Source organism: Variovorax sp. 679 (genome assembly GCF_003952185.1).
Classification (GTDB): domain Bacteria; phylum Pseudomonadota; class Gammaproteobacteria; order Burkholderiales; family Burkholderiaceae_C; genus Variovorax.
The window spans coordinates 54,169-108,831 of the sequence record NZ_RXFS01000015.1 but is presented as its reverse complement, the minus strand read 5'-3'; the positions used below and the strand labels follow the sequence as shown (position 1 = coordinate 108,831).

Sequence of the window (54,663 nt, the reverse complement as noted above, 5' to 3'; positions counted from 1 at the left end):
ACCATCAGCAGCGCGGCCATCACGGTTCACTGGAACGCGGCGCAGATCAACCTCATCGACACGCCCGGCCACATCGACTTCAACATCGAAGTGAACCGCTCTCTGCGCGTGCTCGACGGTGCCGTCGTGGTGTTCGACGGCGTGGCCGGCGTGGAGCCGCAGACCGAGACGAACTGGCGCCTCGCGGACAGGTATCGCGTGCCGCGCATCGCCTTCGTCAACAAGCTCGACCGCCTCGGCGCGGACTTCCTGCGCGTTGTCGCGATGATGGAAGAACGCCTTGGCGTGAGGGCTGTACCCGTGCAGTTGCCCATCGGCGCGGAAGGTGACTTCCGTGGCGTGATCGACCTGATCGGCATGCGTGCGCTTGTCTGGGACAAGGACGATGCGAGCCAGCCGTATCGCGTGGCCGACGTGCCGGCCGGGATGCTGGCTTCGGCGCAGAGCCACCGTGCGCGGCTCGTGGAGCTTGTTGTCGAACAGGATGAAGCGGCGATGGTCGCCTACCTGTACGGCGAGGAGCCTTCGGCCGACGTGCTGCGCGATTGCCTGCGCAAGGGCGTGCTGGCCGGTGCCTTCGTGCCCGTGCTGGCCGGCTCTGCGTACCGCAACCGTGATGTGGAGCCGCTGCTCGACGCGATCGTCGACTGGCTGCCCAGGCCGGGCGAAGTGGCGATGGCCAGCGATCCGCGGGCCTCGTTCGCGGCGCTCGCGTTCAAGGTCTCCAGTGATGACCACGGCGCGATGGTGTTCGTGCGCGTCTACAGTGGCAGGCTCAAGCGTGGCGACACGATGCTGAATGCCGCGACGGGGCGCATCGAGCGAGCGGCGCGGCTGTACGAAGTGCATGCGGACGACCGCATCGAGCGCGACGAACTCGTGGCTGGCGACATCGCGGCCATCGTCGGGTTGAAGGACACGCTGACCGGTCACACGCTGTGCGACCGGAATCATCCGGTGCATCTGGAGACGATCAGCGTGCCCGAGCCGGTGATCCACGTCGCGATCGAGCCGAAGGCGCAGGCCGACCAGCAGGCGTTGTCGAAGGCATTGCAGGCCATGCTTCGGGAAGACCCGAGCCTGCAGTTGCGGCAGGACGCCGAATCGGGCCAGACGATCCTGTCGGGCATGGGCGAACTGCAGCTCGATGTATCCATCGAGAAGCTGCGCGCGAAGTACGGCGTCGAAGTGTCGGTGGGGCGGCCCCAGGTCGCCTGCCGTGAAACGATTTCAAGAGAAGCGGAGGTGCACCATGTGCACAGGAAACAGACAGGTGGCCCCGGTCAGTTCGCGGAGCTGAAGCTGCGCCTCGCGCCCCGTGCGCGCGGCGAGGGTATTGCCTTCGAGAGCCAGGTGGTGGGCGGCGTCATTCCGCGCGAATTCATTCCCGCGGTCGAGGCCGGCATCCGCCGGGCGGCGCAATCGGGCGTGATCGCCGGTTTCCCGTGCGTGGACTTCGTGGCCACGCTCGTGGACGGCAGTCATCACGAACGCGATTCGTCGGCAATGGCTTTCGAACTGGCAGCCGCTGCGGCCTTCCGTGAGGCGGCGGCGAAAGCCGGGCCGCAGGTGCTGGAGCCGGTGATGGCGGTGGAAGTCATCACGCCGGCCGACTACCTCGGCGATTGCATCGGTGACCTGAACCGGCGGCGCGGCATGGTTCGCGGCCAGACGGTGAGGGGCAACGCCGCCGTCATCGAGGCGCATGTGCCGCTGAAGGAAATGTTCGGCTACATCGGCAACCTGCGCGCCCTGTCCTCGGGCCGCGCGCAGTACACGATGCAGTTCGACCACTACGCAGTGGCACCTGCGAGTGAAATGGCCACGCTCGTGAAGAGCTGATGGCCTTGGAAGGGCGGTCCGCAAGGGCCGCCCTTTTTTTCAGCCCGCGACGCCCTTGTTCGGATTCAGCAAGAACTTCTCGCCCGTAGCCTGCTTGCCATACACCCCGATCGCATCGAGCCCCAGCATCTCCACCAGCGACACCTTGCGCGTGTAGTGGCTCGCGAAGGTCGTCTTCAGTTCTGCGACGACGCGCGCCTTCAGGCGCTGCGTGCCCGCGTCGCCCAGCTTCTGCAGGAACGGGAACAGCAGCCATCCGCCCATGCCCCACGCCATGCCGAAGTTGCGCACGAACTCGGTGGGAGCGCGGTCGAGGCCGCCATAGATGTAGACCTGCTTGTGCGTGGTCGAGCCGTAGCGGCTGTATTCCTTGGCGGTGCGGTTGATGGCGGCTTCCATGCAGCCGAGGATCTGCCCTGCGAGCTTGCCGCCGCCGGTGGCATCGAAGGCCAGCGTGGCGCCGGTCTCGACCAGGGCCTGCGTGAGGTCTTCGATGAAGGTGGGCGAGGTCGCGTTGCACACGTACTTCGCGCCGAGGCCGCGCAGCAGGTCTTCCTGCTCCTGCTTGCGCACGATGTTGACGAGGGCGATGCCGTCCTTCTGGCAGATCTTGTTGAGCATCTGGCCGAGGTTGGATGCAGCGGCCGTGTGCACCAGCGCCTTGTGGCCTTCCATGCGCATGGTCTCGACCATGCTGAGCGAAGTGAGCGGGTTGACGAAGCACGATGCGCCCTCGGCCGCCGTGGTGCCCGCCGGCAGTTCCAGGCACTGGGCTGCGGCGAGGCAGCGGTACTGCGAGTACATCGCGCCGCCGATGGCCGCCACGGTCTTGCCGAGCAGCGCCTGCGCAGCCGGCGACGAACCGGCCTTGACCACCACGCCCGCGCCTTCGTTGCCGACGGGCATCGATTCGTCGAGCCGCGCCTTCATCGCAGGAAGCACGCGCTCGGGCACGGTGGCGGTGACGACGGGGCGATCGGGCGTGCCCGAAGCCTTGGCGGTGCTCATGTCGGCCGCGCCGAACAGCAGGCCCAGGTCCGACGGATTGAGGGGCGACGCCTCGACGCGGATCACCACTTCGTGGGCCTGCGGTTCGGGAATGGGGTCGTCATGCAGCGAGAGTTCGAGTTCGCCGTTTGCGCGAATGAGGGAGCGGATTTGCAGTGCCATGGAAGAGCCCTTCTGGTCAGGTTCGCGGATGGCCTGTGGCCACGGGGCGGCCAGTATAGGAGCGGGGTCCGGAAGCTGCTGGCGCCTTCAGGACACCACGGGCGCCACCGGGGAATGCGCCGCCGCCAGCGCGTGGCGCATCTTCGCCGGATCGAGCTTTTCGATGTAGCGCGGGATGTTGCGCCACAGCGTGTGATAGCCGTAGCCGCCGCGCAGCATTTCGTGGCGGGCACTGTCCTTGTCCCACTCCTGCATCGCCATGCGGTACACCGCCGCGACCACGCCGGTGCGGTCGGCGCCGTGCATGCAGTGGATGAGCACCGGCCCCAGCTTCTCGGCCGCGCGGATGGCGAGCAGCGCGCGCAGCACCTTGGCGTCGTCGATGGACCATGTGTTGATCGGCACCCGCACCAGCCTGATGCCGCTTTCGGCGAAGACCTTCCTGTCGTCATTGAACGAACGCAGGCTCACCACCGTGCGGATGCCCAGCGACTGCAGCGCGGCGAGGTTGGCGCGCCGGGGCTGTGCGCTGCGGTACAGCGTGGGCGTGATGCGGTGCAGGTTCTCGACCCCTAGCGCATCCAGTGGATCGGCCCAGTGGCCGGGGCGCGGGCCGGCCGCGTCTTCCTCGGCTGCCCTGTCGTGCTTCTTCTGCCGGGTCATTGCGTTTTCTTGCGCGGCCAGTGCCGCGTGCCGAGGATCAGCGCGGCCACCGCGAGCCCGCCCCAGTAATCGACCGGCGCGCCCCACATCCAGTGCTTGTGCCAGAACGCATCCACCGGGTTGAAGCGCTCCCAGCCGAAGGCCGGATTGACGAGGAACCAGCTGAAGTCCTCGCAGACCCAGAACACGATGAGCCCCGCCACCGCCAGCCCCACGTCGCGCCACGTCCAGCGCCCGTTGAAGGCCAGCGGCGAGAAGAACACCAGCGCCATGAAGGTGAACACCCATGCGTGGTAGCCTGTCATCGCGCGGCCGCCCCAGAAGATGTCGAGCCAGATGCTGTTCTCGATGCGCCATGTCGGCAGCGACGTGGCCCAGCCGGCGCCGCCTTCGATCTGGATCTCGGCGTTGGCGAAGAAGAAGGCCATGACGATGACCCAGGCGAGGTACCCGAGCGTGCGGGCCACGCTCGTCTTTTCGATCGCGCCGCTCATGCCGCAGTACCCAGTACGTGTTGAAGCACGGAGCGCGCGGCCTTCGGCTTGCCCAGCGCCCGGCTGCGCGCGGCCATGTTCGAGAGCTTGGCGGGGTCGGCCATCAGGCGCGCCACCTTGTAGTCGAGGCCGATGGCGTCATAGGCGAGCCAGGCCGCGCCCTCTTCCATCAGGAAGCCGGCGTTGTGCTCTTCCTGCCCGGGAATGGGCGAGATCAGCAGCATCGGCTTGCCCAGCGCGAGGCATTCCGACACCGTGAGGCCGCCGGGCTTGGTCACGACCAGGTCGGACGCGGCCATCATCCTGTGCATCTCGTTGGTGAAGCCGATGGCCGCCACGCGGCCCGGGTGGCGCCTTGCCAGCGCTTCCAGCTTGCCGTGCGCTTCCGCGTTGCGGCCCGCCACGGCGATCACCTGGAAGTCGTTCGGCCTGCCGTCAGGACCACCGAGACCCAGCACGCGCTCGACCATGCTCGGCAGGTCCCCGACGCCGGCGCCGCCCGACACCATGAGCAGCACCGGGCGCGAGGGATCGAGGCCGAGCCCGGCTGCGCAGGCATCGCGCGCGAGCTCAGGGGCGGTAGGCTCGGAGAACGAGGGCATCACCGGAATGCCGGTGACGTGGATGCGATCGGCCGGAATGCCGCGCGCCCGCAGGCGGAAAGCGACTTCCTCCGTTGCCGCAAGGTAGCCCGCCATGCCCGGCACCAGCCACATGTTGTGCAGGTCGTAGTCGGTGATCTGCAGCCACACGGGGTAGTCGATGCGGCCCCGGTTGCGCTCGCGCATCAGAAGCTCGGCCGGCAGGAAATGGGTGCAGATCACGGCGTCGGGCTTCTCGCGGCGGATCTCGCGCACCAGCGCGCCGGTGCTCAGCCGCTCGATGCCGCGGCGCAGGCGCTGCGAGGGTGCATGGTGCGGCGTGATGTCGGTGCGCTGGTGCAGGTACGACCACAGCTCAGGTGCGCGGTTGACGAGCTGGATGTACCAGTCGGTGTAGACCTTGCGGAAGCCGGCGGCCACGTGGGCCATCGCGTCGATGTGGACCGCCGTGCAGGGCGGGGCGAGGGACTGGGCGGTGGCGGCAAGCGCCTGTGCTGCACGCACGTGGCCGTTGCCGGCGCTCACGCTGAGGATCAGGAGTTTGGTCATGGATTCGGCGGTCTGGGCGGATTATGGCCATGCCATGTGGCACTCCCGCCCCGAGGAAATCGGAGGCGCGGCCGCACCCCCTTCCGCTGCCGACCCGGCCTCAGAGAGGCGCGCGCGAGGTGACGAGCTGCTTCACCCCGATGGCCGCCCGCTCGCGAACGGCATCGAAGCTGGTGCTCTGCACGATGCGCCCGTTCTCGAACACCGTCTGCAGCAGGTCGACCTGCCCATCGGCCAAGGCTTCCTCACGCATGCTGCTCACTTCCCCGCGCGCATCGCGCACCAGCGCGAGCCGCCCCTTCTTCGAGGCCTTGCCCATATCCCCCACCGGCGACTTGTAGACATCGCGCCACTCGCCGTTCACCTGCATGGCCGAGCACTTCATCGCCCACTGCATGGTGTCGCGATTGACCTGCTGCAGCAGCCCGCCGCCCATGCCGAAGGAGATGTTCTCCGTAGAGAAACCGTTGTGGAAGAAGTTCGACAGGCACAGCCGCAGCGAATCGAGGTTCACGCCGTCGCCCTGGATGATGCGCACGTTGTTCAGCACGCGAAAGCCCTTGGCATTGGTCGTGGTGCCGAAGCGCTCGGCCAGTATCTGCGCCACCTTCAGCGTGGTCTCGGCCGGGTCGCCCGAGTCGGGCCGCACCACCAGCGTTGCGCCCGAGGCCACCACCTTCGCCTTCAGCTCCTCGCCCCAGATGCGCGCGCAGGCATTGAAGATGTCGTAGCTGTCGCTCACCACCGCGAAGGTTGCGCCGGGCTTGCCGAACTGGTCGACCATGTTGCCGTAGGCGTCGGCCTCGTGCTCGCGGCCCCAGCCCGTGATGGTGCTGTGCTCGGCCGCGGGAATCGAGAAGCCCGCCACGTCGCAGTCGTAGTACCGGCGCGCGGCCACCAGCGCGGCCAGCGTGTCGGTGCCCATGAAGTTCACCAGGTGCGCCATGCCGCCGAGCGCAGCCGATTCGAGGCTGGACACACCCCGTGCGCCGAAGTCGTGCAGCCTGAAGGCGATCTGGCCCTCGGGGTCGTCGCAGGTGGCCTCGAGGTAGCGCAGCAGCGTGGTGCGCGCGGCTGCCGAGAGCGTGGCGACCGTGGTGGGGTACCAGATGGCGCGCAGCAGCTCGGTTTCGAGGAAGCTCGTGACCCAGAAGAACTCGGGGTCGGTGTTCTCGATGGTCGCGAGCACGTTGTGCACCGGCAGAACGCTGCCTTCGGGCACGGCGCGGATGCGCACCGGCATCAGCCCGCCGTGCTTCTCGATCAGCCGCAGCCAGCCTTCGCGGTTGAAGGGCTCGCCGTGCACGGCCATGAGCGCCGCGGCTTCCTCGACGTCGTCGCGCGTCACCGGCGTCTGCAGGTATTCGCGCAGGTAGGCCTGCAGACCGAAGAACAGCGAGTGGCTGAAGATGCCGCCGCGCGACTCGATGTAGCTGTACACCGTCTGCGTACCGGGCGGGTACTGCATCCAGTGCGACACCTTGTAGGAGTCGGTGCGCAGCAGCAGGTTGTTGCCCAGGGGCGTGGAGGTGAGATTGCGGTTCATGTGAAAGCTCCTTTCACTATGGCATCCGTCAACCGGATGCCGTTCTTGCTGACAAGGCCCGGCTGTTCAGTTCTTGCCCAGGCCACCCAAAAAATGATTCGCGATGAAGAAGTGGTCTTCGTAGATGCGCTCCTGCATGTCCAGGAACTCGGCAATCGGCACCCAGCGCACCTCGGCCGCGTCGTCGTCGGCGCGCACCTCCGACAGGCCCGTCCACTGGTTGTGCGCCAGCTCGAAGAAGAAGCCGTGCGTGATGGTGCGGCCGCGCTGCGAGCGGTCGGGCGCGTCGAACACGTGGCTGGCCTTCATGCTGCCGTTGAGCACGGGCACGGGCACCTTCAGGCGCGTTTCTTCCTTCAGCTCGCGGATGGCCGCGTCCTGCAGCCGCTCGTGCTGGCCGACGAAGCCGCCGGGCAGCGCCCAGGTGCCCTTGCCGGGATGGAACTTGCGCTGCACCAGCAGGATGTGGCCGGCCTCGACCACGATGGCGTCGACCGTGGTGTAGATCGGCGGAAACTCGCTGCCGGCGTAGCGGTACTTGTCGCGGTAGTCGGCGAGGAAGGCGCGCTCCTCGCAAAGCTCGATGTAGTCGGCGGTGTTCGTGAACTGTTCGAGGAAGGCGGCGGTGCCGTCGGGCAGGTCGGCGCGCGCGAGCTGGCCCCGATTCTCGGGGTCGAAGTAGAGGCTGCGCACGTCGGTGGCGTTGAGGCTTTCCACGCTGTTCTGGCCGACGAACTCCCAGTGCGGGAAGAGCTTGAGGTAGTAGCTCGACGAATCCTTCAGGTGCCCCACCAGCGCCACCCTGGCCTTGGCGGGCACATGGCCGTCCTGCTGGATGAGCCGCTCGACTGCCGACTGGATCGACGCGATCCATATCTGGTCGTTGTAGGGCGAGTCGCCCACGCCGACCACGCTCACGCGCATCTGCTCGGTGCCGCGCAGGCAGGCGCGCACCATGCGTTCGCGTTCGTCGAAAGTGAAGGGGTTCTTGACGCTGCGCGGCTGCCGGTCGGAGCCGACCACCACGATGACCCGATCGGCGGCGCGAAGGCCTTCCTCGATGAGTCGTTGATGTCCGAAATGAACGGGCTGGAAACGCCCGATGACGATGGCGTACTGGTACTTGCGTGTGCTCACTTGGGAATCCCCCAAAAAGGACGCGATCAACTCGCGTCTGGGTTCAGGATAGCATCGGTGCCGCCCATTGATCAAGCCTGCGATGACCGAGCCCTCCACTCCCCCCACCGATGCCGTGCGCCTCAACAAGCGCATGGCCGAGCTGAAAATGTGCTCGCGCCGCGAAGCCGACGAATGGATCGCCAACGGCTGGGTGAAGGTCAACGGCAAGCCGGCCGAGATGGGCGTGAAGGTCACGCCATCCGATCGCATCGAGGTCGACAAGGCCGCGAAGGGCCAGCAGGCGAACCAGGTCACCATCCTCATCAACAAGCCCATCGGCTACGTGAGCGGGCAGGCCGAGGACGGCCACGATCCGGCGGTCAAGCTGTTCACGCCGCAGAACCGATGGGCCGAGGACAACGCCCGCTTCTTCTTCAGCCCCCAGCAGTTGCGCGGCCTCGCGCCGTGCGGACGGCTCGACATCGACTCCATCGGCCTGCTGGTCATGACGCAGGACGGCCGCATCGCGCGCCAGCTCATCGGCGAAGACTCGGTGATGGAGAAGGAATACCTGGTGCGCGTGGCCTACCACGGCCTGGGCCAGCCCGCACCCACCGGCCAGCTGGTGCGCATGGACGATGACGACCCCGTCACCACCAACGTGCAGGCGGTATTTCCGCCGGCCATGCTCGCGAAGCTGCGCCACGGCCTGAGCCTCGACGGCCAGGCGCTGAAGCCGGCGCGGGTCGAATGGCAGAACCCCGAGCAGCTGCGCTTCGTGCTCACCGAAGGCAAGAAGCGGCAGATCCGCCGCATGTGCGAGCTGGTGGGCCTGAAGGTGGTCGGCCTGAAGCGCGTGCGCATCGGCCGCGTGATGCTCGGCAACCTGCCGGTGGGGCAATGGCGATACCTGGCGCCGCACGAGAAGTTCTGAGCCTGCGCGCGCTGAACCGCGCCACGCTGGCGCGGCAGATGCTGCTGGAGCGGCGCAGGCTGACGGCGACGCAGGCCGTCGAGCGGCTGGCCGGGCTGCAGGCACAGGCGCCCAATCCGCCCTACATCGGCCTCTGGAGCCGGCTCGAAGGTTTCAGGCGCGAACAGCTCACCGAGGCGCTGCGCAAGCGCCGCGTCGTGCGCATGTCGACCATGCGCGCGACCCTTCACCTGATGGCCGCGAGCGATGCGCTGGCGTGGCGCCCGCTGCTGGAGCCTGTGCACCAGCGTGGCCTTCTGGGCAACCACAAGAAGGCGCTCGACGGCATCGACCGTGCGGCGGTGATCGAGGCGGGGCGTGCGTTGCTGGCCGAACGGCCGCACACAAGCGCCGAACTCGGGCAGGCCCTGGGCCAGCGCTGGAAGGGCCGCGAGACCGCATCGCTCGCAGGGCTGATCCGCAACAACGTGCCGCTGGTGCATCTGCCGCCGGCCGGCACCTGGAACTCGCACCAGAGCGCGCTGCTGCAGCCCCTCGGCGACTGGCTCGGGGATGCCGTCGAAGCCATCCCCGCCACGCAGGACGAGCTGCTGCTGCGCTACCTCGCCGCCTTCGGTCCCGCCACGCTGGCCGATGCCGGCGCATGGTCGGGGCTCACCGGCTGGAAGGCCGTGGCCGAGCGCCTGCGCCCCCGGTTGCGCGTGTTCGTCGGCGAAGACGGCCAGGAGCTCTACGACCTGCCACGCGCGCCGCGGCCCGACCCCGATACGCCCGCGCCGCCGCGCCTCGTCGCCGAGTGGGACAACCTGCTGCTCTCGCATGCCGACCGCAGCCGTGTGCTGAGCGAGGCGCACCGCGCCCGGGTGTTCACCGTCAACGGCATCGTGCGCGGCACGGTGCTGCTCGACGGCTTCGTGGCGGGCGTGTGGAAGATCGAGCGCGCCAGGAACGTTGCCACCGTGGTGCTGGAGCCGTTCACGCGCTGGTCGAAGGCAGACCGCACCGGCGTGGAGAAGGAAGCCCTCGACCTGCTGGCCTTCACCTCGGACGGCGAAGGCGAGCGCCATGCCGTGCGCCTGGCATGACCCCGCAAAGCGCCCGCCGCCTAAGCGTGCGCTAAGTGTTCGCACCTACTCTGCGCCACGGCGCAGGCTCTTCCGATCATTCCGGTCGCGTGCTACCTTGCGGCCGAAGGAGTCGCCGCGATGCGCGTTCTGCTGGTGGAAGACGATGAAATGATCGGGCGCAGCCTGAAGCAGGCGCTCGAGGGCGCGGGTTGGTCCGCGGACTGGGTGCGCGACGGCGAACTGGCACAGAGCGCCCTGGGCGACGGCGGCTACACCTGCGTGCTGCTCGATCTCGGCCTGCCGAGGCAGGACGGCACCGAGGTGCTGCGCCGAGCGCGCGAACGCGGCGACGCCACTCCGGTGCTGGTGCTCACCGCGCGTGACGGCCTCGACGACCGCATCCACAGCCTCGACCTCGGTGCCGACGACTACCTGCTCAAGCCCTTCGAATTCCGCGAGCTCCTCGCACGCATGCGTGCCGTGGTGCGCCGCCGCGACGGCGCCGCGCACTCGCTGGTGGGCAGCGGCTCGCTGCAGTTGGACCTCACCACGCGCGAAGTGGTGGTCAACGGCGCGCGCGAGGCGCTCACCGCGCGCGAGTTCGCGCTGCTGCATGCGCTGCTTGAACGGCCCGGTGCCATCCTCTCGCGTGAGCAGCTCGAGAACCGCATCTACGGCTGGGGCGAGGAAGTCACCAGCAACGCGATCGACGTGCTGATCCACGGCATGCGCCGCAAGCTCGGCGCCGACGCCATCCGCAATGTGCGGGGGCTAGGCTGGCGCGTAGCCGCATGATGATGCTCGCCCCCAGGCTTTGCGCACTTCGTGTCGCTACGCCAACCCCCGGCCGGGGGCAACACCGGTGGCCCGGCAAAGCCGGTTCCACGGTGTTCCGCGAACAGACCGGCGGTCTGCCCTGCCAATGAACGGGACTTCGCGCGGCACGGGCCGCTGGTGGCGGCCGCGCTCGCTGCGCACGCAGCTGCTGTTCTGGCTCATCACGCTGCACCTCGGCGCGGCCGTGCTCACGGCGTGGTTTTCGTTCGTGGCGTACGGCAACCTCGTGCACAACGCGCTCGACGACCAGATGCGCCTGGTGGCCGAGTCGTACGCAGGCAGCGATCCGCAGAAGCTGCCGCACCCGATCGATGGAGAAGCCGCCTTCTCGCGCGGCACTTTCATCGTGCAGATATGGAGCGCCGACGGCGGCACGCTGCGAGCCACCTCGTGGCCCGTGCTCACGGTGCCGCTGCAGGCGCGGCCCGGCTTCAGCGACGTGAACACCGGCACGCATGCGGGCTCCGCCTGGCGCGTGTTCACCGCCGAGCCCGGCACGCGCGTCGACCAGCCGCGCGTGCAGGTGCTGCAGAACGAGGACTACCGCCGCCGTCGCGCCCTGCGCCGCGCGCTGCTCGAGGGCCTGCCGATCACGCTGCTGCTGCCGCTGGCGTTGCTGATCCTGTGGATCATCGTGTCGGCCGCCTCGCGTTCGTTGCGCGCGGTGGCGCGCGACGTGGCCTCGCAGGACGAGCGCAGCCCCACCGAGCTGTCGCTCGCGCGCGTGCCCGACGAGATCGCGCCGCTGGTGGGCGCCTTCAACAACCTGCTGTCGCGTGTGCGCAGTGCATTCGCCACGCAGCGGCGCTTCGTGCAGGACGCGGCCCACGAGCTGCGAACGCCGATGGCGGCCATCGGCCTGCAGATCGAGAACCTGCGCGCGCACGTGCCTGCGGGCGAGGCCACCGAGCGCTTCAACCAGCTCGAAGCGGGCGTGACGCGCGCGCAGCACCTGATCGAGCAACTGCTTCATCTCTCGCGCCAGGACGCCCCTCGGGTCGGCGGCGCGGGCGAACGTGTCGACATCGAGGTGCTGTTGCGCGACAGCGTGAGCCAGCTGATGGTGCTGGCCGATGCGAGGCGCGTGGACATCGGCTTCGAAGGCAGCATCGCAGCGGTGGTGTTCGCGCCCGCGGCAGAACTGCGCAGCGTGTTCGACAACCTGATCGACAACGCGCTGCGCTATGCGCCCGAAGGCGGCGTGGTCGACGTGAAGCTGCACGAGGTCGAGGGACATGCGGTGGTCGACGTGCTCGACAACGGCCCCGGCATTCCGCAGGCCGCCATCGGCCGCGTGTTCGACCGCTTCTTCCGTGTGCCGGGTGCCGCGGCGGGCGGCAGCGGGCTGGGGCTTGCCATAGCTCGTACGGCGGCCGAGCGGCATGGCCTGCGCATCGAGCTGCGCAATCGCAGCGACAGTCCGGGGCTGATGGCGCGCGTGCACCTGCCTTCTCCCGCAGCGGCGTAGCCGGGAAGGCCGTCCGGCGCATGAAGCCGGTGCGGTCCAAAGTTTCAGGAAAAAACGCGCCGCTCACGCGCGCCTAACTCTTCGCTCACATCCAACTCAGTCTGCGTGCCTAGAGTGCATTCAGGTCCTGCCACGCGCAGTTCGCGCGATGGCTCGTGACCGGAGACAACCTGAATCAGGAGAACACACCATGCGCACTTCCTTCAAGCTTCTTGCCGTCGGTTCCTTTGCTGCGCTGGCAGCCATGGGCGCCGTCACCGCATCGGCCGAAACCACCGATGGCTCGGACTTCCACCCGCTGCAGATGAACTCGCCCGAGAAGCCTGAAGTGCAGGCCGGTGCGATGGCGGCAGCACGCCCTAGCGGCACCGAAGCCATTGGCCAGTCGACCAGCGCGCCCGCGATGAATTCGATGACGCCGGTGTCCGACATCCAGGCCGGCGCCTATGCGGCCTCGCACCCGAGCGGCACCGAGCCGATCGGGCAATCGACTTCGCTGCCGATGGTGAAGTCGGGCAGCGGCAGCTGAGGCCGCTGCGCTTGCCGTCGCTGATGATGATGAAGGCGACGGCGGTGGCGACGATCGATCAGTCGTCGCTGCCGTTGCTGAGCAGCGCGCGGTAGATCACCGCGCCGATGATCGCGCCCGCGATGGGCGCCGCCCAGAACAGCCAGAGTTCCGACACCGCATAGGACGGCCCGAAGAGAGCCGGGCCCGTGCTGCGCGCCGGGTTGACCGAGGTGTTGGTCACAGGGATCGAGATCAGGTGGATCAGCGTGAGGCACAGGCCGATCGCGAGGCCCGCGAAGCCGCCGGCCGCGCGCTTGGCGGTGGCGCCGAGGATCACGATCAGGAACACGGCCGTCATCACCACTTCGCACAGCAATGCGGCTGTCAACCCATACTTGCCTGGCGAGTGCTCGCCATAGCCGTTGGTGGCGAAGCCGCCGATGTCCGCGCCCGGCTTGCCTGTGGCGATGAGATACAGAATGCCCGCCGCCGCGATGGCACCGAGCACCTGCGACACGATGTAGCCCGCGAGCTGCGAAGCCTTGAAGCGGCCCGCGGCCGCGAGGCCGATGGACACCGCCGGGTTGAAGTGCCCGCCCGAGATCGGACCCAGCGCATAAGCCCCCGTCACCACCGTGAGGCCGAAGGCCAGCGAGACACCGAGCAGGCCGATGCCGACATTTGGAAAGGCAGCTGCCAGAACTGCGCTTCCGCAGCCTCCGAGCGTGAGCCAGAAAGTACCAATGAACTCGGCAGACCACTTTTTATAGGTACTGTGTTCCATAACGCTCCATCCTGAAGTTGAGAAAGCGCGCAGGCCGCGAGGCGATGCGCGGGCGGATTCTAGGAACGCAAGAAGAGGGCGTCGAGCAAGTCATTAGCTCTAACGGAACCTGTTCACGGATGGCGCGGCTTTTGTGCATTGCCGCAACTGCGTTGCATGTGCAGCACCAACGGGTTTCGTGATCTTTTACAGCGTCACGACGATCTTTCCGAACGCGCCGCGTTCCAGGTGATCGAGTGCGGCGGGCAGCTCGTCGAAGCCGTATTGCGCGGCGATCACCGGCTTGAGCGCGTTCGCGTCGACGGCGCGCACGAGGTCTTCGAGCGCGCGCCGGTGGCCCACGCCGATGCCCTGCACCGTCACGCGGCCCAGCACCATCGCGTAGAACGACGCGCTCAGCGTCTCGCCGCCGAGCATGCCGATGATCGACACGCGCCCGCCCTGCTTCACGGCCTGCAGAGAGCGGTCGAGGTTGGGGCCGCTCGCGAGTTCGAGCACGTGGTCGGCGCCGCGCCCCTGTGTGAGCCTGCGCACTTCGGCGGGCCAGTCGCTGTCGCGCGCCAGCACATGCGTGGCGCCGAGCGCGAGCGCCTGCGCGCGCTTGCCGTCGTCGCCACCAGTGACCACGATGGCCCGCGCGCCGTGCAGCCGCGCGACCTGCAGGCCGAACAGCGCGACGCCGCCGGTGCCGTGGATCAGCACCGTCTCGCCCGCGCGCAATCCGCCGGTCTCCGCGAGCGCGAACCATGCGGTGAGGCCCGCGCATGGCAGCGTGCTGGCCTCGGCCAGGCTCAGCGTTGCAGGCGCAGCCACGGCCCATGCGGCATCGATCAGCACGTGCGAGGCGAGCATGCCGGGGCCGGGCCCGCCGAGCAGCGTGGTGTCGGCATGCCAGTGGCTGTCGATCCAGCCGCCCCAGAAGGTGTTGACCACACGGTCGCCGACGGCGAAGCGCGTCACGCCGGAGCCGACGGCCGCCACTGTGCCGGCCATGTCGGAGCCGGGTACGAAGGGCAGGTCGAACTTCATGCCCATGCCGTCGCGAATCATCAGCAGGTCGCGGTAGTTGAGCGACACCGCTCCCACCTTCACGAGGATCTGGTTCGCGCCCGGCTCGAGCAAGGGGACTTCGGCCTGTTCGAGATGGGCGCGGCCGAGCTTGGGGAGCTGCCAGCGGCGCAGCGTTCGGGCTTCTTCTTGCATGAAAGAACTCCAGGGAAAGACAAGGAGCCTTCATGTTATTGGCGATGAGGGATATCCAGTGATGGATAATTTTCTTCCGAATGGTGCTTGAAAGTATCCAATGAGCCAACGCCTGCAAGGCATAGAGGAATTCGTCGCCGCCGTGGAAGCGGGCAGCTTCGCGCTGGCCGCCCAGCGGCTGCACGTCACGCGCTCGGCCGTGGCCAAGAGCATCGCGCGGCTCGAGGCGCGGCTGGACACGCGGCTCTTCCTGCGCACCACGCGCAGCCAGAGCCTCACGGAGGAAGGCCACGGCTACTACGAGCGCTGCCGCCGCGCCCTGGCCGAGCTCGACGCGGCCGAGGCCATGGCCGACGTGGCGCGCAGTACGGTTTCGGGCCTCGTGCGGCTGAGCGTGCCGGCGATGCTGGGCCGGCTGAAGGTCGGGCCGTTGCTGCTCGCGCTGGCGCGCAAGCATCCGCAGCTCTCGCTCGAACTCTCGTTCAACGACCGGCGGGTCGACCTCGTCGAGGAAGGGCTCGACCTCGCCATCCGCAGCGGCGAGCTCGCCGACAGCGCGGAGCTGGTCGCGCGGCCGGTCGGCATGCAGTGGATGGTGCTGTGCGCCTCGCCCGGCTACCTCGAAGCGCATGGGCGTCCCGCCAGCGTCGGCGAGCTGAAGGAGCCGCACGAGGCCGTGCTCTATGCGCGCGACGGGCAGATCTCGTCGTGGCGCTTCCATGACGACGAGGGCCGACTCGCCGAAGTCACGCTGCCCTCGCGCCTGCGCTGCGACAGCGCCGAGGTACTGCTGGAGGCCGCCGTCGGCGGCATGGGCCTCGCGCGCCTGCCGGCCTGGCTCGCGGCCGATGCGCTCGCGGCGGGCACGCTGGTGCGCGTGTTCGACGAGCCGCGCCCCTTCGGCTTCGAGCTGAACGTGATCCGCTCGCGCAGCCGCTACCTGCCGCTGAAGACGCGCGTGGTGACCGACTGGCTGGCCGAGCACCTGCCGCCGCTGCTGGCCGCGCGCTGAAGAGCGGCGCTATCCTGCGCCTTCCAACAACGACAACGAGGAGATCCGCCCATGCGCCCATTCGCCATCCGGCACATCGCCGCCGCAGCAGGCATTGCCACGGCATTCCTTCTTGTGGCGCCGAGCGCATCGGCGCAAGGCACCGTCAACGCGCTGTGCAGCACCGACGCCGGCTGGTGCGAGGCCGCCGCAGCAGCCTTCACGCGCGAGACCGGCATCAAGGTGCAGCAAGCCCACAAGGGCACCGGCGAGATCGGCGCCCAGCTGCGTGCCGAGGCCGCCAACCCCAAGACCGACATCTGGTGGGGCGGCACCGGCGATCCGTTCCTGCAGGCAGCCGAGCAGGGGCTGCTCGAACCCTACCGCCCGGCCTACATCAACGACCTGCACGACTGGGCGGTGCGGCAGTACGCGCTGTCGCAGAACATGGTGGGCGGCTTCTACACAAGCGCCATCGGCTTCGGCTTCAACACCGACGTGCTCAAAAAGAAGAAGCTGCACGAGCCCAAGTGCTGGGCCGACCTGATCAAGCCCGAGTACAAGGGCGAGATCGAGATCTCGCACCCCGCCACCAGCGGCACGGCCTACACCATCATCGCGGGCCTGGTGCAGCAGATGGGCGAGGACGAGGCCTTCGAATACCTGAAGAAGCTGCACCGCAACGTCACGAGCTACACCCGCAGCGGCCAGGCGCAGGCGCCCAACGTGGCCAAGGGCGAGGTGGCCATCGGCGTGAGCTTCATCTTCGGCTTCGAGCGCTGGCGGTATGACAAATTTCCCGTGAAGACCGCCGCGCCCAGCGAGGGCACCGGCTACGAGATCGGCGGCATCGCGCTCGTGAAGGGCGCACGCAACAAGGAGAACGCGAAGCGCTACTACGACTGGCTGATGAGCCCCGCGGGCCAGGCCATCGGCGGCAAGTCGGGCAGCCTGCAGTCGCCGGCCAACAAGACCTTCAAGCCGGACCCGCGCATTCCGTCGATGGCCGACGTGAAGCTCATCAAGTACGACTTCGAGAAGTACGGCAAGGCGGCCGAGCGCAAGCGCCTTATCGACCGATGGACAAAAGAAGTCGAATCCCTGCCGAGGTAGACGATTCCCGGCCCCCTTCACGAAACACCGAGGAACCGGCTTCGCCGGGCCTCAGGTGTTGCCCCCGGAAGGGGGTTGGCGCAGCGACACGAAGTGCGCGAAGCCTGGGGGAGAGCCTATCCACAGGCCTTGTTGTGCGAGGCGTGCATGCCCTTGGCCTTGGCGTCGGCTTCGCTCAGGTACTCGCCCTTCTTGGTCTTGCCGTAGTAGCGGTCGCCCATGCAGTGGTAGACCTTGGTCTCGTCGTTGGCCCACACCTTGCCCGGGCCGCCGCCGGGCGCGGCGGCCATCTTCGCGAGGTCGGGCGAGCCGGGCGTGCGCGTGGCGGTGCCGGTGCTCGGTGCCACGCCGGTCTTGTCCACCTTGGCCGACTGCGTTTCCACGGCCGGCGCCGCCGGTGCCGCGGCTGCGGGCGCGGCGGCGTTCGCGCCTGCGGCATCTGCCGTCTTGCCGTACCAGGTCTTGATGCCCTTGTGGCCCCGGCAGGCGCCGGACTTGGTGTCGGGCGAGGCATAGCTGCCGTCCTTGCACTGCACGGTAGTGCCGGCCGGCGCGTCCGCCGGCACCTGGGCCTGCGCGCCGAGCGCGGCGAGGCCGCAGAAGGCGGCGGTCCACAGCATGCGGGTTTTCTTGTTCATGCAAAGCTCCTGAAGGGTGTGATGGGAAGAACGGGGTGGACGCCGGAAGGTCCACCGCGCAGCTTTGGCGAGCGATCCCAGCGCCACCTGACTTGCCCGCGTACGCGGGCTCCGGCTCAGGGCGAACTGGCCGTGAAGGTGACCTGGCCGGTGTAGGTGCCGGCGGTGCGGCTGGCCAGGTTGGCGTAGGAGAAGGTCCAGGTCGCGCTGCGCTGGGTGACCAGGTTGGCGAAGCTGGTGCCCGCGACGTTGACCGCCGTGCCGGTGCCCGTGTTCGGGATCTGCGGCGCGGGCAGGTTGGTGTCGCTGCTGGCAATGGTGATTTCCGACAGCGGAATGGTGTTCGCGCCGCTCGCCAGCGGGGACGTCGCCGTCGCCCGCAGGGTGATCTGCCCCCCGTTGCTGCGCACCTCGACGGGCAGGGCGTTGTTGCTGGGCGTGACGCTGAAGCTCGGCGCCGCGCCGCTCCAGTTCACGGACGTGTTGTTGCCGGCGACCGGCGTGGTGGGCCCGCCCGGGATCGACGGCGTCAGCACGAAGCTCACCGTGCTCGTTGTGCCGCCCGTCGCGGGCCAGGGGCTGTCGCCGATGCGGAAGAAGATGAACTTGTCGATGGCGATCGTGAAGTCGAGGTTGACGCCGGTGCTCAGCGGCACCGAAGCGCTGGGGCCGGCGGTGCTGGACGCGGCCTGCGCGGACGCCATGCCCAGCATGCCGGCGAGCGCGCCGGCGAAAGCCAGGGCGTCCGCGCGGCGCGTCACTTGAGTTCCACGTCCACCTTGAAGCTGCCCTTGTCCCAGTCCAGCCGGCCGCTGGCCTTGACCGGATAGACGGGCTGCGGCGCCGGCTGGCCGTTCTCGGCCTTGGGCACGAGCGCCAGCGTGCGCGTCTGGCCCGGCAGGATCGGCGTGCCCTCGGGCACCAGTTCGAACGTGCGGCCCTTGCTGTCGGTGGCGTCCAGGCTGCCTTCGAGCCGGCCGTGCGCGTCGCCGGTGTTGGCCACTGTTACTACCGCGCGGCGCGTGCCGTCGGCCTCCCCGCTGGCGATCTGCCGGATCTCGAGCCTGGGCTCGGCGCCGTCGAGCATGACGTACACCGCCACGGCGATGCGCCCCGTGACCGGCAGGCTCAGGCTGGCGCCGCCGCTGCGGATGACGGTCTGCTGCGCCGGCTCCGCGCCCTCGATGGCGATCATGAAGCGGCACTCGCCGCGCGGCGCGTCGGCCGGCGGATCGACCTGGAAGCGGAACGAGCGCTTGCCGCGCGCCGGCACCGACACGCTGCGCCGCTCCAGCACCACCCACGGCCTGCAGCTGCCGGGCAGCAGCTCGTCGTGATAGCCGATGTTGCCCTCGGCCGAGTAGCTCCAGTCGATGGTGCGCATCGACACTTCGGTGGCGCTCGACGCCAGGTTGTGGATGTCGAGCGACTGCCCGAGGCGCGTGCCGGGCTTGGCAGCGAGTTCGAAGCGCGACGGCGTGACGGCCAGCTCGAAGGGCGAGGCCGCCATCGCGCCGCCGGTCGCCGCCAGCAGCAGGGCGAAGAAGGAGAAAGAGCGGAAAGCGTTCATGGCAGGGTCTCGATTTCGAAGAACGACTCGAAGCTCAGCGCCGAGCCCGCGGGCATGCGCAGCTCGCGCGGGTCGATGCGCAGCGTGAGATCGAAGGTCTCGTTCATCCATGGCGCCTGGACGATGCCGTTCCACACCTGCACCCGGTCGCCGGGGCGGCCGCTGCCGCTTGCGAAGACGCCGTTGCCGCGCCACTGCACCTGCATGCCCGCCGGTGAGCGCAGGCCCGCGACGTTGGCCGGAATCACGTAGAAGATGCGTGCGCGCCGGCCCATGTGGGGCGTCATGGCCAGCCGGTACTCGATGCGCCCGAGGGGGAGCACGACCATGTTGCCGTCCATCGCCTGCGCATTGCTGAAGTCGCTGCGCACGTGCGCGCGCGGGGAGGCCGAGTCGTCGAGCCGGGCGACCATCGCCCATGCAGGGACGCACAGCAGCATCAGCGTGGCGGCGGCGGTCCATCGGCGAAGGCGCGGGAGCTTCATTCCATCGACGCCGTGAAGCGCACGGTGCCCTTGTAGTTGCCGCCCGGGTAGATGACGTCGTTGTCGTAGCTGAACTGCAGCCGCGTGGCCGTCAGGTTGCGTGACAGGTAGGTCCAGGTGCCGATGCCCAGCACGCAGGGCAGGCCGAGCGGACCGACGCAGAAGGTGGCGTTCGCGTCGTAGCTCGCGATCGACTGGTTGGCGGTGGTGTCGAAGCGGCCGTTCTGGATGTCGCCCGAGGCCGCGTTGCTGTTGCCCGTGGCCACCCAGCTGATCTTGCTGAAGGGAATGATGGTGCTGCCGCAGCCGCCCGACTGGCAGCTCAGGCCGGCGGAGGAGTCCACGCGCAGCGTCACTGGCCGCGCCACGGTGGTATTGGCGATGGGGCGCACCGGCATCACCCAGACGTCGATGGTCGGCGTGCCGGTCACGGCCGTGGGCGTCAGCCCGGCATTGGCGCCGGTGACGCTGAAGGCCACCGTGTCGACGGTCGCTCCGACGGTGCCCACGCGCAGGGTCAGCATGTAGCTGCTGCCGGTGTCGGTCACGGTGGTGATGACGGCATGCGCGGGCGGCGCGAGGCCCGCCACGGCAGCCGCCGCCAGCGCCGCCGCGGCGGTCGCGCGGGTGTGCCGTCCGGTACGCACCATCAGATGCCCTGGGCCGTGTACGTGATGGTGTTCGTGTAGGTGTTTGCGACCCAGCTGGCTGCCGAGCCTCCCAGCGTATAGGTCCAGGTGCCGCTGGCGGCGACGTTCGAGTTGAACGAGGTCGAGGCGCAGGCGCCGAGGTTGGCCCCCGGATGCGGCAGCGTGCCAGTGGTGGCGACGGTGAAGTCCGCGTTCGTCGGGCCGCCCGTGAGGGGCGCCCATGCGCCCATGGCGCAGTTGATGGTGCCAGCGCCGGCGTTGGTCCAGGCATACACGTTGAGCACGTTCGCGGCCGACGTGGCCGTGACGGTGGGCGCCGCGCCGCTCCAGTCCACGTTGGTGTTGTTGCCCACGACCGGCGTGGTGGGCACGCCCGGAATGCTGAGGGAGGAGGTCCACGTCACCGTGTCGACCGTGGTGTTGGTCGAGCCCACGCGCAGCAGGATCAGCTTGGGCACCGTCACGCTCAGGTTCACCTTGGCCTGCGCGGTGATCGTGCCCGTACCTGAGCCGTACTGGCTCTCCGCCATGGCATTGCCCGCGGCAAGCGCGAGGCCTGCGAGGGAAAGGGCCAGCATGCCGCGGGCGATGGATGTTCTGGTCATGGAGTCTCCTCGGGTTGGACGTGGTGGAAAGAAAAGGGGAAAAGGAAGACGCTCATTCGCCCACCTTCACGACGGGGATCTCCGCGGTGGCGCGGCCACGCAGAGGAACGTTCACGCTCACGCCGCTCTCGCCGGCCCTGCCCCAGGGCAGCGGCACGCTTTCGAGCGTGAGCGTCAATTGATGGCGGCCGGTGGTCACCAGCGGAAATTCGAAGCGGCCGTCGCGGTCGGTGATGGTGCGGTAGCGGCCGTCGAGCAGCACCTCGACGCCGGCCACGCCGCCTTCGCCCGATTGCTGCTCGCCGTCGCGATTGGCGTCGTAGAACACCCGGCCCGACACGCTGCCGCCGCCCGCACCTTCGCCGCGCATGCCCGCCGCACGATAGGCGGTGCCGGCGCTGCCCTCCCAGCGCAGGTAGACGTACGCGGTCTTCTCGTTGCTGCGATAGAGGTTGGGAGACGAGTACGAGGTCGGCAGCAGCGATGCGCGCGCCTGGTTGAAGTTGGCGATGAAGCCCACGCGCCAGCCCGCGCCCAGTTCCTTCTCGGCGGTGAGCGAGCCCGACAGGCCCCGGCTGGTGTAGAGCCCGCCGCTTTGCGAGGTGTAGCGCAGGTTGCCGCCGAGGTGGAAGCCGCCGTCGATCCAGTAGCGGAACTGCAGGCCCGCCGTCGGGTAGTTGCGGGCGGTGCCGCCGCTGCGGTCGCGCGCGTAGCCGAGGGTGGTGGTGAGTTCGGGGCGCATGGTCTCGTAGCGCCCGCCGATCCAGTCCTGCTCCCATTGCACTTCCTGGCCGGTGGCGGCGGAGTCGCCGAGCACGATCAGCTCGTTGCGGCGCATCGTCAGCGTGAAGCGGCTGCGCGGCCAGTCGAAGAAGCGGGTCTGGTAGAAGGCGTTGCCGTAGAGGCTGCGGCCGTCGCCGCTGCCGGTGTTGCCCGCGGCGCTCCCGTCGGGCAGCCCGTCGTAGCGCGTGCGGTACGCGCTCAGGCTGCCGCCGACGGAGTTGTAGCGGTCGAACAGGTACTGGAAGTTGCCGCTTGCGCCGACGCGCCGGTAACCCGAGAGGCGGAAGGCGGCGTCGGCATCGGCGCGCTCGTAGTCCAGTCCGGCGCCCCAGCTCATGCGGCTGGTGTTGCGGTCCACGCGCCAGTACGCGCCGCGCGTGCCGGTGGCCAGTGCGTAGTCGCCGAAGTACAGGTTGGGCCGCGCGGCGTACGCGCCGAACTCGTGGCGGTAGAGGCCGGTGCGCGCGCTCGCCTCGACGAACAGGCCCCGCGAATCGCCGGCCGCCACGCCGGGTGTGGATGAACTCACGCGGCTGCCCACCAGCGTGGCGCGCGCCTTGAAGTCGCCGTCGCGCACCACCTCGCGGCCGTAGCCCACCGACGTGGCCCAGCTGGTGACGTCCTTGCGGCCGTAGCCCTGTGCCGTCAGCGGGTCGTAGTAGTAGGCGGGAACGTCGCGCGCCCGGTCGAGCTGGAACGACGCGAACCAGGGCTCGCCCAGCCGCAGCGTGGCCCCGAGCCAGCCCAGCGTGCCCTGGCTCTTCTCGAAGCCGGGGTACGGCCCGCCGGTGAGGTTGCCGCGCTGGCCGAAGCCGGCGCGCAGGTCGAAGTCGGTGCTGAAGACGCGCGTGGAGGCGCCGCGCACCGTGGTCGAGCCCAGCGAGAGCCTGTAGTTGCGCGCGAGGCCATCGGTGAGCTCGCTGTAGATGTCGCCCACGGCGGTGTCGGCAAAAGTCTGCGTGGTCAGCGGAAAGCCGAGGTTGCGCAGCGTGAAGCGGCCGCTGGTGGCCTCGCGCGCGTAGCCCAGCGAGCCGATGCCGATGCCGCTCGCGCTGTTGTCGCCGCCCAGGTGCCGGCCGTCGGCCTGCAGCACGAACTCGCCGTAGTTGAGGGTTTCGCGGCGGTATTCGAAGCGCTGGCCGAACTCCGTCGCGCGCTGGCGGCCGTAGCCGGTGGTCGTGGCGTCGCCGAAGCCGATGCGGCTCTCCACCAGCCAGGCGCGGTAGCCCTGCGGCTGCTCGACTTCGGGCTGCGCATCGGCCGCCGCGGTGTCGGCGTCGGAGGTCATGAAGCGGTCTTCGTAGGCCTTGGGCGCGGAATCGGCAAGAGCCTTCAGCCGCGCCTGCTCCGCCTGCGCGCGATCGAGGGATTCGATGCGTGCGTCAGCCACGACAGGGGCGGCGGTGGCCGCCGCCTGGGGTTTCCGGGGCTCGGCCGCCTGTGCCTGCGCGCAGGAGAGCCAGGCCAGCGCGGCCGTGCATTCGAGCCACGCGAGCACGGTCATCGGACGCCGCAGGGCTCCGGCAGGACCGGAAGCGGTCCACGGCGTCATTCGGATCATCTGGAGACATCCCTGTGCTGTTCCCCGGGGCTTCGTGGCCCTGTTCCGCATCCGGGGCAGGATATTTCAGAACTGTTAACTAATGTCAATATTTCGCGGTTCCGCGGGTTTCCCCAGAGGAGGACGCCGGCATTTGGCCTTCAGGAATGAACAAAATGGAACGTGCGGTTTCATTCGCCCTTGATGACTACAAAAGGCCACCCAATTGAAGACGTTGGCGTGGCGTCGCCTTCCGGCACCAAGCCCGACTTAGAATTTTTCGGCTTCGACATTTCTTTTCCCATGGCTGATTCCTCCAAAACCAAACTCCCGTTCCAGGCTGAAGTCGCTCAGCTGCTGCACCTCGTCACGCACGCGCTCTACTCGAACAAGGAAATCTTCCTGCGCGAGCTGATCTCGAACGCATCGGACGCATGCGACAAGCTGCGCTTCGAGGCGCTCGACCACCCCGAGCTGTACGAAGGCCAGACCGACCTCGACGTGCGCCTGAGCTTCGACAAGGCCGCGCGCACCATCACCATCACCGACAAGGGCATCGGCCTGTCGCGCCAGGAAGCCATCGACAACCTCGGCACCATCGCCAAGAGCGGCACCAAGGACTTCATGAGCAAGCTCAGCGGCGACCAGAAGGCCGACGCGCAGCTCATCGGCCAGTTCGGCGTGGGCTTCTACTCGGGCTTCATCGTGGCCGACAAGATCACGGTCGAGTCGCGCCGCGCGGGCCTGCCGGCCGACCAGGGCGTGCGCTGGGTGAGCGGCGGCGCCGGCGACTTCGAGGTGGCCGACATCGCCCGCGCCGAGCGCGGCACGAGCATCACGCTGCACCTGCGCGACGACGCGGACGAATACCTCAACGCCTGGAAGATCAAGCAGATCGTCGGCAAGTACTCCGACCACATCTCCCTGCCCATCCTGATGGAAAAGGAAGAGTGGAAGGACGGCGAGAACGACCAGCCCGGCGACATGGTGAAGACCGGCGAATGGGAAACCGTCAACAAGGCCAACGCCCTGTGGAGCCGCCCCAAGAAGGACATCACCGCCGAGCAGTACGAGGAGTTCTACAAGAGCATCAGCCACGACTACGAGGCCCCGCTCGCCTGGAGCCACAACCGCGTGGAAGGCAGCACCGAGTACACGCAGCTGCTGTACATCCCGGCCAAGGCCCCGTTCGACCTGTGGAACCGCGAGAAGGCCGCGGGCGTGAAGCTGTACGTCAAGCGCGTCTTCATCATGGACGACGCGGAGGCGCTGATGCCCAGCTACCTGCGCTTCGTGAAGGGCGTGATCGACTCGGCCGACCTGCCGCTGAACGTGAGCCGCGAGCTGCTGCAGGAAAGCCGCGACGTGAAGGCGATCCGCGAAGGCAGCACCAAGCGCGTGCTCGGCATGCTGGAAGACCTGGCGAAGAAGCAGAAGACCGCGCCCGAGAGCGGCGAGGGCAAGATCGACGTGGGCTCCGGCGAATCGGTGCCGGCCCCCGAGCCGACCGAGGGCGTGACGGACGTGGTCGACAAGAACGCGCCCACCGCTGCGGAAACCGCCGCTGCCGCCGCCGACGAATCGGGCAAGTACGCCAAGTTCTACGCCGAGTTCGGCGCGGTGCTGAAGGAGGGCTTGGGCGAGGACTTCGGCAACCGCGAGCGCATCGCCAAGCTGCTGCGCTACGCCTCCACCACCACCGACACGGTGGGCGTGAGCTTCGCGGACTACAAGGCCCGCATGAAGGAAGGCCAGGACGCGATCTACTACATCACGGCCGACACGCTCGCCGCAGCCAAGAACAGCCCGCAGCTCGAAGTCTTCAAGAAGAAGGGCATCGAGGTGCTGCTCATGACCGACCGCGTCGACGAGTGGGCGCTGAACTACCTCAACGAGTTCGACGGCACGCCGCTGCAGAGCGTGGCCAAGGGTGCGGTCGACCTGGGCAAGCTGCAGGACGAGGCCGAGAAGAAGGCCGCCGAGGAAGCCGCCGAGTCGTTCAAGCCGCTGCTCGAGAAGCTCAAGGAAGCGCTCAAGGACAAGGCGGAAGACGTGCGCGTGACCACGCGCCTCGTCGATTCGCCCGCCTGCCTCGTGGTGCAGGACGGCGGCATGAGCACGCAGCTCGCGCGCATGCTCAAGCAGGCCGGCCAGCCCGCGCCGGAGCTGAAGCCAGTGCTCGAAGTCAACGCCGAGCATCCGCTGGTGAAGAAGCTCGAGGGCTCGGCGCACTTCGACGACCTGGCGAACATCCTGTTCGACCAGGCGCTGCTGGCCGAAGGCGGCCTGCCGGCGGACCCGGCGGCCTACGTGAGGCGCGTCAACGCGCTGCTGGTGTGAACACCCGGCCGCGCGTCACTCGTGCAGCAGCCGTCGTTCCGGCGGTGCTGCTGTTGCTTCTGGCGGGCGGCTGCTCCCACTATCACGTCGGCATTCCGCTGGTTCCCGGGCTCTCGCTCGGGCTGGGTGCCACCAAGGACGGCAATTTCTCGGTGGGCCTGAATACCGGCTTCGGCCCGCTCGGCGCGGGCGTGGCCGTGAACAACGGCGGGCAGGTGTCGGGCTCGGCCGGCGTGGGTGTCGGCGTGGGGCCGGTGGCCACGGGCGTGAGCAAGAGCACTGTGCTCTACGACCCGGGCAAGGCCGCGCCTGCGGCCCCCGTGGCTCCGGCTGCGGCCGCCGGAGTGCCCCCGGCAGGTGGCGCCGTGGCCTCCGCCGCGCCTGTGGCTTCGCCCGCACCCGCTTCTCCCGGAACGGCCGCCGCGCCTGCTCCGGTGCAGTACTACTCGACGCCCGCGGCCCCGTTCACGCCCGTGGGTCCGGTTCCTCCGGCCGCTCCGGTGGCCACGGCACCCGCCAGTGCCTCGCCGGCGGCGACCGTCAGGAGAGCACCCCTGGTCAAGATCACCCGTCCGCCGCCTGAGCCCGTGGCGCCCGCGGTGAACGTCACCTACCGCGCGCCGACCGTGGCAGCAACGACTGCCGCCGCAGCCCCGCCCCACGAGGCCGGCACGCCCGGCAACCCCGTCGCGCCCTGAGGCCCCGATAGGCGCACCTTTCACGCGGACTCGCGTCGCGGCCTAACATGGCGGCCGGTATCTCCCCCGGAGACAGTCGCCCGTGATGCCAGTGACCCGCCGACCGCTTCTGCTGCAACTCATGTCCATGGCCGCCCTCGCGGCCGCGGGAGCCCCCCGCGCGGCAAAGGCGCAGTACGCGTACCCCGCCAGGACCATCCGCTGGATCGTGCCGTACCCGGCTGGCGCCGGCGCCGACATCGTCGCGCGCACCATCGCCGCCCAGTTCTCCATCGACACGGGCCAGTCCGTGATCCTCGAGAACCGCGCCGGCGGCAACACCGCGCTCGGTGCCATCGAGGCCGCGCGTGCGCCGGCCGACGGCTACACGGTGCTGTCGGCCGACAACGGCACGCTGGTGTTCAACCCCGCGCTGTATCGCAACCTCAGCTACAACCCCTCGCGCGACTTCGCACCCGTCACCCTGCTGGGCCGGCTGCCGATGGTGCTGCTGGTGGGGCCGGCGAGCGGCGTGAAGGACGCGCGGGCCTTCATCGACGATGCACGCGCCTTTCCCGGCAAGGTCAGCTTCGCCTCTGCCGGCACGGGCAGCCCGCAGCACCTGGCGATGGAACTGCTCGAGCGCGAGGCCCGGCTGGAGATGGTGCACGTGCCCTACCGCAGCGCCGCGGCCGCGGTGGCCGACGTGGCCGGCGGCCAGCTGCCGGTGATGATGTGCGACATGGCCGCCTCGCGCCGCTTCATCCAGAGCGGCAGGCTGCGCGCGCTTGCGGTGGCGCATCCGGCGCGGCTGGCGCAACTGCCCCGCGTGCCCACCTTCGCCGAGCTCGGCTTTCCGCGCGTGGAGGCCGCCGCGCTCATGGGGCTGGTGGTGCCCGTCAACACGCCGGGCGAGATCGTCTCGCGGCTGCAGCAGCTGGTGGCCAGCGCCATCCACAACCCCGTCGTGCTGCGCCGGCTCGCCGAGTACGGCGTGGACCCCGCGGGCGACGCGCCTTCGCAGTTCGCCGCGCTGCTGCGGGGAGAGTCGGCGCGCTGGCATCCGCTGATCCGCGAACTGAATCTTTCGTTGGACTGAGGGCCGACGGCCGCCGCGGCCTTTACGGCAACTTTGCGAAGGCGCGGCGTTCTTCTCACTCCGGGCTAAGAGTGGCTGCCTAGATTGGCGCATCACATATACCAACAAGGAAGATTGGCGAGGTGGCCTGCGGCAATGCAGGAGACGGGTCGCCTTCCAAGGCCCCATGATGACTCGCCGGTTCCATCACGTCGTCTTCGCGGACGACTTCTTCCGCTCCCCTTCCAACGGGCTCCAGTACCACGTCGCCAACCGTCGGTTCCTGCGCGGCTTCTTCGATTCCGCGCTGGGCCGGCTCGGCCTGCCGGCGAGCGAGATCGCGCCGATGTCCGAAGGCGGGCGCGTCGACGTCGCGCGCCTCATGGACCGGCTGGAGCTGCCCTGCACCCCGGCCGGCTGGGCGCGCGCCTGCATCGCCGACCTGTCGCCGCTGGCCGGTAGCGACGGCTTGTCGGCCTTCGGCCCCGGTTGCCTGGTGATCGGCTGGGGCCTCACGCCCGCGCTGCAGCACTGCATCGACCGCTCGGGAGCCAGCTACCTCGACATCGAGATCGATCCGCGCCGCTTCACCGAGCACCTGAACTTCTGCGCGCGCACCAACGACCACGCCATCGAGGCCGCGCTGCTGGCGCGCCGCGTCGACGAAGAACTGTTCTGGAACCACGCGAGCGCGCTCAAGGGCCGCTTCGCGCGACACGGCGCGGCCTCGCTGTTCGACCCGAGGCTGCGCGTGGGCCTGTTCTTCGGCCAGAGCCTGGTGGACCTGTCGCTGATCAGCGGCGGCCGCACCATGCACCCGGCCAGCGTGATCGCGCCGCTGCGCGAGCTGGCGCAGGGCGTGGACCTGCTGGTCGTCAAGCCGCATCCCTACGAGAGCGCGCTGCACGACCTGGCGCCCATCGCGCGGGCCATTCCCAACGTGGCGTGGACGCGCGAGAACAGCTATGCGCTGCTGTCGGCGGCCAACGTGCACTTCGCTGCCAGCCTGTCGTCGAGCGTGCTCACCGAGGCGCGCTACTTCCGCAAGCCCGCCCATGCGCTGATCCGCGCCGACCGCAACGCGGCGGAGCAGTTGCCCAAGGCCTGCTCGGGCTGGATACCGGTGGGCGCCGGGCTGGGCTCGATGGACTTCATGGCCGAGGCCTGCGGACTGGGTGCGAGCGGCGGCCCGAACGACGGCGCGGCGCGGAGCTTTCCGGCCTGGCCGGTGGCGGCGATCGACCGCGCCTTCCTCACGCGCTGGGGCCTCGACGATCAGGCCCGTGGCCTCGCCGAAGTGGCCGAGCTGCAGCTGGAGCGCCCCTACCTGTTCCATCCCGGCAGCCCCGCGATGAGCTGGCTCAGCCACGGCTGGGCGGGCTTCGACGGCGAAGGCGCGCGCAGCGAGGGCGAGCTGGCCTGCCTCGTGGTGCCGCTGCCGGCGCTGTCCTCGCGATCGCTGCCGCTGTCGCAGATGCAGCCGCACCGCGTCGAGGTGCGCATCGACTACCGCAGCAACGCCAAGGCCACGAGCGTCCACGCGATGCTCGACGGCGTGGTGCTGCCCGGTCAGCGCGTCACTGGCGCTCGGCGGCGCAGCTTCGTGTTCGAGGTGGAGCCGACGGCCGGGCGCAAGTGCCTGGTGATCCAGTTCGTCGTGGCCGACGCCGGGCGCGGCGGCATCCGCAGGAAGGCGGCGCGCCCGGACTTCACGCTCAGGAAGCTGCAGGTGTCGCTGCGCGTGGGCCGGGGCCTGATCTCGGCGCCGCCGAAGGCGACGGCAACGGCGAAGTGGTCGGAGATGTCTCCGCTGCGCGCCGTAGCGCGGGTGTTTCGTGCGGTGGTCGATTCGGCGCGCGGCTCGGCGGGCAGTCACTGAGAGAGCCGCGCGACAGCTTCACGAACTGCGCGCGGTCTCCGCCAGCCTCGACAGCAATCCGGTCCAGTGCCGCAGCCGTTCGATGGCTGCCTGCCGCCCCTCGGCCGCATTCGCCTCGCCGTCCGGCAAGTCGAGCAACTCGGCGGCCGCGGTGGCCACGGCCCTTGCGAACTTCTGCGCGTCGCCGCGCCACACCACCACGCGATGCGCCAGCCCGAGCTGCGCTGCGCGGCCCGCGTTGATCGCCTGCTCGGGCTGGTCCGTGAGCAGCAGCAGGATCGGCTTGCGGTAGACCGCCGCGATCGACAGCGCCGCCATACCGGGCGCGGACACGATGAACGCGCTGCGCGCGGCTGTCTCGATCCAGTGCTCGTCGCGCGCGTGCCAGTGCGCCCGATGCGCGTAGCCCTCGCCGACCAGGTGCGCCGGCACGCCCGCGTCGGCCAGGCCCTGCTCCAGCCCGTCGGCCAGCGCCGGTTCCTGGAAATGCGGATTGAGGTACACGGCCGCAACCTGCTGCGCCGCGTCGCCGTGGCCCGCCGCGTCCACCACCGCCACCGGCGTGGCGAGGCGATGGCGGCCATGGCCGTCGTGCTGTGGCTCGCCGTAGGCGAAGTCGTGCTCGATGCGCGCGAGGCTGCGGTCGATCTGCCAGGCCACGATGCCGCCGAACAGCCGGGCGACGGGGCCCGGCATGCGCCCGCTGAAATTCGTCTCCAGCGCATGCCGCAGGCTGGCGCCATACACGTGCACCACCTTGCGCCGCCAGAACGGCAGCCAGCCCATCAGCAGCAGCGCGGGGTGGAACGAGTCGTTCACCACCAGGTCGGCGTCGCGGAAGTGGGCGCGCAGCCGCCACACGTCGCGCAGCATGCGTTCGGGGCGGAACATGTACAGCGCCACGTTGCGGTCGGTCTCGTGGCGCAGCATGTTCTGCTTCGTGTCGAACTGCACCGCGTAGTGGCGCGAGAGCACAGGCGCGTCGATGCCGAAGCCGGCGAGGAAGCGCGCGCCCTCGTCCGAGGTGGTGAGCACGCGGACCTGCGCGCCGGCTTCGCGCAATGCATGCGTCAGCAGCTGCGCGCGCATCAGGTGGCCGCGCGCGTCCGCGGTCGCGAGGTAGAGGATGCGCGGCGGCATCGCTCAGGCGTGATGCCGTACCGGCCGCGCCGCACCGGGTCGCAGCCGCAGTGCCGCGCCGGCCAGCCACATGCCGAGCGCGCCGGTGACGCCGAAGCCGCGCTCGGTGTCGCGCACCTCGCGCATCAGCTGCGCGAGCCGCGCTTCTTCGTGCGGCGCCACGCAGCGCTGCAGCGTATGGATGCACAGGCGGATGTGGCGGTCCTCGTCGGCCAGCACGCGCGACAGCAGCGGATGGAGCTCGTGCCGCGGTCCGATCAGCGCGCAGTGGCGCTGCAGGATGCGCGAGGCCATCTGTTCGGCCGAGAGGCCGATGGCATAGGCCGGCACCAGCCCGCCGTGCGCGAAGTGCGGCGCATGGCGACGGATGAGCGCCTGCCAGCGCGCCAGCTTGCGGCGGCTGAACCAGTCGGGCTGCGGCGCCTCCTCGGGCGACGCGGCGGCCTGCGCGTTGCCGCCGCGCTCGACGATGGCTTGCGCGAACAGGCGCGCGTGCAACTGCTCGTCGGCCAGGTGCTGGTCGAGCTGGCGTTCCAGCCACTCGGGCGGGGCGATGCGCAGCTCGCGCTGCAGCGCCTGCTCGGACGATTCCTCGCCCACGAGATAGAAGCGCAGCAGCAGCATCTCGCCCGCGTTGCTCGCGTGCAGCTGGCGCAGTGCGGCGCGCTTGACGTGATGCACGAGGCGGGCCTGCAGCGCCGGCCAGCCGCGCAGGACGGGCGGCGCGAGGCAGTCGAAGCCGGCCTTGGTGCCGGCCAGGGGGTCAGCGGCCATCGGCCTTGGCCTTCGCGGGCTGCTGCTGTTGCCAGCCCAGCACCAGCCCGATGAAGCTGTCCTGCAGGAAGGCGCGTGCGGCCGCGTCGGCGCCCGCGAACTCGCGCTGCTGGCCGTCGTAGCGAACGTAGCCCTTGCCGTTGGTGGCGCCGAGCACCAGCTTCTCGTTCTTGCGGAAGTCGCGCTGCAGAAGCGGCTGCAGCAGCGACTGCGATTCGAGCCCGTACAGGAACAGGTCGCGCTGCACCACCTGGCGCGGGATCTGGCCGCTGAGCGCCTGCAGCTCCAGCGTCCAGTTGCCCTGCTGCATGGCCTCGGCCAGGTCGCGGCCCTTGGCGCCGGGCGCATGGAAACGCGCGCGCGCCACCGACTTCGAGGCCCTGCTCAGGCCGAGGCCGATGGTGATGTCGGCATCCTTCGCGCCCTCGGCGCGGTTGTCGTCCACCTGCACGAACACGTTGGCCAGCCGCGCGGTCAGCGAGGGCTTGGCAAGGGCTTCGACGATCTGGTCGGCCGAGAGCAGCACCTGGTCGGTGGTCGACTCGTTCACCACCGCGATCCGGTACGGGTCGATGCGGATGTCGCTGAACTCGCCGCCGACGGGCGAATGCGCGTGGCTGCTCACAGACCATTCGTTGCCCGAGCGGCTCAGCAGCGCATGGAAGGTCAGCGGCACGCGCTGGCCGCTGCGCGCCTGGCCGGAGCCCTGCAGCAACACGTCGCCGACGATGGTCTTCTCGCCGTAGCTGCGCGTGTTGACGAAGCGGATGGTGTGCGCGGCGCTGTCGAGCGCGACGCGGGTGTCGGGGTCGTCGAGCGCGAGGCGGTTGCAGTCGTTGCCCTTGCCCGCGAGCGTGCCGAAGGGGCAGCCGGTGTCGGACTTGAAGTTGAAGACGCCGCGGCCGGTGAAGTCGGCGGCATTGGCCAGCGTGAAGGCGCCTGCGAGCGCGAGGCCGAGCGCCAGTCGGCGGGCGATGAACGAAGAGCGGAAGGTCATGGTTCTTGTCTTCTTGTTTTTCTGAAGCAGGAGGCGAAAGGGGTGCTCAGGGCCGGTGATACGACAGCGCCTGCGCATCCGCGTTGGTGCGGCCCGTGGTGTGCCAGCCGATGCCGCGCGCGAACGCGCCCAGCATGTCGACGGCGGAGAAGCCGAGGATCAGCGCCACGCCGGCGAGCCAGCGCAGCCCGCGCAGCGGCGGCAGGTCTTGATGGTTGAGCGCCTTCATGCTGAAGCCCAGCCGCGTGAACAGCACCGCCAGCGGTCCGATCGGACCGCTCTTCGCGAGCCATTGCCAGCGCGACGACACATAGCTGCGCAGCAGGTGCGGCGTGAGCGAGTAGGTGTCCTGCCCGCGCATCCATCGCAGCTTCAGCGCCTCGGCACGGGTGTCGGGCAGGCGGTGTTCGGTGTGAGCCGTGGCGGCGTAGTGGATGGGCACGCCCGCCGCCTTCAGCCGCATGCCCAGCACCTGGCAGTGCGCGCGGTAGACGCCGTCGAGCGCCTGGTAGCTGTGCTGCTCGAACACCTCGCGGCGGAAGGCCACGTTGTTCGCGTAGAAGTTGCTCGTGGCGCCCGCGTGGTCCGCGTTGGGGAAGTACATGAAGTCGATGGTGGTGAGCGCGGTGCCCACCACGTTGGCCGCGTAGCTGGTGCGGCCGGCCACCACGGCGGGCGCGTCGGCTCCCTTGGTGAAGGGCAACAGCATCTGCAGCAGCCAGTCGTCGTCGGGCAGGCAGTCGGCGTCGGCGAACACCACGTGCGTGCAGCGCCGTGCATCGGTGGCAGCGAAGCCGACGTTCTTGGCGTCGTAGTAGCCGGTGGTGGCGTCGATGCGCACGAAGTCGACCGGGCGGCCGGCGAGCGCGCTCACGGCCTCGCAGGTGGCGGTACTCAGTCCGTCGTGCGTGATGACAACCTGCGCGAGCGCGGCGAGCGGCAGCTTCTGTTTCGCCAGCAGGGCGACGAGGCGCTGCAGGCTGGCACCCGCCCTGGCCTCGGCATCGGCTCCGCCGCGCAGGTTGTTGGTCTCCAGGACCAGCGCGCAACGCGCGGCAACTTGATCGGGCATCATCGAATTTTCCTGTCCGGACATTGTTTTGAAGGCTTGCATCCTGCTTTTATCGCACAACCGCTCCCGCCACCAGTGCCGGGCGCCATGGGGTCGTCCATGAAGGTCACCATCTTCGGCGCGGGCTACGTGGGCCTGAGCTTCGCCGCCTGCCTGGCCGAGGCGGGCCACGAGGTGTTGTGCGCGGACGCGGACCTGGCGCGCGTCGAGGGACTGCAGCGCGGCCTGATGCCGCTGCACGAGCCGGACCTGGAGGCGCTGGTCGCCGCCGGACTCGCCTCCGGAACGCTGCAGTTCACCGCCGACGAGCGCGCCGCCTGCCAGCATGGCGACGTGCTCTTCATCGTGGTGAACACGCCGGCTGACGCCAACGGGCGGGTCGACCTGCGCCACATGATCGCAGTGGCCTCCGGCATCGGGCGGCATCGCGACCGCGAGGCGCTGGTGGTGTGCAAGTCGACCGCGCCCGTGGGTACCGCGGCGCAGGTCGAGGCCGTGGTGGGTGGCGAGCTTTCGCAACGTGGCGCGCGGCACCGCATCGCGGTGGCGGTGAACCCCGAGTTCCTGCGCGAAGGCTCGGCCGTGCGCGACTGCCGGCGGCCCGACCGCGTGGTGATCGGCAGCGAGGACCCGTGGGCCATCGAGTTGCTGACCCGGCTGTACGAACCCTTCATCCAGGACCCGAAGCAGTTGCTGTTGATGGACCGCCGCTCGGCCGAACTCGCCAAGTACGCGGCCAACGCCATGCTCGCGACCCGCATCAGCTTCATGAACGAGATGGCGCGCGTGGCCGAGCATGCGGGCGCCGACATCGAGATGGTGCGACGCGCCATCGGTGCGGACCGGCGCATCGGGCCCGACTTCCTGCAGGCCGGCGCAGGCTACGGCGGCTCCTGCCTTGCGAAGGACGTGCGGACGCTGACGCATGCGGCGCAGCGCGACGGCCATTCGCTGCGAATCCTCTCAGCCGTCGAGGCCACGAACCACGAGCAGAAGGGCCGGCTGTTCGACCTGATGACGCACCACTTCGCCGGCCGCATCGCGGGCAAGACCATCGCGGTGTGGGGCCTGGCCTTCAAGCCCGACACCGACGACATGCGCGATGCGCCGAGCCTGGTGCTGCTGGAGAGGTTGTGGGCGGCGGGTGCGCGTGTGCAGGTCTACGACCCGGCGGCGATGCCGAATGCGCGCGATCTCGTCGGCGAGCGCGGGGGTGTGCGCTGGTGTGCCACGGCGGAAGAAGCGCTGCGGGACGCTGATGCGCTGGTGCTCGTCACCGAGTGGACGGAGTTCCGACAGCCCGATTTCGCGCGTATTGCAGCGGAGCTGCACAGGCCCGTCATCTTCGATGGCCGCAATGTCTACGACGCCGCGCAGGTCGAGTCGGCTGGCATCGCGTACTACGGCATCGGCCGCGGCCGGTCGTCACTGCTGCTGCGCTGAACCCTCGTCCTGCGGCAGGAAGGCATCGCCCGGCGTGAGCGGTGCATGCCGGTAGCTCGCGGGCGTGCGGCTCAGCTTCACGGGCGCGCCGATCCCGCGATAGCCTCCGGGCATTTCAACCACCATCTCGCGGTGCAGCGTGTGCGGATGCTGCAGCGCGGCATCGACCGGCAGCACCGGCGCGGCGGGCACGCCGGCTGCCATCAGTTGCTCGACCAGCGCGCGGCCGTCGAAAGCGGCCATCGCCGCTTCGAGCTGCTGCTTGAGCTGTGCGCGGTGCACCGAGCGCGCGCCGGCCGTGCGGTAGAGCGGATCGTCCGCCAACTCGGGCAAGCCGATGCAGCGGCACAGGCTGGCGAACTGCCGGTCGTTGCCCACCGCCACGAACACCGGGTCGGTGCCGGTGGCGAGCGCGTCGTACGGATAGATGTTCGGATGTGCATTGCCGGTGCGGCGCGGCTCGGTGCCGTCCATGAACCAGTTGGCGGCGTGCGGATGCAGCAGCGACAGGCCGCTGTCGTACAGCGCCGCTTCCACGAACTGCCCGCGTCCGCTGCGGTTGCGCTCCTGCAGCGCGAGCAGCACGCCGATCACCGCGTTGAGCCCGGTCACCATGTCGACCACCGGCAGGCCCACGCGCAGCGGACCGCCGTCGGCCTCACCGTTGATGCTCATGATGCCGGTCATGGCCTGCACAGCGGCGTCGTAGCCCGGCAGCGCGCCCAGCGGGCCGTCGGCGCCGAAGCCCGACACGCGGCACCACACCAGGCGCGGGAAGCGCTTCGATAGCTCTTCGTATCCGATGCCCCAGCGCTCCATGGTGCCGGTCTTGAAGTTCTCGATCAGCACGTCGGCCTCGGCCACCAATGCGAGCAGCGCCTCGCGGCCTTCCTCCGTCGAGAAGTCTAGGTGCTGCACGCGCTTGTTGCGATTGAGCCCGTGGTAGTACGAGGCGACGCCCTCCCTGAAGGGCGGGCCCCAGGTGCGGGTGTCGTCGCCCTGCGGCGGCTCTACCTTGAGCACGTCGGCACCGTGGTCGCCGAGGATCTGGCCGCAGTAGGGGCCGCCGAGGATGCGGGAGATGTCCAGGACCCGGATGCCTGCGAGGGCGCCTTGGGCTTGTGTCATTGCTTGTTCCTATGTTTTGCTTTTCGGGGTGCGTGCACAGGCCGCCGGGTACTCCCCTCCGCGAATGTTCCCCGTCGGCGTGATCGCATCCCGAACGACTGCATCAATCGAGTTGCGCGCCGGACTTCTTCACCACGTCCTTCCACTTCACCGACTCGCCGGCAATGAACTGCCCCAGCTTCTGCGGCGACGTATCCGCCGGTACTTCGAGGCCCTGCGCCGCGAACATCTGCTTCACCTTGGGCGAATTCAGCACTTCCGTGAACGCATGGTTGAGCTTGTTCACTCGATCGGCGGGCGTGCCGGCCGGCGCGACGATGCCGAAGAACACGCTCACGTCGTAGCCCTTGTAGCCCTGCTCGGAGATCGTCGGCACATCGGGCAGCGCCTGCGAGCGCGCGACCGTGGCCACGCCCAGCGCGCGCAGCTTGCCGGCCTTGACGTAGGGCAGCGCGGTGAGGATGTCGGTGAAGGTCATGCTGACCTGGTTGCCCAGCAGGTCGTTGAGCGCGGGGCCCGTGCCCTTGTAGGGAATGTGCTGCAGGTCGGTGCCGGCCACCGAGTTGAAGAGCACGCCCGCGAGGTGCGACGAGGCGCCGTTGCCCGACGAGGCATAGCTGAGCTTGCCGGGGTTGGCCTTGGCGTAGGCCACGAGCTCCTGCACGTTCTTCACGGGCAGCGCGGGATTCACCACCAGGATGTTGGGCAGGTAGCCGACCTGGATCACCGGCGCGAAGCTCTTCACCGGGTCGTAGTTGATCTTGCGGTACAGGCTCGAATTGATGGCCAGCGGGCCCGAGGTGCCGAAGAGCAGCGTGTGACCGTCGGCCTCGGCGCGCGCCACGTATTCGGCGCCGATGTTGCCGCCGGCGCCCGCGCGGTTCTCCACGATCATGGGCTGGCCGAGACGGTCCTTCATCTCGGCGGCGAGCGTGCGCGCCATCGCGTCGGTCGGGCCGCCGGGCGGGAAGGGCACGACCAGCATCAGGGGCTTGGAGGGGAAGGCGTCGGCCGCTTGCGCGGTGGGCACGGCCGTCATCAGCGTGGCACAGGCGGCCAGCAGGAAGGTGAAGCGTTTCAAGGATGTCTCCGTTGTTTGTGTGAGGGGTGAGCGCTGTTCAGGCCGGCACTGCCGCCGGTTGAACGGTGGCGTTCCAATCAGCCGGCATCGCATCGGGCGAGAGCGGATCGCGTGGCAGCACGCGATGCAGCAGCACCAGCTGCGCCCAGCGCAGGCGCGGTGCGGAGCCGCCGTTCGCGGCCTCCCAGGCCATCGCGATGGCGCTGGTGCAGTGATAGAGCGCCGATGCGGCCTGGCGTGCGAGCACGTCGCCGCCTTCGCGCGCGGCGGTTTCGGTCAGTGCGGCGGCACGGTCCAGTGCATTGCGCAGGGCCTTGTCGAAACCGGGAGCGAGCGCCGCGTCGTCGAGCAGCTTCGCGCAATGTGCACGCAGCACAGGCAGCGAGCCTTCGCGCTTCACCGCGCGGATCACGTCCAGCGCCACGATGTTGCTCGTGCCTTCCCAGATCGAGCCCAGGTGCGCGTCGCGCACGAGGCGCGCGTCGCTCCATTCCTCGATGTAGCCGCAGCCGCCGCGCACTTCCATCGCATCGCCCGTGACCTTGCGCGCATCTCGGCAGGCGCGGAACTTGATGAGCGGCGTGAGGATGCGCAGCAGGGCGTAGGCATCGGGCTCGCCGGCATCGGAGCGCGCGAGTGCAAGGGCGGTCTGGCACACCATGGTGCGGGCCTGTTCGGCGGGCAGGCGCAGCTTGTCGAGCTGGCGCTGCATCAGCGGCATCTGCTCCAGCGTGCGGCCGAAGGCGCGGCGCTCGGATGCGATGAACTCGGCCTCGGCCACCGCGCGGCGCATCAGGCCGGCGGCGCGCACGCCGTTCGACAGGCGCGAGTTGTTGACCATGTCGGCCATCTGCACGAAGCCGCGGCCTTCCTCGCCCACCAGCCAGGCGGTGGCGCCTTCGAGGCGGATCTCGCCGCTGGCCATCGAGCGCGTGCCCAGCTTGTCCTTCAGCCGGATGATGCGGTAGCGGTTGAGGCTGCCGTCGTCGAGCCGGCGCGGCAGCAGGAACAGCGACACGCCCTTCATGCCGGCCGCACCATCGTCGGCGCGCGCGAGCACCATCGCGAAGTCGGCGTCGGGGTTGGAGCAGAACCACTTGTCGCCGGTGATGCGCCAGCTGCCGTCGGCCTCGCGGTGGGCCATCGTGGCGGTGGCGGCGATGTCGGAGCCGGCGGCCTGCTCGGTCATGAACATCGCGCCCTGGGCGAGTTCGTCGAAGTCGAGCGAGGTGAGGCGCGGCAGGTACTTGGCGACCAGTTCGGGGTTGCCGAACTTCTTCAGCGTGCGCGTGAGCGAGTCGGTCATCGACACCGGGCAGCACAGGCCGAATTCCGCCTGCACGAACAGATAGGTCAGCACGTACTTGACCAGCGGCGGCATCTTCCCTTTCCAGCCCAGCGTGTCGTCGCGGTGCGAGATGGCGGCGAGGCCGAACTCGGCGAGCGCAAGGCGTTCCATCTCCACGTAGGCGGGATGCTTGACGATCTTCTGCTCGTCGAGGCCGGTGCGCGTGCGCTGCTTCAGCACGGGCGGGTTGCGGTCGGCGGTGCCGGCCAGCTCGTCGATCAGGCCGCCGGCGAGGCCGCCCAGGCGCTCGAAATGCGGCTGCATGTGGCGGCGCAGGTCGTCAGGCAGGTAGAGCGCGAGCAGGGCGTGCAGCTCGGCGTCGGTGGTGAAGAGGTTCTGGCCGTGGCGGTCGGGGATCGGATGGGCGTGCTCTGCGGACATGCGCGTTGTCTCCTGGGGTCCTTTGGTTTTGCGCATTGTTGAAGCCGCGACGATCCGTGTCTAATATCGATTTGGTCTTGTTCGATTCGATCTGCCTATTCATGGAACTGCGGCACCTGCGCTACTTCTCCGTGCTCGCCGAAGAGCTGCACTTCGGGCGCGCGGCGCGGCGCCTGTCGATCTCGCAGCCGCCGCTGTCGGTGGCGATACGGCAGCTGGAAGACAACGTGGGCGCGCGCCTATTCGAGCGCAACAGCAAGGAGGTGCGGCTCACGCCGGCGGGCGAGGCGCTGCGCATCTCGGCGCGCCGCGTGCTGTTGCAGGCCGAGGAGGCCGCCATCGAGGCGCGCGACGTGGCGCTGGGCTCGGCCGGGCGGCTGCGCATCGGCTTCGTCGGCGCGATGCTGTACCGCGGCCTGCCGCAGGCGCTGCGATCCTTCCAGGCGAAGCACCCGGCGGTGCGCATCACGCTGAGCGAGCTCAACTCGGGCGTGCAGATTGCCGAGCTGATGAACGACCGGCTCGACCTGGGTTTCGCGCACACGCGCCGCGTGCCGCCCGAGCTGCAGCAACGTCTGCTGCTGTCGGAGCCCTTCGTGGCCTGCCTGCCGGCGGGGCATGCGCTGGCGCGCAAGCGCGTGCTGGCGCCGGCCGACCTGCGCGAGCAGCCCTTCGTGCTGTTCTCGCGCGAGGCCTCGCCCGACTATCACGAGCGCATCCTGTCGATCTGCGCCGATGCGGGCTTCCTGCCCGAGGTGCGGCACGAGGTGCGCCACTGGCTGGCGGTGGTCTCGCTGGTGTCGCAGGGGATGGGCGTGGCGCTGGTGCCGCAGGCGATGCGGCATTCGGCACTGCGCGGCGCGGTGTTCAGGCCGCTCGACAGGGCCGTGGCGCAGTCGGAGGCCTACGGCATCTGGCGCAACGGGCCGGCCAATGTGCTGGTCGAGCGGCTGCTGCAGGGCGTGGCGGACAGCATTGCCGCCGCCCGAGAAGATCAGGCGTAGAGCGGTTCCTCAGCCATCTGCTCGCACTGCTCCTCGAGCATGAGGATCTGTCCCTTCCAGTAGTCGCTGGAGCCGAACCACGGGAAGTTGATCGGGAAGATCGGGTCTTCCCAGCGCCGCGCCAGCCATGCGCTGTAGTGGATGAGCCGCAGCGTGCGCAGCGGCTCGATCAGCGCCAGTTCGCGTCGGTCGAACTCGCGGAACTGCTCGTAGCCGTCGAGCAGGCCCGACAGCTGTGCGGTGCGCTGCGCGCGGTCGCCAGACAGCAGCATCCACAGGTCCTGCACCGCGAAGCCGGTGCGCGCGTCGTCGAGGTCGACGAAGTGCGGCCCGCCGCCGGGGCGGTCGGTGGGCGTCCACAGGATGTTGCCGGGGTGCACGTCGCCGTGCAGGCGCAGCTTGCGGGGCTGGAAGTCGGATGAAGGCGGGTTGGCCGCCAGCGCCGTCGAGCCGATCATGTCCAGCGCCTCGTTGCAGGCCTTTTCCCAGTCGCGCTGCACGTCGAGCGGGATCTTTTCGTTCTGCAGCAGCCAGTCGCGCGACGCGATGCCGAAGGTCTGCAGGTCGAGCGCGGGCCGGGCCTCGAAGGGCTTCGCGCTGCCTACGGTGTGGATGCGCGCCAGGAAGCGGCCCACCCATTCGAGCACTTCGAAATCGTCGAGCTCGGGTGCGCGGCCGCCACGGTAGGGGCTCACGCTGAAGGCGAAGCCGGCATGGTGGTGCAGGGTCTTGCCGTCGAAGGCCAGCGGCGGCACGGCCGGCACTTCGCCGGCGGCCAGTTCGAGCGAGAAGCCGTGCTCTTCGAGGATCTCGGCCTCGCTCCAGCGGCCGGGCCGGTAGAACTTGACCACCACCGCGCTGCGGTCTTCCAGGTAGACCTGGTAGACCCGGTTTTCATAGGAATTCAGGCCGGTGAGCCGGCCGTCGCCGTGCAGGCCCAGGGTCGCGAGCGCGTCGAGCACCACGTCTGGCGTGAGGCTCTCGTAGGGATGTGTATTCGCGGGCGCCGCGGAAGAAAGGGTCATGCGGCGATTGTCGTCGCCGCGCGGCGCCCGGCGTCGTCAGGACGTGACGGGTTGTTTGTAAAGGGAAAGGATGTGGCCCGTGCGCGGATCGCCCTTGCCCGCGAGCACCTGCGCGTAAGCCGACTGCACCGCATCGCCGCCGTCGTGGTGCTCCGCGTGCAGCCAGGGGCTCTTCGCATCGGTGACAGTGGCCAGGAAGTTGTGCCAGGCCGCCACCATGCGGCGGCCGAACTCCTCGGGCCCCCATTCGGTGGTGCGCTTCTTGATTTGTGCCGGCGCAAAGAACAGCGTGGCGCGCGGGCCCGAGAGGCTCTTGCCCGCGCCCTTGCTCGCCAGCTGCTCCACGTGGGTGCCGCCGATCGAGCTGCTGTACTTCAGGTTGGCGAAGCGTTCGTGGATGGCGTTGCGCAGCGTGCCGTTGCCTGCGAAGTCGATGTACACGCAGGGCGTGTCGGCCGCGATGCTGTCGAGCGCGTCGTAGGTCACCACGCGGTCGTAGCAGCCGAGGCTTTCGCAGAAGGCCACGTTCGCTGGCGAGGTCAGGCCGATCACCTCGATGCCTTTACGCTGGTGCAGCTGGAAGGCGGTGCCGTAAGCCGTCTTGCTCGATGCGCTCGACAGCAGCATGGTGCCGGCGCCGAAGAAATCGTTGTCGGCCATGAAGTCGTCGATCAGCCACGAGGTGATGAACAGCGGGCGCAGCAGGGCCTGGATGTCTTCGGTGTCGGCCGTGTAGAGCGGGTCGCTCGCGCAGCGGAAGTACTGGTTGTAGACGGCCGGTAGTTCGGCGCGATGCGGAGCTACGTCGGTGAAGCGCTCGGGCGAGAGGCGGCCGGGGCTCAGCACCGCGCCGGAGGCCATCGGCCAGTAGCCGTAGAGCCGTTCGCCCACCGGCACGCCCGGGTGCAGCGTCTGCACCACGCTCGCGAAGCCCCACACGGGGATGCTGCCCCAGCCCTCTTCGCCGCTCGGGAAGAACTGCCAGTAGCTCATCGCGTCGCCGAAGGCGGCATACGTGATGTTGTTCGATGTGAGCGCAAAGCTGTCGATGCGCACGCGCACCTGGCCGTCGGCGAGTGCTTCGTTGGTGGCGGTGTGCAGGCGCGTGGTGGCGAGCTGGTCTTTGCGGATGAGGAGGCTGGTGGTGCTCATGAGCGTGGCTCCTGGCGGTTGTGATGTGCGCCTACGTTAGCCAAGCTTGATGAAAGGCGCCATCGCGCGGCGGGTTTCGGCGTCACCCGTGAGACATCGGCGGGCATGAAAAAAGCGGCCCGGCTTGTGGCCGGGCCGCTTGTTCGCGTGTGCTCGCGGGAGCTCAGGCAATCGTCAGTTCGACGTCGATGTTGCCGCGGGTCGCGTTCGAGTACGGGCAGACCTGGTGAGCCGTGTCGACCAGCTTCTGCTTGGCATCCGCATCCAGGCCGGGCAGCGTGATCGCCAGCTTCACGGCGATGCCGTAAGCAGCGCCGCCGTTCGTCGGGCCGAGGGAAACGCTGGAGTCGATGGCGACGTCTTCCGGCACCTTCACGCCGATCTTCGGGCCGACGGCCTTCATCGCGCCGATGAAGCAGGCGGCATAGCCGACCGCGAACAGCTGCTCGGGGTTGGTACCGGGCTTGCCGGAACCGGGCGAGCTCAGCTTGACGTCGATGGCGCCGTCGCTGGACTTGCCTGCGCCGTCACGGCCGCCGACGGTGTGGGCTTCTGCGGTGTAGAGGACTTTGTCGAGCTTGGTGGTCATGGTGATTCCTTTGGTGATGATGAAACGGAGGGAGGGTGGTGAAAAGGCTTCGTTCTCTCTTGATTTGATGGGATCGACCGAAGCGGGAGAAAAATGGTGCGATGCGTCAGGCTGCCTTCTTGATGCGGTCGCGCAGCGTCTGGATCTGCTGGGTGAGCGAAATCAGTTCGGGCACCGAGCACTCGGCGGCGGCCATCAGGCAGGCCGGTACGTTCGATGCGCGGCTCTTGAGCCTGCGCCCGGTGGATGTCAGCGTGATGTGCACGCGGCGCTCGTCGGCCACGTCACGCACGCGGGCCACGTAGCCGCTGGCTTCGAGCCGCTTGAGCAGCGGCGTGAGCGTGCCCGAGTCGAGCGAAAGACGTTCGCCGAGCTCGGAGACCATGAGACCGTCCTGCTCCCAGAGGGCGAGCATCACGAGGTATTGGGGGTAGGTGAGCTGCAGCTTTTCCAGCACCGGCTTGTAGAGCCGCGTCATGGCCAGCGAGGCCGAATACACGGCGAAGCACAGCTGGTTGTCCAGCTTGAGCATTTCGTCGGTAGAGACTTGGGTGGAGCGCATGGCCTGAATTGTAGCGAGCAATTAGATTGTGTGCAATTTAATTTGCAAGCACTGGTTTCGGCAGGGGCTACAGTCGGCCGGGAACGGGCATTCTGAACCTGCAAGGCTCATGCGCCAACTCTTTCGGTTGCGCCTGTTGACCCGGCCCCAGGGGCAGCCCTTAAAAAGGGAAAACTGTCGAAAAAGGTTCTCTTCATGCCATCCGTCAACCGCTTGCTCCACCCATCCGAAGCCGCCAAACGGCTCGGCGTATCGGCCAAGGCCTTGCGGCTTTACGAACAGCGTGGACTCGTGGAGCCCGGCCGGACTGAAGCGGGCTGGCGGGCTTACGGCCAAGAGGAGATGGACCGGGCTGCGGAGATCGTCGCGTTGCGCGCGCTTGGGCTGAGCCTTGCGCAGGTGAAGCGCGTGCTGGAGGGCGACTCCCAGGGCCTGGAGCCCACGCTGGCGGCACACCAGGCGGCGCTGGAAGCTCAGCTGCGCCAGCTTGCCCGCACTGTCGAGAAGGTCCGCGGGCTGCGAAGCGATCTGATGCAAGGCCGTGCACCGACCGTCGACGAGTTGATGAATCTGCAGGCACCGTTGCGCGAAGTTCGCGTCGCTTTCGAACTCCCGTGGCCGTGGGGCGGAGAGCTCTTCGAGCTGCGTGACATCCGCTCGCTGAACTACATCATCGGCCCGCTCGGAAGCGGCAAGACCCGGCTGGCGCACAGCCTCGCCGAGGCGTTGCCCAACGCAGCCATGCTGGCGTTGGAGAGGCTTGAAGATGATGGGGTGACGGCAGCGAAATCGCGGATGGACAGCGATCCCATATTGAAGTCCCGCGTCGACGAGGCGATATCGTGGCTGGTGGAAGATGGCGCCAACTCGTCGGATGCCTTGGTCGTGCTGCTCGCCGGGCTGGAGGCCGATGGTCCTGATGCGCTGGTCGTGGACATGATCGAACAGGGCCTCGACCACGCAACCCAGGAAGCGCTGATCGCCTGGCTGCGCCGCCGAGGAGCCAACGCGCGCCCTCTCTTCATGCTCACCCGCTCTTGCGCCATCCTCGACCTGTCCGCCGTCGGCCCGGACGAAACCATCATCCTCTGCCCCGCGAACCACAGCCCGCCGATGCAGGTCGCACCGTATCCCGGTGCGCCGGGCTACGAAGCGGTTGCCACCTGCCTGGCTTCGCCTGAAGTGCGGGCCCGGACCGCGGGAGTCGTCGCGTGGCGACCATCGTCAGGCCGCCTTCAGTCGCTCACGCCCTGAACCGCTTCCGCGTCAACGCCAGCGCGGCCCAGAACGCAACCACCGCGTACACCGCCAGCACCACCGCGTGCACCCACCAGCCCGTCGGCCATTGGTCCATGAAGAGCGGCCGCACCAGCGCCACCGCATTCGTCAGCGGCAGCCATGCAGCCACGGCCTGCACTGCCGTGGGCAGCTGTTCGAGCGGAAAGAACACGCCGCTCAAAAACATCATCGGCGTCATGAACAGCGTGAAGTAGTACGTGAAGAAGTCGTAGCCCTTCGCCAGCGCGTTGAAGATCAGCGCGATCGAAGAGAAGGTGATGCCCGCGCCGATCAGCACCATCCACGCGACGATGAGCTTGGGGCTGTGGCTGATGCCCAGCCCGAGCATCACGAACAGGATCGCCGTCACGGTGAAGATCGACTTGAACGCCGCCCACAGCATCTCGGCCAGCACGATGTCGTCGAGCCCGACGGGCGCGTTCATGATGCCGTCCCAGGTCTTCTGCACGTGCATGCGCGAGAACGCCGAATACAGCGCCTCGAAGCTCGCCGCGTTCATCGCGCTCATGCAGATCGAACCGCTCGCCAGGAACAGGATGTACGGTACCTTCACGCCGTCGACCGACACCTGCCCCACCAGCGCGCCCATGCCGTAGCCGAAGGCCACCAGCCAGATCAGCGGCTCGGCGATGTTGCCGATCAGGCTCGGGATGGCGAGCTTGCGCCACACCAGCAGGTTGCGCAGGAACACGGGCCACCAGCGCAGCGAGAGCTCGGGCGGTCGCCATGGCGAAGGTGCGGGAGGTGCGGTCGCCGCGATCGCTGTCGTTGTCGTTGTCGTCGTGTTCATGGTCTAGCCGTCCTCGCGAATCTGCCGGCCTGTGAGCTTGAGGAAGAGGTCTTCCAGATTGGCTGGCCGGTGAAATGTGCGCAGGCCGCCGTGCCGCGTCAGCGCATCCAGCAGCCGCCGCGCGTCCTGCGTGTAGAAGAACACCGTCTCCCCGCTGACTTCGACGCGCGCCGCCATCGCCTTCAGCTCGGCCGATTCCGCCAGCGACAGCGCACCGTTGCCGTACACCTCGACCACGTCAGGCTCCAGGTGTTCGGCGATCAGGTCGCGCGGGCGGCCCTCGGCGATCTTGCGGCCGTGGTCGAGCACCAGCAGGCGCGAGCACAGGCGCTCGGCTTCGTCCATGAAGTGCGTGGTCAGCAGGATCGACTTGCCCTGCTGCAGCAGCACCTGCAGCCGCTCCCACATGAGGTGCCGCGCCTGCGGGTCGAGTCCGGTGGTGGGTTCGTCGAGCAGCAGCAGCTTCGGGTCGTTGACCAGCGCCCGCGCCAGCGACAGCCGCCGCCGCATGCCGCCCGAGAGCTCGCCCGGCTTCGCGTCGGCCTTGTGCGACAGGGCCGCGAACTCCAGCAGCCGGGGCACGCGCTCCCGGACCTGCGCCTTGCTGAAGCCGAAGTAGCGGCCGTACACCACGAGGTTCTCGGCGCAGCTGAAGTCGGGGTCCAGCGTGTCGAACTGCGACACCACGCCCAACTGTGCCTTGATGGCCAGCGCATCGCGCGGCATCTGCAGCCCGAGCGCGGAGATGTCGCCGCCGTCGGGCGCGGTGAGGCCCAGGCACATGCGGATGGTGGTGGTCTTGCCGGCGCCGTTCGGGCCGATCACGCCAAGGCATTCGCCGGGCGCGATCTCGAACGACAGGTCGTTCACGACCGTGGTGTCGCCGTAGCGCTTGTGCAGATGGCTGGCGTGGAAGAGGGGGGGCAATGCGGGGGATGGTGTAGGCGGCACGCGGCCATTCTGACGCAGCCGCGCGGCGGGCGTTCCCATCGCTTCAATCGATGGACAATCCGCCGATGTTCAGAGCAACTTCATGGTGCGCAATGTGGCTGGCTGCCACGGCGGTGCAAGCGGCGGCGGCCGCAACGCCGGCCGATCCGAAACGGTGCGAGCAGCTCCATGCGGTCGCGAATGCGAGCCCTGGCTTCGTTCCGCGCTACGGAGCGGTCGTGGTCGGTGCCGGCCGGGCGCATCTCCATACGGCGCCCGACGCCGCCTGTGACAGCGGCAAATTCCTCATTCCGAAGGACCGCGTCACCGTCTACACGCCGTACAAGGAGTGGGTTCAGGTTATGTTCATCCACCCGAAGACGGGCGAGGACACCATGGGCTGGATGCTCGACAGCCGCCTGAAGACGACCGGCACCATGGGCCCTCGATAACCCGGGGCGGATCGCACCCCTGGCGGCGGCAAAATCGTCGCACCCATCGATCGACGGATGAATGAGCCAATGGCATTGCACACGGGAGGAGACCCAAGGATGCTGCGTTTCTGGCTGGCGCTGGCGGCATTGCTGCTGCTCGGCGCCTGCGCGCCTTTTCACAAGCCGCTGGCGGCCGCGGACCGCAGCAAGGTCCAGGAGATCGACCTGCGCGTCGTCGTCGCGCAGGAGAGCTTCATGTTCTCCGCGCAATCCCCCGGCGTGAGCGCGGCAACGGGCGGCGGACTGATCGGCGCGCTGATCGATTCGTCGGTGCAGCAGTCGCGCCAGAAGGACATGAGCGCCGAGGTGCAGGCCATCGTCGGTCCGCTGCTCGACTACGACTACCGCGCGGAGGCAGGCCAGGCGCTCGGCACGCTGCTGGCCGAGCCGGATGCGTTCCCGCTGAAGATCCGCTCCTCGCAGGTGCTGTCGGCCATGCCGCCGAAGGCCGAGCAGGAAGCCCGCATCGCCGCCACCAGGAACGGCCCCGCCTACATGGTGCTGTTGCTGCAGTACGCGCTGGAGCCCGGGCTGGGCGCGTTCACCACGCGCACCTCGGCCCTTCTCTGGCAGGACGGAAAAAGCGAGCCCAGCTACCGCGCCGCCGTCATCTTCCAGACGCCGGTGGGCGGCGTCGCGCGCTCCGCCGTCATCCGCCGCCTGACGGCCGACGACGGGCAGGTGCTTCGTGGCGTGATGCGCGAATCGATGGCGCAGACCTTGCATGCGGTGGCGCTCGATGTCGCGGGCGCCCGGTCGGGCGCGGTGAAGACTGCGCGCTTCAACGTCAACGGCACGTGGGTGACTCTGGCCGGCTCGAGCTTCGGCGAGCGGCCGGGACGCGTGCTGTTCCGCGATCAGGATGGTGCCCTTTATTCGGTCAGGAGCGCAGCCCCATGACGCCACGCCACGCGCTGAAGGCTCTTGCAGCCCTCGGTGCCTTTTCCGCGCTCTGTACCATGCCGGGCCTGTCGCACGCACTGACCGAGACAGAGCCGCTTCCGATGGTGTACGAGCCGGCGCCCGAGCCGGCCGAGCGCCCCAACAGCACGCCGGTTGCGCAGTTGCGCGTGGCGAGCGGTTGCACCCTGTACCTGCCGAAGATCGACGACATGCGCCTCAACAAGGCCAATGTCGGCAACCTGACCCTGATGATGCCGACGCTGCACGCCACGCCGGTGGCGGTCCAGTCCATCCAGGGTGGTGGCGATGCAGGTGCGTGGACGCGCGGCGCGCTGCAGTCGGCGAGCCGCTACGGCCTGCAGGTCGTGACCGCCGCGCTGCCCGCGGCCGGCAACGCGCGGCAGGTGACGGCCGATGTGGCGCTGCGCCTCGCGCACTCGTGGTCGGCCGGCCTGAACCTCGTCTCGCACGTCGTGCTGCAGACCACCTACCGCATGCCCGGTGCCGAGGCCGTCGTGCGCCAGTACCACGGCATGGGCACGCGCACCAACTGGGCGAACGGCAACGGCGAATTCATGTCGGTGCTGAACCTCGGCATGGAAGAGGCGGTGCGCGGATTGGTCACCGACGCCGCGGCGTTGTGCGACGGCAAGCCCCTGCCCGCGCGGGTGGCCACTCCATGAAGACGATTCCGCGGCTACGCAAGGGCCGGCTCGAACTCCACCTGACCTGCGGCGCGCTGCATGCCGCGCAGATTCCGTTTTTCGTCGATGTGTGCGAGCAGGCAGGGCTCAAGCCGCTGCTGATCGACCTTGCCCATGGCGAGCAGAAGCAGCAGCCCATGGCCACCACCTGGCTGCGCGGCGACCTGGCCGAGGCGAAGTCCGAGGCGATGGCGCTGGCACAGTGGCTGGCGCGCGCCGGCATGGCCGTGCTGCGCGTGAAGGTCGAGGCACCCATCCAGGGGAACGAATGCCTGAACCGGCCCGACGAGTATTTCGAATGGCACGGCAAGCTGCGGCTGCACGATGCCTCCGCGCTGCAGCACCTGTGCGAGACGCACGGGGCCCGGCTCTCGCGCAACAGCCTGAAGGGCGAGACGGACACGCGCTTCGTCACGCTGCGCAGCCGCGAGCCGCTGGCGGGGTTCAAGGCGCGCGTCGCGGCACTGGCCGGCCAGCTGGAGCGCCAGGGCTGGCCGCTGCTGAAGCAGGAGACGGAGATGTGCCTGCTGGACAGCCGCGAGTCGATGGACGCCGGCTGGCTGGAAGCCGTGGCATGACCCTGCCCGTGACGCAGGCCGACATCGAGAACGAAGCCCGGCGCACCGGCGCGTCGGTCGAGCAGGTTCGCGAACTCGTCCTGCTGGAAGGCTTCATGCGCCGGGCCGCCTGGGTCGGCGGCCCCTTCATGCTCAAGGGCAGCCTCATCACGCGCCAGTATCTGGGCGCGCCGGAGCAGGACAACGAACGCTTGTCGCGCGACATCGACTGGGTGTGCACCGAGCCTTTCGACCGCGAGCGCAGCGCCCGACAGCTGAATACGTGGGCGCAGTCCGTGACCACGGTGCACCTGGACGACGGCCTGCACTTCCGTCCGTTCACCGAGAACGCGTTCTGGCGGATGATCGACTACGCGATGGACGACGACTTTCCCACCGTCAGCACCGACATCGACGGCTGCGTGCTCGAAGGCGATTCGCAGACTCCGCTGCATCGCTTCCGGCTGGACGTGAGCTTCAACCTGAAGCTCGATCCTCCACCCGTGCCGCTGCACTACCGGCCATGCCTCGGCGAGGCGTTCCACCTGCCGAGCACCTGCGCGCTCGACCTGCAGATCGCGTGGAAGCTGCACCAGTGCCTGGTGCGGCCGCGTTTCAAGGATCTGCTCGACCTGATGTGGCTGGTGCCGCTCAACCCCATCGACGCCGACGCAGTGGGCCGCGCGCTGCGTGCCGAGTGCGCCCAGGACAAGGCGGATATCGGACGGCTGCGCTATCTGCTGAATGGCGAGATGCCGAGGCACCCCGTGTTTCCCGGCCAGCGGGCCGTGGAAACGACGGCGCAGGCCTGGGAATGCTGGCGTCACGGACGCGTGCCCAACAAGGCCGGGCAGTGGCAGGTCGCGATTCACATCGGCGAGCCTGCCAGTGTCTGCGTGTCGCGCGTCGATGCCTTGCCCGAGCGGCTCGAAGTCTTTCTCGCGCAGCTGCACGAGGCCTTGCATGGCTTGATCGCGGCACTGTTGCCCGAGGCGCCGCCGCGCCGGGGCGTCTTTCTCAAAGTCTGAGCCCGCCGAACTCCATCTTCATCCAGTCGATGAACGCCCGCGTGCGCGCAGGCAGCAGCCGCGCATTCGGATAGATCACGCTCACCGGCCGGGGCGGCGGCTCGAAATCTTCCAGCACCAGCTTCAGCCGCCCCTGCGCCACATGCGGCATGACCTGGTACGAGAAGAATGTGCCGAAGCCCATGCCCGCCGCGCACGACTCGATGGCCGGTGCGAGGTGGTTGAACTCCAGGCGGTTGTCCGGCATCACGCTGATTGTTTTCCCACTCTCGTAGAACTGCCACTGCGCCGGCGCGTCGACGCGGCCGCGCACGCAGGGTGCGCCGTTCAGATCGCGCGGATGCGTCGGTGTGCCATGCCGCGCCAGGTAGTCGGGGCTCGCGACCAGCACGCGGCGGATGGTGCCCATCGTCTGCGCGACGAGCGACGAGTCTTCCAGAGGGCTGATGCGGATGCCCACGTCGATGCCTTCGTCGAGCAGGTTCACCGTGCGGTCGTACAGCCGCACGCTGCAGCGCACCTTCTCGTAGCGCTTCATGAAGCGCACGATGGCCGGCGCCACGTACATGTGGCCGAAGAGCACCGGCGCGGTGATGGTGAGCTGGCCCGCCGGCTCGCGCGCCTCGGCCTTCAGCGCGAGGTCGGCGGCGTCGGCCGCGAGCAGCACCTCGCGCGCGCTCGGCAGGTAGCTGCGGCCTTCCTCGGTGAGCGAGAGGCGGCGCGTGGTGCGGTGGAAGAGGCGCACGCCCAGATGCGCCTCCAGTGCGGCGAGCGCGCGCACCACCGCCGGCAGCGAGGTGCCGAGCGCCTCGGCGGCGCGGGTCAGGCTGCCCTGGTCGGCAATCTGCACGAAGGTCTGCATGGCCTTGAAGCGATCCATGGAGGCGATTAAACCGGAAAACGCAGCAGTCAAATACAGGAATGGCTATTCATTCATTCGGTGCAAGAGAGAAGAATCCGGTTCTTGCCTCACATCCGAGAAAAGGAATTGCCCATGACCGCCACCCGCCCCGCCCAGCCCATCAAGCTCTACGGCTCCGCCATCTCGGGCCATGTGCATCGCGTGCGCCTGTTCCTCACGATGCTGGGCCTGCCTTTCGAGAGCATCGAACTGGACATGCGCAAGCGCGAGAACCGCACGCCGGAGTTCCTGGCGCGCAACCCTTTCGGCCAGGTGCCGGTGATCGAGGACGGCGAACTCACGCTGGCCGACTCCAACGCCATCCTGGTCTATCTCAACGAACGCTATTCGGCCGATCCGTCGCGCTGGATGCCGCGCGATGCGGTCGGCGCGGCGCGCGTGCAGCGCTGGTTTTCGGTGGCGGCCGGCCCTCTGGCGTATGGCCCGGCGGCGGCGCGGATCATCGCGCTGTTCGGCCAATCGGCCGATCCGACGGACATCGTCAAGCGCTCGCACGCGCTGCTGTCGGTGATGGAAATGCACCTGGAGCAGCAGCCGTTTCTCGCGGGCCCTGCAGCCACGCTGGCCGACATCGCGAACTACGCGTACGTGGCGCGTGCGCCCGAAGGCAGCGTGTCGCTCGACGACTATCCGAACGTGCGTGAGTGGCTCGAGCGCGTGGAGTCCCTGCCGGGCTTCGTGCCGATGGTGCGCACGCCAGTCGCACCTGTCGTGGAGGCAAGCACATCATGATTGCCGCGCCCTTCCATGCCGGCGAACGCGCGCTGCAGGCCCTGGCCGGTTCGCGCGAGCAGATGGAGGTCGCGGGGCCCCGCGTCATCCGCGACTACATGCCCGACCAGCATCGCGAGTTCTTCGGGCTGCTGCCGTTCATCGTGGCCGGCAGCATCGATGCTGACCTGCAGCCCTGGGCCAGCGTGCTCGCCGCGCCAGCCGGTTTCGTGCACTCGCCCGACCCTACGCACCTGCGCATCGATGCGCTGCCGGCCGCGGGCGATCCGCTTACCGGCCAGCTGAAGCAGGGCGCCACGCTGGGCCTGCTGGGCATCCAGCCGCACACGCGGCGGCGCAACCGCATGAACGGCACGGTGGAGTCGCTCGACGAGGCGGGCTTCATGGTCGCGGTGCAGCAGAGCTTCGGCAATTGCCCGCGCTACATCCAGGCGCGCGAGCCGGTGTTCGTTCCGCCTCGCAACGGCGCGGCACCGCAGGCGCAATGGCTCGACAGGCTCGACCTGGAGGCGCATCGCCTCATCGGCAGCGCCGACACGCTGTTCATCGCCACCGCCTACCCGGACGAGACGGCGGCGGGCGACGCGGCCGATGCGAGCTCGCACGGCGTCGACGTCTCGCACCGCGGTGGCCGCCCGGGCTTCGTGCGCATCGACGGCGACGACGTGCTCACGCTGCCGGACTTCAACGGCAACCGCTTCTTCAACACGCTGGGCAATCTCGCGGCGCATCCGCGTGCCGGGCTGCTTTTCGTCGACTTCGACAGCGGCGATCTGCTGCATGTGGCGGCCACCGCCGAGATCGTGTGGGACGGGCCCGAAGTGGCCGCGTTCGAAGGCGCGGAGCGGCTGGTGCGCTTCCATGTCGAGCACGCGCTGCGCCGCCCGGCGGCGCTGCCGCTGCGCTGGGGCGATGCGCAGCTGTCGCCGCACCTCGCCGGCACCGGTCAGTGGAACGCCGGGATGCGCCCGTTGACCGACGGGCGGTAGCTCCAGCCGCGCAGCCGCAGCGCATCGAGGTCGGGCGCGCGCTGCAGCAGTGTGCGCAGACTTGCCGCCGCCAGGGTGCAGGCCAGCGCCTGTCCCGGACAGGCGTGGATGCCGTGACCGAAGCCGAGCATGCGGCGTCTGGCGCGCACCGGCATGAAGCGGTCGGGGTCGGGGTTGAAGGCCGGGTCGCGGTTGGCCGATGCCAGCAGCACGAGCACCGCGTCGCCCGCGGCCAGCTCGGTGCCGGCGATGGTGACGGCCTCGGCAGCGAAGCGCCGCGTGTTGTGCACGGACGGGTCGTGCCGCGCGGTTTCCTCGACGACGGCCTGCAGGCCGTCGCGGGTGCGGGTCGACGGGAGCAGCGAAGGCTCGCGCATCAGCGCGATCAGGCTGTTGCCGACGAGCCCCGCCGTGGCGTCGCAGGTCTGCGAAAGCAGTCCGGCGACGTTCGCCAGCAGCGAGCGCGAAAGCGGCGCATCGCCCGCGCTTTCCGCCAGCACGGCGGTGAGCAGCGTGCCGTGGCGCGGCGGCGTGCCTGTTGCCAGGGCCTCGAAGCGCGTCATCAGCTCGCCGGCGGCGGCGCTCGCGCGCTGCAGCTGATCGGCTGTGGACAGCGGCGACAGGCAAGCTACGAAGTCGCGCATCCAGTGGTCCACCTGCGACAACGCATCGTCGGCAAAGCCGAGCAGGTGCGCGACGGACTGCACGGGCATCGAGAACAGCGTGTCGGACAGCGGCTGTTGCTGCGGCACGCGCTGCGTCACGCTCAGGGCAGCCGCATGCACCGCGTCCAGGTCGAGTCCGGCGAGCGCGCGTTGCAGCGCGGGCCGGTGGGCCTGGTGCGCCGCGCCGTCGTTCATGCGCACGAGATGGCCGAACACCTCGCCGGCTGGGCTGCCCACGATGGCGCGAGGCACCGGCTCGGCCGCCGGCCGCACGCGCAGCGCGCCGTGCGCCTGCAGCACCTGTTCGATCACGTCCGCGCGGCTTGCCACCCAGAGGCGAAGTTTCTCGTTCCACGCGAGCGGCGGTCCGTCACGCAGGGCTGCGTAGTACGGATAGGGATCGGCGTGCGTGACGGCCGCGACCGGATCGGCGGGCACGGCGGAGAGCGTGGGGCTTTGGTTCATGGACTGCAGTGTGCGGTCGAAGCTGCCGCCACACTTCGCCCGCGAACGAAGTGTCGGATGCGCCACCGTCTTACGATGGCCGCATGGACGACACCCTTTCCTCCTCCGCAGACTTTCAACTGGCCCGCCTCGCCGGTGCCATCGCCGAGCCGGCGCGCGCCCGCATGCTGAGCTGCCTGATGGACGGCCACGCGCGCACCGCCACCGAGCTCGCCACCGTCGCGGAGGTGGCCGCGTCCACCGCCAGCGCGCACCTCGCGCGCCTGAAGGAAGAACGGCTGGTCGACGTGCTCGTGCAGGGCAAGCACCGCTACTTCCGCCTTGCCAACGACGACGTCGCCTCCGCGCTCGAGAGCCTGATGGTGGTGGCCGGGACGCCCCGTACGCCGCCCGCGCCCGAGTTCAAGCCCAACACGCCCAGCCGCCTGCGCAGCGCGCGCACCTGCTACGACCACATGGCGGGCACGGCCGGCGTCGCGCTGCACGACCGGCTGCATGCGCGGGGCTGGCTCAGCGGTCTGCAGAGCGGCTCGTACGAGCTCACCTCCGAAGGCGCGATCGCGCTGGAGAGCCTGGGCGTCGAGATCGACGCGGTGCGCCGCTCGCGCCGCCGCTTTGCCTGCGCCTGTCTCGACTGGAGCGAGCGCCGCCCGCACCTGGGTGGCGCGCTGGGTGCCGCATGGCTGCAGCTGTCGCTGAAACGCGGATGGGTGCGCCAGGAACTCGACGGGCGCGCGCTCACGTTGACGCCGAAGGCGCAGCGCGAGATGCCGGAACTCTTCGCCTGAAGCGCGGAGCGTTCAGGCTTTCAGCTTGAGCAGATAGATCAGGGGCCCGGCCATCGCCGTATCGAGATCGAGGAAGCTCTCGAAGTCCTTGCCCGCCATCCAGTACGGGTCCCAGTTGTTGCGCTTGATGGTCTTCTGCCAGACGTCGGCCATGGTGGCGCGGCGCGCGGCTTCGAGCAGCACGGCCTTGCGCTCGGCCGTGACCTTCTTGCCGGTGAGCACGCCGCGCCAGTTGGCGAGGTCGGCGTCCACGCCCTGTTCGCGCACCGACGGAATGCCCAGGAACGGGCGCTTGGCCGACACGCCGATGGCGCGCAGCTTGCCGCTGGCCAGGTGGTCGCTGAATTCGCTGTAGCCCGAGATGCCCGCGGCCGCCTTGCCCGATTCGAGCGCCTCGACCACCTGCGCGCCGCCCGGATGCGGCTGGTAGACCAGCGCGCCCGCGTTGCCGGCCACGCGCGCCAGCATGCCGGCGTACATGTGGTCGACGCCGCCCGCAGAGCCGCCGGCGATGACGGTCTTCGCGGCATCGGCGCGCAGCTGCGCGATCAGGTCCTTCGGTG

At 69.0% G+C, this 54,663-nt stretch carries 54 protein-coding genes (2 of these 54 cut by a window edge); 23 read left to right on the top strand and 31 right to left on the bottom strand.

What is annotated here, in order from left to right; all coding sequences use genetic code 11:
* Positions 1-1,842, top strand: partial view of an elongation factor G gene (gene fusA / locus EJO71_RS30515; RefSeq protein WP_125952309.1) — the 3' portion only. Its footprint begins 177 nt before the window's first position; only the last 1,842 of its 2,019 coding nucleotides appear in the window; the start codon falls outside the window, past its left edge; the stop codon is at positions 1,840-1,842.
* A gap of 39 nt (positions 1,843-1,881) precedes the next feature.
* On the opposite strand, the gene EJO71_RS30510 is transcribed toward fusA, so the two are convergent.
* The 6 genes from EJO71_RS30510 to EJO71_RS30485 form a co-directional block, all read right to left on the bottom strand.
* Complete coding sequence (locus EJO71_RS30510) at positions 1,882-3,012, bottom strand: zinc-binding dehydrogenase (protein WP_125952310.1); 1,131 nt, start codon at positions 3,010-3,012, stop codon at positions 1,882-1,884.
* An 87-nt stretch (positions 3,013-3,099) separates the two neighbouring features.
* Positions 3,100-3,675, bottom strand: a complete 576-nt coding sequence (locus EJO71_RS30505; protein WP_125952311.1) for a dual specificity protein phosphatase family protein — start codon at positions 3,673-3,675, stop codon at positions 3,100-3,102.
* A complete protein-coding gene (locus tag EJO71_RS30500) occupies positions 3,672-4,169 on the bottom strand; it encodes a hypothetical protein (protein WP_125952312.1) in 498 nt (165 codons plus the stop codon). The genes EJO71_RS30505 and EJO71_RS30500 overlap by 4 nt, the downstream gene beginning before the upstream one ends.
* Positions 4,166-5,320 carry a glycosyltransferase gene (locus EJO71_RS30495; RefSeq protein WP_125952313.1) on the bottom strand — a complete coding sequence of 385 codons (1,155 nt, stop codon included), beginning with the start codon at positions 5,318-5,320 and terminating at the stop codon, positions 4,166-4,168. The genes EJO71_RS30500 and EJO71_RS30495 overlap by 4 nt, the downstream gene beginning before the upstream one ends.
* Before the next feature lie 100 nt (positions 5,321-5,420).
* Entirely contained in the window at positions 5,421-6,866 is a 1,446-nt protein-coding gene (locus EJO71_RS30490) for a nicotinate phosphoribosyltransferase (RefSeq protein WP_125952314.1), read from the bottom strand.
* A 66-nt stretch (positions 6,867-6,932) separates the two neighbouring features.
* Complete coding sequence (locus EJO71_RS30485) at positions 6,933-8,003, bottom strand: bifunctional nicotinamide-nucleotide adenylyltransferase/Nudix hydroxylase (protein WP_125952315.1); 1,071 nt, start codon at positions 8,001-8,003, stop codon at positions 6,933-6,935.
* An 82-nt stretch (positions 8,004-8,085) separates the two neighbouring features.
* Between EJO71_RS30485 and EJO71_RS30480 the strand changes: the two genes are divergently transcribed.
* From EJO71_RS30480 to EJO71_RS30460, 5 genes are all read left to right on the top strand, one after another.
* A complete protein-coding gene (locus tag EJO71_RS30480) occupies positions 8,086-8,919 on the top strand; it encodes a pseudouridine synthase (RefSeq protein ID WP_125952316.1) in 834 nt (277 codons plus the stop codon).
* A complete protein-coding gene (locus EJO71_RS30475; protein WP_125952317.1) occupies positions 8,886-10,004 on the top strand; it encodes a winged helix DNA-binding domain-containing protein in 1,119 nt (372 codons plus the stop codon). The genes EJO71_RS30480 and EJO71_RS30475 overlap by 34 nt, the downstream gene beginning before the upstream one ends.
* 120 nt (positions 10,005-10,124) lie before the next feature.
* The gene (locus tag EJO71_RS30470; protein WP_093058650.1) at positions 10,125-10,781 is read left to right on the top strand and encodes a response regulator transcription factor; all 657 of its coding nucleotides are present in this window, start codon (positions 10,125-10,127) and stop codon (positions 10,779-10,781) included.
* A 127-nt stretch (positions 10,782-10,908) separates the two neighbouring features.
* The gene (locus EJO71_RS30465; protein ID WP_125952318.1) at positions 10,909-12,291 is read left to right on the top strand and encodes an ATP-binding protein; all 1,383 of its coding nucleotides are present in this window, start codon (positions 10,909-10,911) and stop codon (positions 12,289-12,291) included.
* Between the two features lie 190 nt (positions 12,292-12,481).
* Positions 12,482-12,820 carry a hypothetical protein gene (locus EJO71_RS30460; protein ID WP_125952319.1) on the top strand — a complete coding sequence of 113 codons (339 nt, stop codon included), beginning with the start codon at positions 12,482-12,484 and terminating at the stop codon, positions 12,818-12,820.
* 58 nt (positions 12,821-12,878) lie between these two features.
* Here EJO71_RS30460 and aqpZ read toward each other — a convergent pair whose 3' ends face one another.
* Complete coding sequence (gene aqpZ / locus EJO71_RS30455; RefSeq protein WP_125952320.1) at positions 12,879-13,586, bottom strand: aquaporin Z; 708 nt, start codon at positions 13,584-13,586, stop codon at positions 12,879-12,881.
* A gap of 186 nt (positions 13,587-13,772) precedes the next feature.
* Entirely contained in the window at positions 13,773-14,789 is a 1,017-nt protein-coding gene (locus EJO71_RS30450) for an NAD(P)-dependent alcohol dehydrogenase (RefSeq protein ID WP_125952321.1), read from the bottom strand.
* A 100-nt stretch (positions 14,790-14,889) separates the two neighbouring features.
* Between EJO71_RS30450 and EJO71_RS30445 the strand changes: the two genes are divergently transcribed.
* Together EJO71_RS30445 and EJO71_RS30440 are read left to right on the top strand one after the other, a co-directional pair.
* Complete coding sequence (locus EJO71_RS30445; RefSeq protein WP_125952322.1) at positions 14,890-15,801, top strand: LysR family transcriptional regulator; 912 nt, start codon at positions 14,890-14,892, stop codon at positions 15,799-15,801.
* A 51-nt stretch (positions 15,802-15,852) separates the two neighbouring features.
* The gene (locus EJO71_RS30440; RefSeq protein WP_125952323.1) at positions 15,853-16,893 is read left to right on the top strand and encodes an ABC transporter substrate-binding protein; all 1,041 of its coding nucleotides are present in this window, start codon (positions 15,853-15,855) and stop codon (positions 16,891-16,893) included.
* 116 nt (positions 16,894-17,009) lie between these two features.
* On the opposite strand, the gene EJO71_RS30435 is transcribed toward EJO71_RS30440, so the two are convergent.
* The 7 genes from EJO71_RS30435 to EJO71_RS30405 form a co-directional block, all read right to left on the bottom strand.
* Positions 17,010-17,531 (bottom strand): DUF3761 domain-containing protein, encoded by a 522-nt coding sequence (locus EJO71_RS30435; protein WP_125952324.1) that lies wholly within the window; start codon positions 17,529-17,531, stop codon positions 17,010-17,012.
* A gap of 116 nt (positions 17,532-17,647) precedes the next feature.
* Complete coding sequence (locus EJO71_RS30430; RefSeq protein WP_240651564.1) at positions 17,648-18,292, bottom strand: hypothetical protein; 645 nt, start codon at positions 18,290-18,292, stop codon at positions 17,648-17,650.
* Positions 18,289-19,101, bottom strand: coding sequence for a hypothetical protein (locus EJO71_RS30425; RefSeq protein ID WP_125952325.1), 813 nt, complete (start codon positions 19,099-19,101; stop codon positions 18,289-18,291). Before EJO71_RS30425 ends, EJO71_RS30430 begins: the two co-directional genes overlap by 4 nt.
* Positions 19,098-19,586 (bottom strand): hypothetical protein, encoded by a 489-nt coding sequence (locus tag EJO71_RS30420; RefSeq protein ID WP_240651565.1) that lies wholly within the window; start codon positions 19,584-19,586, stop codon positions 19,098-19,100. Before EJO71_RS30420 ends, EJO71_RS30425 begins: the two co-directional genes overlap by 4 nt.
* Positions 19,583-20,236 carry a hypothetical protein gene (locus EJO71_RS30415; protein WP_125952326.1) on the bottom strand — a complete coding sequence of 218 codons (654 nt, stop codon included), beginning with the start codon at positions 20,234-20,236 and terminating at the stop codon, positions 19,583-19,585. The genes EJO71_RS30420 and EJO71_RS30415 overlap by 4 nt, the downstream gene beginning before the upstream one ends.
* Positions 20,236-20,841 carry a hypothetical protein gene (locus EJO71_RS30410; RefSeq protein WP_125952327.1) on the bottom strand — a complete coding sequence of 202 codons (606 nt, stop codon included), beginning with the start codon at positions 20,839-20,841 and terminating at the stop codon, positions 20,236-20,238. The genes EJO71_RS30415 and EJO71_RS30410 overlap by 1 nt, the downstream gene beginning before the upstream one ends.
* 52 nt (positions 20,842-20,893) lie before the next feature.
* On the bottom strand, positions 20,894-23,185 hold the full coding sequence (locus EJO71_RS30405) for an SdrD B-like domain-containing protein (RefSeq protein ID WP_125952328.1): 2,292 nt from the start codon (positions 23,183-23,185) through the stop codon (positions 20,894-20,896).
* Between the two features lie 282 nt (positions 23,186-23,467).
* Here EJO71_RS30405 and htpG point away from each other — a divergent pair, with 282 nt between their 5' ends.
* The 4 genes from htpG to EJO71_RS30385 all read left to right on the top strand — a co-directional run bounded on the left by htpG (position 23,468) and on the right by EJO71_RS30385 (position 29,138).
* Positions 23,468-25,504, top strand: a complete 2,037-nt coding sequence (gene htpG, locus EJO71_RS30400) for a molecular chaperone HtpG (protein WP_125952329.1) — start codon at positions 23,468-23,470, stop codon at positions 25,502-25,504.
* Positions 25,501-26,202, top strand: coding sequence for a hypothetical protein (locus EJO71_RS30395; RefSeq protein WP_125952330.1), 702 nt, complete (start codon positions 25,501-25,503; stop codon positions 26,200-26,202). Before htpG ends, EJO71_RS30395 begins: the two co-directional genes overlap by 4 nt.
* A 127-nt stretch (positions 26,203-26,329) precedes the next feature.
* Positions 26,330-27,280 (top strand): tripartite tricarboxylate transporter substrate-binding protein, encoded by a 951-nt coding sequence (locus EJO71_RS30390; RefSeq protein WP_125952331.1) that lies wholly within the window; start codon positions 26,330-26,332, stop codon positions 27,278-27,280.
* Positions 27,281-27,449: 169 nt separating this feature from the next.
* A complete protein-coding gene (locus EJO71_RS30385) occupies positions 27,450-29,138 on the top strand; it encodes a hypothetical protein (RefSeq protein WP_240651566.1) in 1,689 nt (562 codons plus the stop codon).
* 18 nt (positions 29,139-29,156) lie between these two features.
* On the opposite strand, the gene EJO71_RS30380 is transcribed toward EJO71_RS30385, so the two are convergent.
* From EJO71_RS30380 to EJO71_RS30365, 4 genes are read right to left on the bottom strand one after another with little or no spacing between them, the layout of a single operon-like run.
* Positions 29,157-30,278 (bottom strand): hypothetical protein, encoded by a 1,122-nt coding sequence (locus EJO71_RS30380; protein WP_125952333.1) that lies wholly within the window; start codon positions 30,276-30,278, stop codon positions 29,157-29,159.
* Between the two features lie 3 nt (positions 30,279-30,281).
* On the bottom strand, positions 30,282-31,052 hold the full coding sequence (locus tag EJO71_RS30375) for a hypothetical protein (RefSeq protein ID WP_125952334.1): 771 nt from the start codon (positions 31,050-31,052) through the stop codon (positions 30,282-30,284).
* Positions 31,042-32,049 carry a hypothetical protein gene (locus tag EJO71_RS30370; RefSeq protein ID WP_125952335.1) on the bottom strand — a complete coding sequence of 336 codons (1,008 nt, stop codon included), beginning with the start codon at positions 32,047-32,049 and terminating at the stop codon, positions 31,042-31,044. The genes EJO71_RS30375 and EJO71_RS30370 overlap by 11 nt, the downstream gene beginning before the upstream one ends.
* Positions 32,050-32,095: 46 nt before the next feature.
* Positions 32,096-33,124 (bottom strand): glycosyltransferase family 2 protein, encoded by a 1,029-nt coding sequence (locus tag EJO71_RS30365; RefSeq protein WP_125952336.1) that lies wholly within the window; start codon positions 33,122-33,124, stop codon positions 32,096-32,098.
* 96 nt (positions 33,125-33,220) lie between these two features.
* Here EJO71_RS30365 and EJO71_RS30360 point away from each other — a divergent pair, with 96 nt between their 5' ends.
* Entirely contained in the window at positions 33,221-34,564 is a 1,344-nt protein-coding gene (locus tag EJO71_RS30360; RefSeq protein WP_125952337.1) for a UDP-glucose/GDP-mannose dehydrogenase family protein, read from the top strand.
* On the opposite strand, the gene EJO71_RS30355 is transcribed toward EJO71_RS30360, so the two are convergent.
* The 3 genes from EJO71_RS30355 to EJO71_RS30345 all read right to left on the bottom strand — a co-directional run bounded on the left by EJO71_RS30355 (position 34,547) and on the right by EJO71_RS30345 (position 38,502).
* Positions 34,547-35,692, bottom strand: coding sequence for a CoA transferase (locus tag EJO71_RS30355; RefSeq protein ID WP_125952338.1), 1,146 nt, complete (start codon positions 35,690-35,692; stop codon positions 34,547-34,549). The genes EJO71_RS30360 and EJO71_RS30355 overlap by 18 nt on opposite strands.
* A gap of 103 nt (positions 35,693-35,795) precedes the next feature.
* Positions 35,796-36,773, bottom strand: a complete 978-nt coding sequence (locus tag EJO71_RS30350) for a tripartite tricarboxylate transporter substrate binding protein (RefSeq protein WP_125952339.1) — start codon at positions 36,771-36,773, stop codon at positions 35,796-35,798.
* A gap of 37 nt (positions 36,774-36,810) precedes the next feature.
* Complete coding sequence (locus EJO71_RS30345) at positions 36,811-38,502, bottom strand: acyl-CoA dehydrogenase family protein (protein ID WP_125952340.1); 1,692 nt, start codon at positions 38,500-38,502, stop codon at positions 36,811-36,813.
* A gap of 101 nt (positions 38,503-38,603) precedes the next feature.
* Here EJO71_RS30345 and EJO71_RS30340 point away from each other — a divergent pair, with 101 nt between their 5' ends.
* Complete coding sequence (locus EJO71_RS30340; RefSeq protein ID WP_125952341.1) at positions 38,604-39,506, top strand: LysR family transcriptional regulator; 903 nt, start codon at positions 38,604-38,606, stop codon at positions 39,504-39,506.
* Here the strand turns inward: EJO71_RS30340 and EJO71_RS30335 are convergent.
* From EJO71_RS30335 to EJO71_RS30320, 4 genes are all read right to left on the bottom strand, one after another.
* Positions 39,497-40,531: a serine/threonine protein kinase gene (locus EJO71_RS30335; protein ID WP_125952342.1), complete on the bottom strand. Its 1,035-nt coding sequence runs from the start codon at positions 40,529-40,531 to the stop codon at positions 39,497-39,499. The genes EJO71_RS30340 and EJO71_RS30335 overlap by 10 nt on opposite strands.
* Positions 40,532-40,567: 36 nt before the next feature.
* A complete protein-coding gene (locus tag EJO71_RS30330; RefSeq protein WP_125952343.1) occupies positions 40,568-41,683 on the bottom strand; it encodes a DUF2855 family protein in 1,116 nt (371 codons plus the stop codon).
* Positions 41,684-41,846: 163 nt separating this feature from the next.
* Positions 41,847-42,272, bottom strand: a complete 426-nt coding sequence (locus EJO71_RS30325; RefSeq protein WP_093058675.1) for an organic hydroperoxide resistance protein — start codon at positions 42,270-42,272, stop codon at positions 41,847-41,849.
* A 106-nt stretch (positions 42,273-42,378) separates the two neighbouring features.
* A complete protein-coding gene (locus EJO71_RS30320; protein WP_125952344.1) occupies positions 42,379-42,834 on the bottom strand; it encodes a MarR family transcriptional regulator in 456 nt (151 codons plus the stop codon).
* 195 nt (positions 42,835-43,029) lie between these two features.
* Here EJO71_RS30320 and EJO71_RS30315 point away from each other — a divergent pair, with 195 nt between their 5' ends.
* A complete protein-coding gene (locus EJO71_RS30315) occupies positions 43,030-44,088 on the top strand; it encodes a MerR family transcriptional regulator (protein ID WP_125952345.1) in 1,059 nt (352 codons plus the stop codon).
* Here the strand turns inward: EJO71_RS30315 and EJO71_RS30310 are convergent.
* The gene (locus EJO71_RS30310) at positions 44,078-44,923 is read right to left on the bottom strand and encodes an ABC transporter permease (RefSeq protein WP_125952346.1); all 846 of its coding nucleotides are present in this window, start codon (positions 44,921-44,923) and stop codon (positions 44,078-44,080) included. The genes EJO71_RS30315 and EJO71_RS30310 overlap by 11 nt on opposite strands.
* A 3-nt stretch (positions 44,924-44,926) precedes the next feature.
* A complete protein-coding gene (locus EJO71_RS30305) occupies positions 44,927-45,850 on the bottom strand; it encodes an ATP-binding cassette domain-containing protein (protein WP_125952347.1) in 924 nt (307 codons plus the stop codon).
* Positions 45,851-45,939: 89 nt separating this feature from the next.
* On the opposite strand from EJO71_RS30305, the gene EJO71_RS30300 reads away from it, so the two are divergent.
* The 5 genes from EJO71_RS30300 to EJO71_RS30280 all read left to right on the top strand — a co-directional run bounded on the left by EJO71_RS30300 (position 45,940) and on the right by EJO71_RS30280 (position 49,539).
* Positions 45,940-46,305, top strand: a complete 366-nt coding sequence (locus EJO71_RS30300) for a hypothetical protein (protein WP_125952348.1) — start codon at positions 45,940-45,942, stop codon at positions 46,303-46,305.
* A gap of 99 nt (positions 46,306-46,404) precedes the next feature.
* Complete coding sequence (locus tag EJO71_RS30295) at positions 46,405-47,247, top strand: hypothetical protein (protein ID WP_125952349.1); 843 nt, start codon at positions 46,405-46,407, stop codon at positions 47,245-47,247.
* Positions 47,244-47,933 carry a hypothetical protein gene (locus tag EJO71_RS30290; RefSeq protein ID WP_125952350.1) on the top strand — a complete coding sequence of 230 codons (690 nt, stop codon included), beginning with the start codon at positions 47,244-47,246 and terminating at the stop codon, positions 47,931-47,933. The genes EJO71_RS30295 and EJO71_RS30290 overlap by 4 nt, the downstream gene beginning before the upstream one ends.
* Positions 47,930-48,532 carry a hypothetical protein gene (locus EJO71_RS30285; protein WP_240651567.1) on the top strand — a complete coding sequence of 201 codons (603 nt, stop codon included), beginning with the start codon at positions 47,930-47,932 and terminating at the stop codon, positions 48,530-48,532. Before EJO71_RS30290 ends, EJO71_RS30285 begins: the two co-directional genes overlap by 4 nt.
* Entirely contained in the window at positions 48,529-49,539 is a 1,011-nt protein-coding gene (locus EJO71_RS30280) for a nucleotidyl transferase AbiEii/AbiGii toxin family protein (RefSeq protein ID WP_125952351.1), read from the top strand. The genes EJO71_RS30285 and EJO71_RS30280 overlap by 4 nt, the downstream gene beginning before the upstream one ends.
* Here the strand turns inward: EJO71_RS30280 and EJO71_RS30275 are convergent.
* Positions 49,529-50,419, bottom strand: a complete 891-nt coding sequence (locus tag EJO71_RS30275; RefSeq protein ID WP_125952352.1) for a LysR family transcriptional regulator — start codon at positions 50,417-50,419, stop codon at positions 49,529-49,531. The genes EJO71_RS30280 and EJO71_RS30275 overlap by 11 nt on opposite strands.
* A gap of 114 nt (positions 50,420-50,533) precedes the next feature.
* On the opposite strand from EJO71_RS30275, the gene EJO71_RS30270 reads away from it, so the two are divergent.
* Positions 50,534-51,193: a glutathione S-transferase gene (locus tag EJO71_RS30270; protein ID WP_125952353.1), complete on the top strand. Its 660-nt coding sequence runs from the start codon at positions 50,534-50,536 to the stop codon at positions 51,191-51,193.
* Entirely contained in the window at positions 51,190-52,182 is a 993-nt protein-coding gene (locus tag EJO71_RS30265; protein WP_125952354.1) for a pyridoxamine 5'-phosphate oxidase family protein, read from the top strand. The genes EJO71_RS30270 and EJO71_RS30265 overlap by 4 nt, the downstream gene beginning before the upstream one ends.
* Here EJO71_RS30265 and EJO71_RS30260 read toward each other — a convergent pair.
* The gene (locus EJO71_RS30260) at positions 52,140-53,312 is read right to left on the bottom strand and encodes a cytochrome P450 (RefSeq protein ID WP_164546938.1); all 1,173 of its coding nucleotides are present in this window, start codon (positions 53,310-53,312) and stop codon (positions 52,140-52,142) included. The two genes, EJO71_RS30265 and EJO71_RS30260, sit on opposite strands and share 43 nt — an antisense overlap.
* Before the next feature lie 83 nt (positions 53,313-53,395).
* Here EJO71_RS30260 and EJO71_RS30255 point away from each other — a divergent pair, with 83 nt between their 5' ends.
* Complete coding sequence (locus EJO71_RS30255; protein WP_125952355.1) at positions 53,396-54,100, top strand: helix-turn-helix transcriptional regulator; 705 nt, start codon at positions 53,396-53,398, stop codon at positions 54,098-54,100.
* Positions 54,101-54,112: 12 nt separating this feature from the next.
* Here the strand turns inward: EJO71_RS30255 and EJO71_RS30250 are convergent, their stop codons facing one another.
* Positions 54,113-54,663: the 3' portion of a tripartite tricarboxylate transporter substrate-binding protein gene (locus tag EJO71_RS30250; protein WP_125952356.1), read on the bottom strand. The gene runs 454 nt beyond the window's last position; only the last 551 of its 1,005 coding nucleotides appear in the window; the start codon falls outside the window, past its right edge — the gene reads right to left on this strand; the stop codon is at positions 54,113-54,115.

Excerpts from the sequence above, each read along its gene's own strand:
- aqpZ (WP_125952320.1), bottom strand. The coding sequence starts at position 13,586 with ATGGAACACAGTACCTATAAAAAGTGGTCTGCCGAGTTCATTGGTACT.
- EJO71_RS30495 (WP_125952313.1), bottom strand. The coding sequence starts at position 5,320 with ATGACCAAACTCCTGATCCTCAGCGTGAGCGCCGGCAACGGCCACGTG.
- EJO71_RS30435 (WP_125952324.1), bottom strand. The coding sequence starts at position 17,531 with ATGAACAAGAAAACCCGCATGCTGTGGACCGCCGCCTTCTGCGGCCTC.
- EJO71_RS30310 (WP_125952346.1), bottom strand. The coding sequence starts at position 44,923 with ATGAACACGACGACAACGACAACGACAGCGATCGCGGCGACCGCACCT.
- EJO71_RS30440 (WP_125952323.1), top strand. The coding sequence starts at position 15,853 with ATGCGCCCATTCGCCATCCGGCACATCGCCGCCGCAGCAGGCATTGCC.
- EJO71_RS30470 (WP_093058650.1), top strand. The coding sequence starts at position 10,125 with ATGCGCGTTCTGCTGGTGGAAGACGATGAAATGATCGGGCGCAGCCTG.
- EJO71_RS30265 (WP_125952354.1), top strand. The coding sequence starts at position 51,190 with ATGATTGCCGCGCCCTTCCATGCCGGCGAACGCGCGCTGCAGGCCCTG.
- EJO71_RS30345 (WP_125952340.1), bottom strand. The coding sequence starts at position 38,502 with ATGTCCGCAGAGCACGCCCATCCGATCCCCGACCGCCACGGCCAGAAC.
- EJO71_RS30295 (WP_125952349.1), top strand. The coding sequence starts at position 46,405 with ATGCTGCGTTTCTGGCTGGCGCTGGCGGCATTGCTGCTGCTCGGCGCC.
- EJO71_RS30360 (WP_125952337.1), top strand. The coding sequence starts at position 33,221 with ATGAAGGTCACCATCTTCGGCGCGGGCTACGTGGGCCTGAGCTTCGCC.
- EJO71_RS30300 (WP_125952348.1), top strand. The coding sequence starts at position 45,940 with ATGTTCAGAGCAACTTCATGGTGCGCAATGTGGCTGGCTGCCACGGCG.
- EJO71_RS30270 (WP_125952353.1), top strand. The coding sequence starts at position 50,534 with ATGACCGCCACCCGCCCCGCCCAGCCCATCAAGCTCTACGGCTCCGCC.
- EJO71_RS30490 (WP_125952314.1), bottom strand. The coding sequence starts at position 6,866 with ATGAACCGCAATCTCACCTCCACGCCCCTGGGCAACAACCTGCTGCTG.
- EJO71_RS30510 (WP_125952310.1), bottom strand. The coding sequence starts at position 3,012 with ATGGCACTGCAAATCCGCTCCCTCATTCGCGCAAACGGCGAACTCGAA.
- EJO71_RS30320 (WP_125952344.1), bottom strand. The coding sequence starts at position 42,834 with ATGCGCTCCACCCAAGTCTCTACCGACGAAATGCTCAAGCTGGACAAC.
- EJO71_RS30380 (WP_125952333.1), bottom strand. The coding sequence starts at position 30,278 with ATGCCGCCGCGCATCCTCTACCTCGCGACCGCGGACGCGCGCGGCCAC.
- EJO71_RS30410 (WP_125952327.1), bottom strand. The coding sequence starts at position 20,841 with ATGACCAGAACATCCATCGCCCGCGGCATGCTGGCCCTTTCCCTCGCA.
- EJO71_RS30370 (WP_125952335.1), bottom strand. The coding sequence starts at position 32,049 with ATGACCTTCCGCTCTTCGTTCATCGCCCGCCGACTGGCGCTCGGCCTC.
- EJO71_RS30475 (WP_125952317.1), top strand. The coding sequence starts at position 8,886 with ATGGCGATACCTGGCGCCGCACGAGAAGTTCTGAGCCTGCGCGCGCTG.
- EJO71_RS30285 (WP_240651567.1), top strand. The coding sequence starts at position 47,930 with ATGAAGACGATTCCGCGGCTACGCAAGGGCCGGCTCGAACTCCACCTG.
- EJO71_RS30425 (WP_125952325.1), bottom strand. The coding sequence starts at position 19,101 with ATGAACGCTTTCCGCTCTTTCTCCTTCTTCGCCCTGCTGCTGGCGGCG.
- EJO71_RS30405 (WP_125952328.1), bottom strand. The coding sequence starts at position 23,185 with ATGATCCGAATGACGCCGTGGACCGCTTCCGGTCCTGCCGGAGCCCTG.
- EJO71_RS30465 (WP_125952318.1), top strand. The coding sequence starts at position 10,909 with ATGAACGGGACTTCGCGCGGCACGGGCCGCTGGTGGCGGCCGCGCTCG.
- EJO71_RS30445 (WP_125952322.1), top strand. The coding sequence starts at position 14,890 with ATGAGCCAACGCCTGCAAGGCATAGAGGAATTCGTCGCCGCCGTGGAA.
- EJO71_RS30280 (WP_125952351.1), top strand. The coding sequence starts at position 48,529 with ATGACCCTGCCCGTGACGCAGGCCGACATCGAGAACGAAGCCCGGCGC.
- EJO71_RS30450 (WP_125952321.1), bottom strand. The coding sequence starts at position 14,789 with ATGCAAGAAGAAGCCCGAACGCTGCGCCGCTGGCAGCTCCCCAAGCTC.
- EJO71_RS30375 (WP_125952334.1), bottom strand. The coding sequence starts at position 31,052 with ATGGCCGCTGACCCCCTGGCCGGCACCAAGGCCGGCTTCGACTGCCTC.
- EJO71_RS30460 (WP_125952319.1), top strand. The coding sequence starts at position 12,482 with ATGCGCACTTCCTTCAAGCTTCTTGCCGTCGGTTCCTTTGCTGCGCTG.
- EJO71_RS30385 (WP_240651566.1), top strand. The coding sequence starts at position 27,450 with ATGACTCGCCGGTTCCATCACGTCGTCTTCGCGGACGACTTCTTCCGC.
- EJO71_RS30420 (WP_240651565.1), bottom strand. The coding sequence starts at position 19,586 with ATGAAGCTCCCGCGCCTTCGCCGATGGACCGCCGCCGCCACGCTGATG.
- EJO71_RS30365 (WP_125952336.1), bottom strand. The coding sequence starts at position 33,124 with ATGATGCCCGATCAAGTTGCCGCGCGTTGCGCGCTGGTCCTGGAGACC.
- EJO71_RS30255 (WP_125952355.1), top strand. The coding sequence starts at position 53,396 with ATGGACGACACCCTTTCCTCCTCCGCAGACTTTCAACTGGCCCGCCTC.
- EJO71_RS30315 (WP_125952345.1), top strand. The coding sequence starts at position 43,030 with ATGCCATCCGTCAACCGCTTGCTCCACCCATCCGAAGCCGCCAAACGG.
- EJO71_RS30500 (WP_125952312.1), bottom strand. The coding sequence starts at position 4,169 with ATGAGCGGCGCGATCGAAAAGACGAGCGTGGCCCGCACGCTCGGGTAC.
- EJO71_RS30415 (WP_125952326.1), bottom strand. The coding sequence starts at position 20,236 with ATGGTGCGTACCGGACGGCACACCCGCGCGACCGCCGCGGCGGCGCTG.
- EJO71_RS30260 (WP_164546938.1), bottom strand. The coding sequence starts at position 53,312 with ATGAACCAAAGCCCCACGCTCTCCGCCGTGCCCGCCGATCCGGTCGCG.
- EJO71_RS30330 (WP_125952343.1), bottom strand. The coding sequence starts at position 41,683 with ATGAGCACCACCAGCCTCCTCATCCGCAAAGACCAGCTCGCCACCACG.
- EJO71_RS30325 (WP_093058675.1), bottom strand. The coding sequence starts at position 42,272 with ATGACCACCAAGCTCGACAAAGTCCTCTACACCGCAGAAGCCCACACC.
- EJO71_RS30340 (WP_125952341.1), top strand. The coding sequence starts at position 38,604 with ATGGAACTGCGGCACCTGCGCTACTTCTCCGTGCTCGCCGAAGAGCTG.
- htpG (WP_125952329.1), top strand. The coding sequence starts at position 23,468 with ATGGCTGATTCCTCCAAAACCAAACTCCCGTTCCAGGCTGAAGTCGCT.
- EJO71_RS30505 (WP_125952311.1), bottom strand. The coding sequence starts at position 3,675 with ATGACCCGGCAGAAGAAGCACGACAGGGCAGCCGAGGAAGACGCGGCC.
- EJO71_RS30335 (WP_125952342.1), bottom strand. The coding sequence starts at position 40,531 with ATGACCCTTTCTTCCGCGGCGCCCGCGAATACACATCCCTACGAGAGC.
- EJO71_RS30355 (WP_125952338.1), bottom strand. The coding sequence starts at position 35,692 with ATGACACAAGCCCAAGGCGCCCTCGCAGGCATCCGGGTCCTGGACATC.
- EJO71_RS30480 (WP_125952316.1), top strand. The coding sequence starts at position 8,086 with ATGACCGAGCCCTCCACTCCCCCCACCGATGCCGTGCGCCTCAACAAG.
- EJO71_RS30390 (WP_125952331.1), top strand. The coding sequence starts at position 26,330 with ATGGCCGCCCTCGCGGCCGCGGGAGCCCCCCGCGCGGCAAAGGCGCAG.
- EJO71_RS30290 (WP_125952350.1), top strand. The coding sequence starts at position 47,244 with ATGACGCCACGCCACGCGCTGAAGGCTCTTGCAGCCCTCGGTGCCTTT.
- EJO71_RS30275 (WP_125952352.1), bottom strand. The coding sequence starts at position 50,419 with ATGGATCGCTTCAAGGCCATGCAGACCTTCGTGCAGATTGCCGACCAG.